Raw genomic sequence first — 57383 nt, 5'->3', positions numbered from 1 at the left:
CAACCAGTCCGAAAAGTCGCAACTCCAAGTTTCGGCAACACTGCTTTCGCTGAACGACAGCATTACGGGGCTTTGCGTCCATTGATTGATCGCGTGATAGGAATTGCCGGTCCAGTTGATATTGCGGAACCGGCTTGTGTCTAGCGGAGCGATACTGTCATCCGTCTTGTCGACACGATCGATATTCCCGTTTGTGACCTTGAACGTATTGCCAGACACATTCAGCCCGTTCACAAAATGCCCAACGCCATAGGGCTTGATTACGATGAACCGGAAGTAAGAGGCAGCACCGATTGCGGTAAATATGTTGCCGACTATCGACAGCGCCCCGAAACTCAACTCGCTTGAGAAGTTGGGGAGCGCGTCGTGCTCGTTATTCCACTCGATGTAGTTGTTGTCGCTGTAATTGCCATTGATGACGATCTTCGAAGACGGTTTGGTCAAGATCAGCCCAGCAACTCTTGGCGCGTTGTTTAGATCATCGCCGTGAAACCAATGGTTGCCCAAAAGCATATGCCCAGAGCCATGAATCACGGCGAACGCGCCCATCCGGATGCAACGATTTTCGCGGATTTTCGCATCATTTGCGTTGATGTTGAACCCGATGGAGGTTCTAGCCGTCGCGGCCAAAGATTGCTCGCTTGAGATGAACTGACACCTGTCAATCATCATCCCTTGGCACGCCAAGCCAATCGAAGTGAGCGCGCGATCCTTTGGTTCGTTAAAGAAGCAGTCACGCAAGTGCCAGATGAGTCCGGCTGGAGGTAGCAATACGCAACTCGCCACACCATCCGCTTTGATATCAACGTCAGCGATATTGAACTGCGATAGCTTCTGGAACCCGCTGAAATCCAGCATGTAACGGAAGCGCTTGAAGCTGTAGTTCTGCGTGCCCACCGCGTCGTAAAGCTGTTGGCTCAGGGTTAGTGTCTGCGCTCCGACATTCTTGCTTGTGACATAGACTTCCCGACCAACACCATTGCCACTAACAAGGCTTCCGATCTCGATATTTGCAACGTTGGCCACATTGCTTAGCCTGTATGGCTGCGATGTCGAATATGTGCCGGTCGACGAAGCTGTCCCAGTGGTCCAAGCTGGGTCGCTGATCGCATCGAGTTGACCATTCCGAATAACTCGACGCGATGTGAAGGACGACACGTCAGGAACGGCTGCATGCATATCTACAGGGCCACGTAACCCGATCGAACGTCCACACAAATCAAGACTGTCATGGCTCGACTGCTTCAAAAGGGCTTGGAACGCTTTCCGAAACGCCAACTCCTCATCGCCGAACGCGGCGGCGTAATGGTCGAAATCGAAGTTTTGCGACAATGCCAGATACTTGTCGTCTGGCATTGTCACTGTGCCTTGAAAGCGAACGCGGCTTTCGAAGGTTACGTTGTTTGCCAGATGGAACACTCCGTCCGACACCAAGACCTCGCGGCCGTCTGCCGCCGCATCCGCGGCTTCGAACGCGGCTGTATTGTCCGTGACGCCATCTCCGATCGCGCCAAAGTCCTTGACGTCGACCCAGTCCATCATAGTGCGCAGAAAGGCACCCGTCACGTCCTCGATCTGGATGTCATCGATGCGTACGACGCCGCCGTTTGAGCCAGTCAGATCGATACCAAAATGCCCATAAAGCGCCGAATTCCCCCAGCTCAGGTCTACGCCGGTGCGCGATCCCCCACCAACGATTGCGGTGACTTCTACAACGTCGCCATAGCTGCTGAGTGAAACCGTTGGCCCTTGGGTCTGAACTCCGCCAACTGTCGCACCGCCTGCACCACCTGCAAAAGCTGCGATTCTGACGGCTGGTAGATTGCCCGAAATCGCCTTGACGCGCGCTTTAATTTGCAAATAGCAGCCCGGTAGCAAAGGTGTTTCGCCCATGTATCGCAAGCGTTGGGTGTTTTCGGTTTTCAGAATCTCAAGACAACCGCCAAAATCTTGATCCGCCGGAACGTAAGCTGCAGTCGCAAAGCCGTCATACGTAGCCGTGCCGGGTGTGCCGTCGCCACGCGACCATACATCCAAACCGTTCGCAAATGGGGGCGGCGTCAACAGCAGCCCATCGGTAATCGCTTTGTTCATCGGTAGCCCTTTTCAACTTGGTTGGAGCGGGCGCGTCGAACAAGAGCGTTACGCAAGACACAAGCCAAGCGCCCCCTCTGGAAGGGTTGTTTAAGATCGCTCGGAATAGGAATCGCCGGACACGCCGTCCTGACGAGGGCGGTTTAGAGGCGATTGGTTAAGGCGTGATTAAATAGCTGCGTTCGCAGCTCAGCAGTCAAACTCCGACCGGCGGCGCGGCCAGATATTCGACACCGTCGATCAACCAGCCATTCTCTGTTTGCATCATGTTGTATTCGAGCACATGCGGCGCGCCATTTTGATCGACGAACAGGACCTTCTGAAACAATAGTTGCCCTTGCCGGCGCAACTCAAGGAACCGAACTTTGGAAGGTGCCCAAACCATCGGGTAGCCGTTCCTCACCATCAAGCCAAACCGCTCCGGCGTGCCGAACAAGCGCTTGATATTTGGCGATGCAAAGGAAAACGCGGCAGAGGCATCTTCCGCCAAAAAGGCATCAACTTGGCCTTGAATGGTCGTCTCAATACCCGCAACGCGGTCTTCGGCTAAGGCCGAATGTGCCACAAACATCGCTGCTAGAGCTGCAAACAAAAACCGCATCACGTCCTCCTTGTTCCGATCAAGATAGGCGTGATGCCCGTTTCGTCAAATGCCTCGCAAATTATCCCGCCAGCTTACCGGCCAAAGCATCATCAATCAGCGCGATAGTTTCCTCCACACCGTAAAGCGCGATGAACCCGCCAAACCGCGGGCCTTGAGAGGCACCAAGTAACACTTCATACAGCGCCTTGAACCAATCACGCAGCGGATCGAACCGTTCTCGTCCACAGGCAAAGACCACCGATTGCAGCGCTTCTGCGTCCAAACCGCCGTCCCACTCCACCAGTTGGCCACGCAGGTCCAACAACGCCTCGCGTTCCAGATCGGTGGGCAAACGGAACACCTTGGCGGGTTTCACGAAGTCGTTGAAGTATCGCACGGCAAAGCCAGCAGCTTGATCCAAGTCAGCATGTGTCTCGGGCGTCGCCTCAGGCGCATAGCGTTGGATAAAGCCCCAAAGCTGGTCTTTTTCCTCGGCGTTCGCCACCGAGGCAAGGTTCAGCAGCATCGAGAACGGAACCACCATTTTGCTCTCTGGCACGTCGGCACCGTGAATATGAAACACAGGATTGTTTGCCCGCGCTACGGCGTCTTGATCCACATAAGCCCGCAACTGCTGATGATATTCGTCCATCGCTTTCGGGATCACATCGAAATGCATCCGTTTGGCGGTTTTGGGCTTTTGGTACATGAAATAGGACAGCGACTCCGACGACGCATAAGTCAGCCACTCGTCAATCGACACGCCATTGCCGGAAGATTTAGAAATCTTGTGCCCGTCTGCATCGAGGAACAATTCATAGGTGAAATGTTCTGGCTTACGCCCACCCAAAATCTCGCAAATGCGGTCGTAAATCGGTGTGTTGGTCGAATGGTCTTTGCCATACATCTCGAAGTCGACGTCCAGTGCGGCCCACCGCGCACCAAAATCCGGTTTCCATTGCAGCTTCACGTTGCCGCCAGTTACCGGAAGCGTCCATTCCTTGCCGTCTTCGTCGTCAAAGGTGATTTCACCCTTCGCTGCGTCGACCTTCTTCATCGGAACATACATCACGCGGCCGGTTTCCGGATGGATCGGCAGGAAGATCGAGTAGGTCTCCCGACGCTCTTCGCGCAGGGATTTCAGCATCACCTTCATGATGTCGTCATACTTCTCGCAGGCGCGCAGCAGCACCTCATCAAACTGACCAGACGCGTAGAATTCCGTGGCCGAGATGAATTCGTACTCAAAGCCGAACGTATCCAAGAACCGTCGCAGCATCGCGTTGTTATGGTGACCGAAACTTTCATACTCACCGAACGGATCGGGCACTTTTGTCAGCGGTAATTGCAGGTACTGCTCCAGCTGCTCAGGGTTCGGCACGTTGCCAGGAACCTTGCGCATCCCGTCCACATCGTCAGAGAAGCAGATCATGCGGGTCGGAATGTCTGAAATCACCTCGAATGCGCGGCGGATCATCGTCGTGCGCGCAACTTCGCCAAAAGTCCCGATATGTGGCAGACCAGAAGGGCCATAGCCGGTCTCGAACAACACGTAGCCCTTTTCCGGTTCCGCCTTCTCATACCGCTTGAGCAGCGAGCGCGCCTCGACAAAAGGCCAAGCTTTAGAGGTCATTCCAGCGTCACGCATATCCGTCATCGGAGCACATCCAGTATAATCCCGCGGCACACCATGTGACGCAGCAGTGTCGCTACCTATTGTGTGCTATGGCTCAGGTCAATATTCTGCACCGCAACAATACCTTTGGCAGGAGCCGTCAATGACCCTTGATACCGCAACTTTGTCCCCGCAAGACGCGCTTGTTGCCATAATGATCGCCATTTCAATGTCGGATGAGAATGTCCGCACGGCAGAGTTGGTAGCCATCGAACAAGCGGTGAACTACCTCCCGATCTTTGCTGGCTACGATGTTGATCGCATCAAAAAGGTATCCCAAATCACGACCGACCTCTTCGAAGAAGAAGATGGGCTGGACGCTCTGTTTGGTATGATCCGGGCTGCCCTACCTGAGCACTTGTATGAAACCGCCTATGCGTTCGCGTGCGATGTGGCTGCAGCAGACGGGGCGTTGTACCAGCCGGAACTGCGTCTTTTGGAAGAGATCCGGTATGAACTTAAGATCGACCGCCTTCATGCCGCGGCGATTGAGCGCGGCGCGCGTGCTCGGCATCTGACAAACTGAGCTTCCGAAACAGTGAACTCTGGCGACTACGGAGGCGCGGCGTTATTCGCCCTAAGCGCCATGCATGACGGCCCATCGGTTGATCAGCTGCGATTGCAGTTTCTTCGCCCGACCGTTCCAAGAACGTCCACCGCGCGGAGATTCTCTCTCGGATTTTTTTAGGGCATTGCGGCGGGGGACATCAGACATGAAAATCGCAAAAGCCAAGTCGCGCCCGTCTGGTGTGCGGATATAGCCAGCCAATGCGCTTACGAAATTTAGCGTCCCCGTCTTTGCAACGACCTTGATGGGGCTGTTTTCGATGACCTTGTTGTCACCGCCACGAATTGGAATCGACTTCAAGATCGCGCGCAAAGGCCCATTTGCGCCTGCTCCGACCAATGCCGTGACCATTTCTCTCGCACTGATTTTCGACGCATCCCCAAGTCCGGAATGATCCACGAATTTCGCTTTCTTGACGCCGTATTCCGACCGCAACCAATCGCTCATCGTTCGCGCTGATGCTCGAAGACTGCTGGCACGGCTCGCCTGCAGTCCCAGAACCTCCGCTGTTAGGTTCGTCGAGAACCGCAGCATATCGCGGGCGATCAGGCGCAATTCGGGACTTATGTGTTCCACAAGCACCTGACCGCGCGGCGCGGTGCTGGCTTTCACGGGAAACGGCAACTTGATGCCATGGGATCGGGCTACGGTCTGTAACACATCACCAGCGTAGATTTCCGGCCGCCGCACAGGAAGCCAACGTCCGCCGCCTTTACCAAGCGCCTTGCTGGCCACGCTCCAATTATCGCGCCCGCCTTGGCCAGAATACTTGAATATAGGCAGTGCCCTTGATGCCACCGTCGTTTTAGCAAACCCGACACCAGGCCGAATTTTATTTGATCGCGCATCCATAGAGACAGCATAACCGCCACCCGTGCGTTTCCATTCAAGGTAGACTCGGTTGAAATTCAAATTCAGGCCGGCAATCGCGGGATTGTACCCCACATGCTCCGGCTGGTCTGCATCGATCTCGTCGATGACCGTCATCCCGCCGTATACACGGAGTTTCCCCTGCACGGATCGGACGCCTGCGGTCTTCAGGCGGCCTGCCATCTCAAACAGATCGTCCGTACTCAGCGTCGGATCGCCGCCCCCTTTCAGAACTAAATCCCCTGCCAAAGCCCCATTTTGAACGGGGCCCGTCGCAAGAAGCTGGGTTTTGAACCGCTTGCCCGCACCCAATCGGTCGAGTGCGAAAAGAGTCGTGATGGCTTTCGCAACGCTCGCGGGCGGTTGTGCGACCAGCGGATTGTGCGCCTCCAGAACTTGCCCCGTACGCGCATCTGCCACCACAAAGCTGACCTTGCCGCCGAGCTTTGCTTCCGACACCAAGGAATCGGCACCTCGGACCACGCGTTTCGGCGCGTCAGCGGGCTTGCGCAGTGGACGCAGCGATGCTGAGGGCGCGTTCGCCAAGGCGATGTCCGCAACACCGAACATCAAAAAACCCAGAACGGCGCGTCGACCAAATCTCGTGATTGCAGCTTTCTTCATAGCAAAAGTATTCGCTCAAGCCGATGGCAGTGGCAAGCGCTCTTGCGCCCTGCTACGAAAACCGGATGGAGCGTTCAATTCTCTTTGCTGTCGTTATGATGTCGTTTGGAATGCTGCTGATCCCGCTTGGGGATTCTGCGGGAAAACTGATGTCGCAACACGACGTCTCACCCATGTTTGTGACGTGGACGCGCTATCTAATCGGCCTTCTGATCCTGCTTCCTTTCTCCTTCAACAAGAACGCTTTGAGATTACTTCTGAATTGGCGCATCTGGCTAAGAGGGCTAATTCAGGTGGTCACAATTCTTTCAATCTTAACGGCTCTCAAGACCGAACCCATCGCAAATGCATATGGCGCGTTTTTCCTTGGACCTATGGTGAGTTACGTCCTGTCGGTATGGCTGCTGCGCGAACAGGGCAACTTAGGCCGGATTATTCTACTCGCTATCGGACTTGGGGGCGTCTTTCTGGTAGTCAAACCCGGCTTCGGCATGACCCCCGGACTAGCGTTCGCTGCGTTGGCGGGGCTCTGCTACGGAATGTTCCTCACCGCATCCCGTTGGGTAGCGCCCTTGGGCCGACCTGTTCACGTTTTGCTGTCTCAACTCGTGGTGGGCACAATACTCATGACCCCGTTCGGCCTTTCCAACATTCCCGTCCTTTCGCTCGACATCACTGGTTTGGTCTTGTGGTCTGCGATCGCCTCCATGTGCGGCAATCTTTTATTGGTGCTCGCCTACGCCCGTGCCGGAGCCTCGGTACTGGCGCCGTTTGTCTACATGCAGCTAATCGGGGCCACAGCTTATGGGTGGATGTTCTTCGGAGATTGGCCGGATACGATTGCGGGCTTGGGACTTGTAGTGATCTTCCTGTCGGGTTTTGCGACGCTGTTTCTTAGGAAGCGTCCCATGCCCCAGCTGCTCTGATCGCGCTGGAGGATGCGTGGCTCAACGGCAGGTTGATATAACACCACCTTGGCGCCACACCCTGCGGCAAAAGATGGGACGCCTCGCCTGGGACTCGAGAGCTTTCATAGCGACGGGCAGCGACTGATCGACGTGCAGAGATCCTGTCACCCGGGCGAGCAAGGACGCCTACAGGGACATTCTCCATGATCCATTCCCAGTCCTGCCACCTGTGAAACCCCGCAAGATTGTCCGCGCCCATGAGCCAGACAAACCGCACGCCGTGGTAACCTGCCATTATCTTTCGCAGCGTTTGTGCCGTGTATCGGGTACCAAGCTGGGCCTCTAGGTCCGTCACCTGAACTCTTGGATGCTTCATCACGCGCTGAGCGCGTCCAAGCCTTGTTTCCATCGGCGCTGGACCGCGGTCTTTCAGAGGGTTGCCCGGTGAAACGAGCCACCAAACGCGGTTCAGCCCAAATCGCTTCATTGCCTCGCGCGTGATGTGGGCATGCCCCTCATGGGCCGGATCAAAAGATCCGCCAAGTAACCCGATCACCTCACCCGGGTATGCCAATGGAAATCCGTGTCGCATTTACTGGCGTAGACCTTCAATTCGCATCTCTGTCAAACAGGCGGCCCCGCTTCGCGGCGCAGGTCAATCCGTCTCGGACGATTTTGCCCAAAGATTGATGTCTTCTTCTGCGCTGATGCGATCAATCTCGGACAACTCATCTGCAGAAAATTCAAGATTTGCAACTGCACCTACACAGTCTTCAATCTGGCTCGGCTTAGACGCCCCAATCAACGCGGTCGTCACACGCCCTTCGCGTAGAACCCAAGCCAACGCCATTTGCGCCAAAGTCTGTCCGCGCGCCTCCGCCAGATCATTCAACGCACGCACGCTTGCCAGTGACCTCTCGTTGATCATGCCCTCCAGCAGAGACTTGCCCTGCGTGGCACGGCTTCCTTCAGGAATACCGCCAAGGTACTTCTTGGTTAAAATGCCCTGCGCCAGCGGCGTGAATGCGATCGACCCTACCCCCAATTCGGCCAGAGTATCCAGCAAGCCGTCATGCTCAACCCAGCGATTGAGCAGGTTGTAAGACGGTTGATGAATCAGCATCGGCGTACCAAGGCCCTTGAGAATCGCCACAGCTTCCCGCGTCCGCTGGGAATTGTAGGACGATATGCCAGCATACAGCGCCCGCCCTGACCTCACGATGTAATCCAAAGCGCCGATCGTCTCTTCCAGCGGCGTATCTGGGTCGAAGCGGTGCGAATAAAAGATATCGACGTAATCCAGTCCCAGCCGTTTCAGTGACTGGTCGCAGGACGCCACCATATATTTGCGCGACCCCATCTCTCCATAAGGGCCCGGCCACATCAAATAGCCAGCTTTACTGGAGATGATCATCTCGTCGCGATACCCCATGAAATCTGTCCGTAAGATTTCGCCAAAGGCGCTTTCTGCCGAGCCGGGGGGCGGGCCATAGTTGTTCGCTAGATCGAAATGCGTGATGCCGTGATCAAACGCAGTCTGGCACATCGCCCTTTTATTCTCGTGTGGGCTGTCGCCGCCGAAATTGTGCCACAAGCCAAGGCTGATCGCGGGCAAGCGAACGCCGGACGTCCCGCAGCGCCGGTACACCATTTGGTCATAACGGTCCTGAGCGGGGCGATAGGGAACGGAAGGCGGGTTCGGGGGGCGCACTGGTTTTGTCATGTAGGGCAATCTGCGCCGAGACGCTAGGCAGGTCAAATGAAAGTGCGCCGATTGCTCTTGCCCGCCAGCCCGACTAAACAAGGCAAAATCAGTCCCATTCCTATCCGGAGCAGAACCCATGGCAGCCAATCAATTCGTCTACTTCATGGACGGCGTCTCCAAGCAGTATCCTGGCGGTAAGAAGGTGTTTGAGAACATTCGTCTCAACTTCCTGCCTGGTGTGAAAATCGGCGTTGTCGGCGTCAACGGCACCGGTAAATCGTCGTTGATGCGCATCATGGCCGGTCAGGATAAGGACTTCACCGGGGAAGCATGGGCCGCAGAAGGAGCCAAGGTCGGCTACCTGCCGCAGGAACCCACGCTTGAGGAAAACATGACCGTTCGTGACAACGTCATGCTTGGGGTGAAAGAAAAGAAAGACATTCTCGACCGCTACAACGAATTGGCGATGAACTATTCGGACGAGACAGCCGAGGAGATGGCGAAGCTGCAAGACGAAATCGACGCCCAGAACCTGTGGGACCTTGACGCGCAAATCGACATCGCCATGGAAGCCCTGCGCTGCCCGCCCGATGACGCCATGCCCGAGAACCTGTCGGGCGGCGAACGTCGCCGCGTGGCACTCTGCAAGCTGCTGCTCGAAGCGCCCGACATGCTCCTTCTCGACGAACCGACCAACCACCTCGATGCGGAAACCATCGCATGGCTGCAAAAGCACCTAATCGAGTACAAAGGCACCATCCTGATCGTCACCCACGACCGCTATTTCCTCGACGACATCACTGGCTGGATTCTGGAGCTCGACCGTGGTGCCGGCATCCCCTACGAGGGCAATTACTCCGCGTGGCTGGAGCAGAAAGCCAAGCGGCTGGAGCGTGAAGCCAAAGAGGACAAATCCAAGCAAAAGACGCTGCAACGCGAACTTGAATGGATGCGCTCCGGCGCGAAAGCCCGCCAGGCCAAAGGCAAGGCGCGTTTGAATGCCTATAACGAGATGGCCAACCAATCCGAGAAGGAAAAAGTCGGCCGCGCTCAGATCATCATTCCCAACGGGCCGCGGTTGGGCTCCAAAGTGATCGAGGTCGAGAACCTCACCAAAGCCTACGGCGACAAGCTGTTGGTCGAAAACCTCAGCTTCTCCCTGCCGCCCGGTGGCATCGTCGGCGTGATCGGCCCCAACGGTGCGGGTAAATCGACGCTGTTCCGTATGCTCACCGGTCAAGAGGAACCTGACTCGGGCACCGTCAGCTATGGCGATACGGTGGACCTCAGCTATGTCGACCAGTCCCGCGACGCGCTCAATGGCGACGCCAATGTCTGGGAAGAAATCTCAGGTGGGGCCGAGATCATCCAGCTGGGCGACGCCCAGATGAACTCCCGCGCCTATTGCTCGTCCTTCAACTTCAAGGGCGGCGATCAGCAAAAGAAGGTCGGCACCTTGTCGGGCGGGGAACGCAACCGTGTGCACATGGCGAAACTCCTCAAATCCGGCGGTAACGTGTTGCTGCTCGATGAACCTACGAACGACCTAGACGTGGAAACGTTAAGGGCGCTTGAAGATGCCATCGAAGATTTCGCCGGTTGCGCCGTCGTCATCTCCCACGACCGCTTCTTCCTCGACCGCCTCTGCACCCACATCCTCGCCTTCGAGGGCGAGGCCCATGTGGAATGGTTCGAGGGCAACTTCGAGGCCTACGAAGAAGACAAAATCCGCCGCCTTGGACCGGATGCCGTGGAGCCAAAGCGGGTGAAGTATAAGAAGTTTACGAGGTAACTAGGCTTGAGAGAGCCAACCCTACCAAAGGTAACAGGTGAGCTTTTGACAGGCTGGCAACCATGGCGCTTTGCCGGTGCCGCATTGAACCGGCTGTCGTCGAAGGAATTCGAAGCTGACGACCATTTTTGGCCAGTCTATTATTATGCTGCTCTAAATTTTCTCGTCTCAATAGAAGAGACCTTGAAGCATGCTGACATGCAAACCCATCGCGAAAATATGGCAATATTCAAGGACCTCATTGCGCACTTCAAAGAGCTTAGAGCCTCATCCAAGTCTCGCATCGGACTGAACGTTTACATTGATTTTGTTGTCAAAGAACGGAACACTTTTCATCACCAATCGAAGAGCCAAACAAAAGAAGTTGAGACTTCTACGCTTCTATTCCTTTGGGATGGGGATAGAGATCAAATTTGGCGTGGGAAGTCTCTGAATTATCATCCTGAAGGGGATTGCCCGCTTCGACTATGCGGCCTCGCGTTTGATTGGTTTGAAGAAATTCTCAGGGTCACAGATCAAGCAGTATTTGAACAAGTTCAAGAAAATCCGTTTGTCGACAGCAAGCTGTGGGGAAGCCTCCAAGAGAGAAGCTTTAATAGGATCATAACAACGCGCTTAGATTACAACTTTTGATCGTACACTTGACTAAGAAAACTGACACAAGACTAGCCAACAATCCCTCACTCCCCCTCCCCCGCCTCAATATCATCCGGCACTGAGTTATCCCGACCCATCATCTCTCGCACATAATCCAGCGCCTAGGTCGCCAAAATCCGGTTGATCTGCGCCTGATGAGGCTTCCCCCGACACATGTCGTGTTCTCAATGCTCAGTGCCACAAGCGCCTGCGGCCTTACCCAGCCTGTCGGATAATTGTCACAAAGCCTTAAAGATTGTGCAAAATTGCTTAAATATTGACACCCTTTGGGTAACACTATTTTCAAGAAAGCGCGGCAAAACGCGTTCAGGACAGTAAACAGGAATTGCGCATGGCATTTGCAGCGATACTTCTTGGCTCCGGCGTGGGTCTTTTGAGCTTCGGCGCTGCGTGGTTGTTTTACGACTATTCCCTACCAACATCCTTCGGGGTTTACCTCCTTACGAGCGTCGTGTTTGCAGTGCTGATCGCGATCTTGAAGTCCGTTCTCTGCGTTACACATTCGACCGCGTCAGACCTCGAAGACATGCCACATGCGCAAGATCTTCAGAACTCGGATGCCTAGTTGCGCTAACGGCCCCTGCCAGGTTTCTTAAACCTCCAGTTCTTTGCACTTCCAGACACGAAAAGATCGCCCAAGCGAACTTGAGCGATCTTTGTCTAACAGCCTGTTCTTCAGACCGTTTTCGGAGCGCGGAACGGTGTAGCGAGGAGCGCCCCTACCGCTTTTTAAGCGGCAAACATGATGTGCATCGGGTTCTGACCACGGCGAGACGAAAACATGATCCGGTCGGCCTCACTTTCGACGCTCGGGAAGAGGGCGATACGGTCCGACCCAGACTTTCGGATCTGGAGGGCACGCAGTGCGATTTTGCGGCCGTTGCGAGCTTTTTCGGTGAGGGATACGGTCATGGCAGTCTCCTAAAATTATCTTGCGTGAATGGAAGAACTGATTACCCAACAATGAAACGAATAAGGCGACTTTCGGACAAGTAAGTTTCCCCTTACCGCACAGAAAAGACACAATAATATCCGAAATTTTGCACATCCTCGACACGGTAGTGACGCCATTAATTTGCATTCCGCCCGAATGCGGCACTCGTAAGGCAAATAGCCAGATGCTCTCGCAAAAAATAATCTACAAAAAGTTAATCGATCTCGCCCTCGGAGCACCGTTTCGTCATTTTTCGAACCAGAATCAGATCAGTGCGCCCCTAATTTGGCGATTTGAACACATTCCAAGCGGGCGCTCGCCCGGCTCCAATTCTGCACAGCCATCCCTCCCCGTTTGACCCACATCAATGCCATCAGAAGCGTTCTGCGCGAACGTGGTGCGAAACTACAGTAAGGGAGTCACACATGTCTCACACGCCACACGAACTCGCCGAGGAATTTCCGGACAAGATCGAGCAAATGCACACGCTCAAGGAAGACAATGCGCATTTCCGGAAGCTGTTCGACGAATATCACGAGGTAAACCGCGCGGTGCATCGGGCTGAAACCAATGTTGAGCCCACGGATCAGGCCCATGAAGCCACCCTGCGCAAGCAGCGGATGATGCTTAAGGACCAGATCGCCGCAATGCTCTAACACGGAAAAGTCTTTACTTGTGGGTCGAACCCTGTCAAACGCGCCATGCAACGTTTGCCTCTTTCGACCCACTGTCTTCCCTAATACGGCCGCCAGTCTATCGTTACAGACCAATCGCGCCGAGCTGCCGCAATCGTGCGGGCAGCACTCTTATAAGGAATGACACGATGGCTAATGGCACCGTGAAATGGTTCAACTCTACTAAAGGCTTCGGCTTTATCGCTCCAGAAGGCGGCTCCAAGGACGTGTTCGTACACATCTCCGCTCTGGAACGCTCCGGTCTGTCCACACTGGACGACAACCAAGCTGTCACTTTTGACGTTGAAGCTGGCCGTGACGGCCGCGAAAGCGCAGTGAACATCGCTCTGGCCTAAGCCTGAGCATCAAAGATTTCGAAGGGCGCGCGAGAGATATCTTGCGCGCCCTTTCTCTTTGGCGGCTATTTCTTCTTCACAAACTCGGTCAGGATTACGATGCGCTGCCCCTCGATCCGACCTTCGATCTGACCTGCATTGTCTGACACCAGCGAAATCCCACGTACCGCTGTGCCGCGCTTGGCAGTGAAGCCACCTCCTTTGACCGGCAAATCCTTGATGAGCACAACCGTGTCCCCTGCGGCCAGCAGGGTGCCATTCGCGTCACGATGCTCAAGCGGCACATCATCAGCCCATGCGGCGAGATCATCTTCGAGATAAACCATGTCGAGCGTTTCAGTCGCCCAAGCCGCATCAAGTTTCCGAAGCTGCCGCACCGCCCGCACCTGCACCGCAGGGACCTCGGACCAAACCGCGCCCTGCAAGCAGCGCCAGTGTCCGTCATTGGCTTCCCCAGACGCGCAGACAGTGCACAGGGCTACCACATCCTCACGCGGGGTGATCGCGATTGCATCCGACGCCTCGGCCCCACAAAGCTCACAGGCCCCGTCGCATCGCGCCATAATGTTTTCAGGTATCATTGGTGTTCCCTTTCCAGTTGCCGCTCGACTTATCGTGGTTGTTGCTTGAACACCATTGCCCCACAGAGCCGCAGGTTGCGCATTGGCAGTGCTCCATCAATCCCCTAAAAGCGCCCCATGTCAGATTTCGATCTAATCATCGTGGGTTCAGGCCCTGCAGGCTCCGCCGCTGCGGTGACCGCAGCGAAGGCTGGACTGTCGGTTGCCCTGATCGACAAAGCGGCCTTCCCCCGCGACAAGTTGTGTGGCGGGCTTTTCACCGGCCGCAGCGAGAAAGCGATGCGCGCCATCTTTGGGCGTGAGGTCAATGACGAGCTATTCGTGACGTCCAACCATATGCGCTTTCTTGCTAAGGGCCGCGTGCTGGCGGACATACCGAATGCGCCACCTGTTCATCTCACGATGCGCCGCGACTTCGATGCGATGCTGCACGCGGAAGCGCTGAAAGCGGGCGCGGTGCCTTATCTTGGCACTCCGATCACTGAACTAGGCAACAACACTTTGTTGCTCCGTGACGGTTCTAAGCTCGGCTTCAAGGCGATGATTGGCGCAGATGGCGTAAACTCTTTCGTAGCGCGATCGCTGTTTGGTCGACCTTTCGATCCGGAAACAATTGGCTTCGGTCTCGAAATTGAAACGCCGCTGACAGCAAGCCGCGACTCCGCTGTTGAAGTCGACTTCGATGCCGCCAGCTGGGGCTATGGTTGGGCATTCCCGAAACGCAAAACGGTGACTGTGGGCGTTGGGGGTATCAACTCCCGCAATGTCGACATGAAAGCCAACATGGCCGCTTACGTCTCTCAGACAGGCAGCGATCCGAGCCTGCGTTACAAAGGGCAGTATCTCCCCTTCGGAGACTATAAAAAACATCCCGGCCGAGAGCATATTTTGCTTGCTGGCGACGCCGCTGGATTAGTGGATCCAATTACAGGTGAAGGCATCGCACTTGCAATGGAAAGTGGGCACCACGCAGCTTGCGCCGTCATCGAAGCCCTTGCTGCCGATCAACCGCAAACGGCTTTGCCGCGCTACCTCAAGCTGGTGAAGCCTATTCACAGATCGCTGGACCAAGCAAAGATGTGGCGAATGATCATGTTTCCCAAGGCCACCGAGGGCTACTTCAAGAAGGCGTTTGAGCGGGGAAGCTCCCTACAAATGAAGTATCTCGAACTTCTGGCGGGAGAGGCGGAATACGCCGACCTGCGCGGCGCGCTACTGCGGCGTATTCCAAAACTTGGCTGGCGGCTGATAAAACACCGCCTAGGCTTTAGAGGCCCGACTTAGTCTTCCAATACGAAGGTGACTTTCAGGATCACGCGATATTCGCTGATCTTGCCATTCCGGACTGTGCATTTCTGGTCTTGAACCCAAGCGCCCTCAACGTTCTTCAACGTTTTGGCGGCGCGCTCGACACCGCTTTCAATGGCGTCTTCGAAGCTCTTTGTAGACGAGGCGATGATTTCCGTAACGCGTGCAACTGACATTTTGATCTCTCCAATTTTGGTAAAGAGGTCCACGCTACGCGTTTCGCCCGATAACACAACTTGTGCCTGCGGGGAAAATCCGCTCACATCTTGCAATGCAAAACCCGTTCTTCTTCGGCTACGGGTCGTTGGTGAATGCCGCGACCCACTCCTATCCGTCTACTTTCCCTGCGACGCTGCATGGTTGGCGACGTGTTTGGAAGCATACCTCACTGCGCGAACTGGCCTTTCTAAGTGTGATGCCGGTCCAAGGTCACCAGATCGACGGCCTTATCGCAGAGGTGCCCAATTCCGACTGGTCCGCTCTGGATGTGAGAGAAGCGGGGTATTTCAGAATCCCCGTCGAAGACGCTGAGGTCACGCACCAAGCGGGACGCGTGGACCTTCAAATGTATCAAACCGATCCCGAGCACGAGGTCGGCGCATCGGCTCAACACCCGATTTTATTAAGCTACGTTGATGTCGTCGTTCAGGGCTTTTTCAACACCTTTGGCGAGGACGGAGTAACCCGCTTTTTCGAAACGACCGATGGATGGGAGGCACCTATTCTAAACGACCGTTCAAATCCGCTCTATCCACGCAGCCAAACACTGACCTTGGCCGAAACGTCATTGGTCGATAGCCACCTTGACGAACGCAATGCGAGGATCGTTTCGAGTTAGAGCGATCTAAACGGACATAGTTGCCGCGACTGCTTTTTTCCAGCCTGTGTATTTCCGGTCGCGCGTTTCGCCATCCATGACAGGCTCGAAACGACGCTCCAACGCCCAGTTCTTGGAAAATCCGTCCATGTCGGGATAAAGGCCTGCCCGCGCACCTGCGAGCCAAGCCGCGCCAAGTGCTGTCGTCTCCAGCACTTCGGGGCGATCTACCTGAGCGCCGATAATGTCACTCAGAAATTGCATCGCCCAGTCGCTGGCTGTCATCCCGCCATCAACACGCAATACATCTTCGCCATCGGCATCCCAGTCGGCCTTCATCGCCTCAAGAAGGTCCCGCGTTTGGTAGCCCACGCTTTCCAACGCGGCCCGTGCGAGTTCCTCGCGGCCTGATCCCCGCGTCAGCCCGAAAATCGCTCCCCGGCAATCCGCATCCCAATACGGCGCGCCAAGACCGGTGAACGCGGGCACAAGGATAACGTCCTGCTCGTCATCCGCGCCTTCCGCCAGGGGCTGCGTTTCCTTTGCGTCACGGATGATCTGGATGCCGTCGCGAAGCCACTGCACCACGGCACCTGCAATGAAGATCGACCCTTCGAGCGCATAGGTCGGCTTTCCATCGAACTGGTAGGCGATCGTCGTGAGCATCCGGTTTTTGGAGGCGACCGGCGTATCGCCGGTGTTTAGCAACGCAAAGCAACCCGTGCCATAGGTCGACTTCATCATCCCCGGCTTAAAGCAGGCCTGGCCCACAGTGGCCGCCTGCTGGTCACCCGCCACACCAAGAATAGGAAGCTCTTTGCCGAACAGGTCCGCCCTGCACATGCCGAAATCGGCGGCGCAGTCTTTGACCTCCGGTAGCATCTGCATCGGAATTCCGAGCAACTCACAGATTGCGGTGCTCCACCGCCCTTGCCTGATGTCGTACAACAAGGTGCGCGCCGCATTTGTGGCATCGGTCACGTGTTCCGCGCCGCCTGTCATCTTCCAGATCAAAAAGCTGTCGACTGTCCCGAACAGCAGGTCACCTGCTTCTGCGCGGTCGCGAGCACCTTCGACGTTCTCCAAAATCCAGCGCAACTTCGTGCCAGAGAAATAGGGATCCAACAAAAGCCCTGTGCGAATGGAGAACATCTCTTCATGTCCTGCGTCGCGGAGTTCGCGGCAATAGGCGGAGGTCCGGCGGTCCTGCCAGACGATCGCGTTGTGGACTGGTTCGCCTGTAGACTTGTCCCAGACCAATGTGGTTTCGCGCTGGTTCGTAATTCCGATGCCCGCAATGTCCTCTGCTGTGATTCCCGCCCGTTCAATCGCCGATCGACATGTCCCAGCAGTCGTTGACCACAGGTCGGCAGGGTCATGTTCCACCCAACCAGAATGCGGGAAATGCTGCTCAAACTCTTCCTGCGCGGAAGCGACGATCTTCATGTCTTTGTCGAAGATGATCGCTCTGCTCGAGGTGGTCCCCTGATCTATTGCCAGAATGTGTTTCATTCGTCCTCCCCCCGCGTGCCACGTTCCTGCTGCATCCATTCGTCAAGCAGACTGATCTGGGCCTCGCTCATGCGCAACCCTAGTTTCGATCGGCGCCAAACCACGTCTTCTGCGCGGCGCGCATACTCGGACGTCATCAACCATCGCACTTCCCGCTCTGTCAGGTTCGCACCAAAATGCCGGCCCAAATCTGAAGGGGCCGCAGCATCGCCTAACACAACGTGCGCATCAGTGCCGTAGGCGCGAACAAGCCGCTTGGCCCAAGCATCATCTAGGAAAGGGTAGTCGACAATCAGTCCATCGATGACGCCCTGCACATCATCCACGCTGAAATCGCCACCGGGCATCGGCACGCCCGACGTCCATTTGCCCTGCTCGTTACCCAACAGTGGTCCAATTTTCTCCAACGCATTTTCAGCGAGTTTCCGATAGGTCGTGATTTTTCCGCCGAAGACGTTCAGCAAAGGTGCGCCGTTGTCATCAAGGCTCAGCACGTAGTCGCGAGTTGCAGCAGTCGCTGATTTTGCGCCGTCATCATAAAGCGGGCGCACGCCCGAGTAGGTCCATACGACGTCCTCTACACTGATGTCATATTTGAAGTAGCCATTGGCAAACGCAATTAGGTAGTCACGCTCTGCATCGGTGCAAACGGGTCGCACCGATGGGTCAGAATGCTCCGCATCTGTGGTCCCGATCAACGTGAAGTCTGTCTCATAGGGAATTGCGAAGATGATCCGGCCGTCTTCTCCTTGAAAAAAATATGCTTTGTCATGAGTGAACAGCCGTTTCGTCACGATGTGGCTACCCCGCACAAGCCTGACCCCCTCGGTCGAGTTGATCCGCGCGACGTTGCGGATCACATCTTCGACCCATGGCCCCCCCGCATTGACCAGCATTTTTGCGCGTCGCACCGAAGTGCTTCCCGTCTCCACATCCAGCAAATGGATCGTCCAATGATTGCCAGTGCGCTCCGCGGTTGTCACTTTGGTGCGAACGTGGATTTCTGCTCCGCGCGCCTGCGCGTCGCGGGCGTTCAGGATCACAAGCCGCGCATCCTCAATCCAGCAGTCCGAATACTCGTAAGCGAAGGTAAAACGGTCCTCGATCCCCTCGCCGACTTCGTCTTTTGTCAGATCTACACTTCGTGTTCCGGGCAAAATCTCGCGCCCGCCCAAATTGTCATACAAAAACAATCCCAGCCGGATCAGCCACGCCGGACGTCGCCCTTTCATCCACGGCATCACCACGCTCAGCAGTTTGGATGTCGGCGTTTCACTCTCGAAGCGCATGTCTTTGTGGTAGGGCAGCACGAACCGCATCGGCCAACTGATATGAGGCATTGCCTTCAAAAGGGTCTCCCGTTCGATCAATGCCTTGCGCACAAGCCCGATCTCAAAGAATTCGAGATACCGCAACCCGCCGTGGAAGAGCTTGGTTGATGCACTAGATGTCGCCCATCCCAGGTCATTCATCTCTGCCAGAGAAACCGAAATACCGCGCCCCGCAGCATCCCGCGCGATGCCAACCCCGTTAATCCCGCCACCAATGATGAATAGGTCAACTATATCGTCCTGCGCCATGACGACGACTCCCTTTGGCTTCGCCCCTCTAATCACAAGTTTACTTTCGTTTCGTCAAGGTTTACTTTCGTTTTGTCGATACTGGAGCAGTTCATGGCCGAAAACTTCCGGCAATCTGAAATACTGGACATCGCCCGCCGAAAAGGGCGCGTGAGCGTTGAAAAACTGGCTCAGCGTTTTCAGACCACCCCTCAGACGATCCGCAAAGATCTGACTGATTTGTCCGACAGCGGACACCTCAAGCGAGTCCACGGCGGCGCCATTTTGCCGGAACGTGCCTCCGTCATCGGCTATCAGGAACGCCAGAAGCTCAACCATCCTGCAAAAGCCCGCATTGCGCAGATCTGTGCTTCCGACATTCCAGAAGGCGCGTGCGTGTTTCTCAACATCGGCACGACAACTGAAGCCGTGGCCCGTGCATTACTGCACCACGAAAACCTTATGGTCGTGACCAACAATCTGAACATCGCCAATATTCTGTCGGCCAACCCACATATCGATGTGATGTTGGCTGGAGGCACGCTACGGCGCTCTGATGGAGGGCTGGTTGGAGCCATGACAACCAAACTGATCGAACAGTTCAAGTTCGACTATGCGGTGATCGGTTGCTCTGCGTTGGACGGTGACGGAGACATTCTCGACTTCGACATTCAGGAGGTAGATGTAAGCCAGACGATCATCGCCCGATCCCGCCAAACCTTTCTTGTATCAGATGCATCCAAGTTCGAACGCACCGCCCCTGTCAAAATTGCGTCACTGAAAGAAGTCCACTCGTTCTACACTGATGCGCCACTGCCCAACGAGCTCGATGCGCTTTGCACTCAATGGGGAACAGAGCTGTGTTTGGCCTAGCTCTCCCAACTTAGTCGTCGTCAGGGATACCCATAAGCGCCATCGGGCTGACACCCAGCTTGGCGGATGCGAATGGCCCGCCGTGGCAAGTTAGACCCAAGTCGTTCAAGTCCGCGGGGCCAGTCTCTGCCAAGATGGCTTCGGCATATTCCTCGCCGTTGTCATTCGGGCTATAGCCAAGATGCGACGCGGAAGAGTTGTCGACCGGGCTACGGTCGTTGTTCGACACGCCATAGATAACCGTGAAGCCAACAACCGGCGTATCAATTGCGCGGGTCACCACCTGCGTAAGGTCATCAAAGCTCAACCACGTCCCCAAAGCGCGCGCATTACCGGGCCGCGGGATGGCCGATAGGATTCTGATATGGACGGACTCGATCCCTTCCTTCTCCCAATACATGCGGCCCAGGTCCTCGCTGAAACACTTTGCAAGGCCGTAATAGGTGTCGGGGCGATGCGGCATGTCGGGGGTGATGGCGACGGTTTTCGGATACATGCCCATCGCATGGATGGAGGACGCATACACGACACGGCGGACGCCGTGCTCTTTCGCCGCCTGCCAAATATTGTAGGAGCCGACGAAGTTGGGGCCCCACAAGTCCTCGAACGGAAGCTCGTCCACGATCGCACCAAAATGTACCACCATGTCCGCGCCCTCAAGCAAGGGACGGATTTGCGCCATGTCGGCAAGATCGGCCTGCACAAACGTCTCGTTGACGGCTAATTCGCCAACGCTCGGCGCGATATCCGTAGACAGCAGCTCGTCACACATCGCGGCCAAAGGGCCACGAAGGACTTTTCCAAGATTGCCAGCAGCGCCCGTCAATACGATCTTTTTCAAAGCATGATCTCCCAAAGTTGTCAGGCAGACATCAACACTCTGGAATGTTGACCGCAAGCCCCCCTTGCGAGGTTTCTTTGTATTTCGAACTCATGTCGATGCCGGTTTGGCGCATGGCTTCGATGCAGTTGTCCAGAGGCATGAAATGCGTCCCGTCCCCGCGCAGCGCCAAAGACGCAGCCGAAACAGCCTTGATAGCACCCAACCCGTTGCGCTCGATGCACGGCACTTGGACCAGTCCAGCGACCGGATCGCAGGTCATGCCCAGATGATGCTCCAGCGCAATCTCGGCGGCATTCTCGACCTGCTCATTGCTGCCGCCCAAAGCCGCACACAGCCCCGCCGCCGCCATGGACGACGCCGAGCCGACTTCCCCCTGACACCCGACCTCAGCCCCCGAAATCGAGGCATTATGCTTGATCAACCCGCCAATCGCCGCTGCCGTCAGCAGGAACTTGCGCTGCCCCTCTTCGGTGGCCCCTATGCAATGCTCGCGGTAGTAGCGCAGCACCGATGGCAGCACCCCCGCCGCCCCGTTGGTGGGCGAGGTCACGACCTTGCCCCCTGCCGCGTTCTCCTCGTTCACGGCCATCGCGTAGACGCTCATCCAGTCGTTGATCGTGTGCGGCTGGCTGCGGTTCATCCCCTGCTCCGCCAGCAACTGGTCATGGATACGCTTGGCACGCCGTTTCACGTTCAGCCCGCCCGGCAAAATCCCGTCCATCCGCAACCCGCGATCAACACAATCAAACATCGCGTCGCGGATCACCGTCAGGTTCCGGTCCAACTCCGCGCGCGAAAGATTGGCCAACTCGTTGGCCTCCTTCATCTGCGCGATGGTTTTGCCATGGGCCTTGCCCATCGCCAGCATCTCAGCGGCCGAGCCAAACGGATACGGAAACCCCGCTTGTTCCTTCTGCACATGCAGGTCTGGCTCCTCTCCGGCAAGTTCCGCCTCGGTCATCACAAAGCCGCCGCCGACGGAATAATACGTCTCCTGCATATACAGGTTTCCGGTCGTATCCCACGCTTTCAGGATCATGCCATTGGCATGGCCCGGCAAGATCACATCATAGTCGAAAACCACGTCCTTCGCCGGATTGAGCGACAGCGCAGGCAACCCCACTGGCCGCACAACCTTCTCCACCGCCAGCGTGTCGATCAGTTCGTCCACGGCATCTGGATCCATCGTCGCGGGCAAATACCCCATCAGCCCAAGCATCACCGCGCGGTCTGTCGCGTGGCCCTTGCCGGTAAACGCCAGAGAGCCATGCAGCGACGCCGATACGCCCGCTAACTCCCCCGCGCCGGGTTCTTTTTCACGCCCGCCACGCAGGTCGTCCAGAAACCGCCCCGCAGCCGTCATCGGCCCCATCGTATGAGAGGAAGACGGGCCGATGCCCACTTTAAATATGTCGAAGATACTTAGAAACATGTGCGCATTTACGGCCCAAACGTAAACCGCCGCCTATCGGAACAAGACAGGCGGCGGCAAATTCGCGACATTTGTCAGAGTTTAGCTCCGCCCCTTCCAAGGCACCAAAATCCGCTCCGCCCAGCGCATCAGCACGTCGATGCTGAAGCCAATGACGCCGATCAGGATGATGCCCATCAACACGATGTCGGTGTTCTGGAACTTTGACGCTACCATGATCATCATACCCGCTCCCTTCTCGGCAGCCACAAGTTCGGCGGCCACAACCGTGCCCCAACAAACCCCCATCGCTACGCGCGCTCCGGTGAAGATTTCCGGCAAGCTGTTCGGGATGATGACGTAGCGCATGATCTGCCATTTGGACGCGCCTAGTGAGTAGGCTGCATGAACCTTGGTGATGTTCACACCAGACACACCAGAGCGCGCGGCAATTGCCATGATCCAAAGCGCCGCAAGGAACAGCAGCACGATCTTACCAACCTCCCCGATTCCGGCCCAGATGATGACCAGCGGGATTAGCGCCAAGGGCGGCACGGGGCGCATGAATTCGACTACCGGATCAAACCATCCGCGGAACCAGTTTGACAGGCCCATGGCATAACCCAGCGGGATGCCCACGGCGGCGCCGATCAGGAAGCCCACGATCACGCGGAACAGCGAATAGCCAAGGTGTTCCCAGAGCGTCGAGTTCCGGAAGCCAGTGTTCGAAATCTCGACCAATCGGCTCGCCACTTTTTCAGGGGGCGGCAAGTACAGCGGCTGCATTTGCCAGCCGGTTTTTGGCTCGATATTCAGCGTGCCCTTTGGCGTCATGGCTACGCGGGCAAAGTCGGTCATAACTTCCCCTCCCGGCGCGATCGGCTTGCCATTCACGGCCACGATTTGCGCACCGTCATCACGGCCAAGCTCGTCGTTGCTATCCACGCGCAGCAAATTGGAGCGGTACTTCACAATCGAGATCGCGTCGTTCTTGGCAAACCCGTCCCCCGGCGCAACCTCAGGAACGGTGGAGTCACCATCTGCCTCATGTACATTTACCGTGACCGTCGCATCATCTTTCTGCCCGTTGGCGTCCACTGTGTAGGTAAACTCGCCCAAACCTGTATAAGCCGCCGGCGCATGCAGGAAGGAAGGGATCAGACTTGAGCCCGTGAACGCCCCCCACAGCAGAAAGATCGTGGCAATGGAAATGATAGAAGCCGCCCGATTAGGTCGAACCGCGCTTTCATCTCCGAATGTAACCGTTTTCAGCGAGGTGTAGTCTTTGGGCTGCGCGGATGCGGTGATGTACTTTACCGCAAAGAAACCGCCGATGAAGATGGCAACGTAGATTGCAAGGATAGTCATGCGCTTTCCTCCGTGCGGCCCATAATCTCCTCTTCCATGTCCCAGATCATGGCGAGGATTTCCTCACGGGTCTTGGCATAGTCAGGGTGCTTCTTCACCTCCCGCAGGTCTTGGTCGACGCCAAGATCGGCAAACGGCAAACGGTATTCCTTGTGGATGCGGCCAGGACGTGGCGCCATAACCAACAGACGTTCGCCCAGAAGCAACGCTTCCTCGACCGAGTGAGTGATCAGGATGATCGTCTTGCCTGTCTCTTTCCAAAGCTTCAGCACAAGGCTTTGCATTTTCTCGCGGGTCAGCGCATCAAGCGCGCCAAGTGGTTCATCCATCAAGATCACGTCCGGGTCGTTGGCAAGGCAGCGGGCAAGCGCCACACGCTGCTGCATCCCGCCGGACAACTCGTAGATGGCTTTCTCTTTGAAATCCTGAAGGCCGACAACATCTAACAAATGGTCAACATTCGCGCCGTACTGGGATTCCTTCTCGCCCTTCATCCGTGGTCCGAAGGCGACGTTCTCGCGAACGCTCATCCATTCAAACAAGGCACCTTGCTGGAACACCATGCCGCGTTCGGCATCTGGCCCGTGCACCGTGTGCCCGTTCATCGCGATGCGCCCCTCAGTTGGGGCGAGGAAACCCGCAACAATGTTCAGCAATGTAGTCTTCCCGCAGCCTGAAGGCCCTAGAACGCTCATCAACTCACCCGGTTTCAGGTCAAGCGTGACGTCCTTCAACGCCTGCACCGATCCGCCATTCGGCAGATCGAAGCGCATGGAAATATTCTCGATTGTTAGGCCCGACATGGCTGCCCCACTCCTTGTTTATTCGGATTCGGAAGTGAAAAGGGTGGCGCGGAAATCCCGCGCCACCCCTAGCCGGTGCTACATTTCAGACGCAGCTTTCAGCGGGCCTGTGTTTACAGTCGCCTCATAGCTTTCGAGCGCCGCGTCGATGGATTTCGCGTTTACGAAAACATCAGCCACACCCTTCATGAAGGTCTGTGCACCACCGCCAAGCCATGTGCTGCCAAGCTGATCTTCCATGTTCGGAAATGCGAACCCTGCAAGCGTTGAGGCCGTTGCTGCTTCATCCATACCCGCGTCTTTTGCGATCACTGGCAACATCTTCGCGTGGTTGGCTTCATCGGCCCACATTGCGTTGGCGTCTGCGGTGACCTTCAGGAATTTCGCAGCCATGTCGCCATTCTCGGCCACGAAACCAGCCGGTGCAGAAGTCACATCGAACACCAGAATGCCAAGCGCTTCTTTTTCAGCGCCAGTCAACAGGATGTTGCCAGCCTCTTTCATCGTACGCAGCGCGCCACCCCAACCACAGGCCATATCAACAGACCCTTGTGAAAGCGCCGCAGCACCTTCTGCAGGCGCCATGTCCACAACGCTCATGCTCGAAATATCCACGCCGAAGTGGTTCATCTGGCTCAGGAAGCCGTAATGCGCGGCGGTGCCCAGTGGAACCGCAACCTTTTTGCCAGCCAGTTCGCCAGCGGAGTTTTTGTCAATTTCCAAGCCCGAAGCGACAACGCAGTTGTCGTTCTCGGAGTAGGACACGGCCACGTCAAGGATCTGGATGTCCTGACCCGCAGAGGTCGCAACCACGAACGGTGGCACACCTTGGGACACGGAAATGTCCACGTCGCCGGATGCCATGGCGGCCGACATTGCGGTCCCGGTATCGAAAGAAACCCAAGTCACAGGCGCGCCAAGCGCCTCGTCATAGGTGCCGTTTACTTTGGCATACTGGAATGGCATCGGCCACTCGAGGAAGTAGCCGACGGTCAGCCCGTGGCCGTCCGCCATCGCGGCTTGAGCGCCGGTCAACAGAGCAACGGAGGCCGCTGCATTCATCAGTTTTGTTGTAAGTTTCATAAGTTCTTCTCCCATGTCGAACTACGCGCGCCTAGGGCGCTTTGTTGAGTGTCGGACCGCCCTCTTGGAGGGTCTTGTTCCGTGCGGAAATGCGTTCCGAGCAAACCACAAGGCTCTGAATAATCCAACGCAGATCTCATCAAAGCCCAGTGTTTCAAGTTTTTAAACGACTCCATCCGGTTTTCCCGCAAGCAAGCTAGGCGAGGTCATGCAGCCTACGTCAATCCATTTAGTTTATCCACTCAACAGCCAATTCAGCGACGCTTCCACACCGTCAAAATCGGTAAGCAACTGTTATTGCTGTAATTAGCATCAGAAAAACGCTATCTCACCCACCAACACCGCGACAAACTGGATCTATTTGTGACTTCACTCTGGCCCTACGGCGCGCCAAATTTCCATGCAGCTTGTGTTATAGCGCTATAATTCAGGTGCAAGACCGAGAATCGCCGGGGATCTACCCGGTTCCCTTTATTTTACTGGAGTAAGCCGATGGACGGTAATCTGCAAAGCAATGATCTCTCGGGTGTTGTCGAAGCCGACCGCGCCCATGTCTGGCATCACCTGAGCCAACACGCAGGGTATATGGCTGAACAGGGCCGCACGGACCCCAAGATCATCGTTGAAGGCAAGGGCCTCCGGGTGTGGGATCAGCACGGTCGTGAGCATATCGATGCGGTCTCCGGCGGCGTCTGGACCGTAAACGTTGGCTACGGTCGCGAAAGCATTGCCAATGCGGTGCGCGATCAACTGGTGAAGATGAACTTCTTCGGTGGCACGATGGGTTCAATTCCGGCCGCCCTGTTCTCAGAACGCCTGATTTCCAAGATGCCAGGCATGAGCCGCGTCTACTACGCCAACTCCGGCTCGGAAGCGAATGAGAAAGGCTTCAAGATGGTCCGCCAGATTGCGCATAAGCGCTATGGCGGCAAGAAGCACAAAATCCTCTACCGCGACCGCGACTACCATGGCACTACGATTGCCTGCCTGTCAGGTGGTGGTCAGGAAGAACGGAACGCGCAATACGGCCCTTACACGCCCGGCTTCGTAAAGGTCCCTCATTGCCTTGAGTATCGCGCCATGGACCAAGGGCTCGGTGATTTGTCAGGTGAAGCCTACGGCATCGCTGCCGCCAACGCGATTGAAGAGGTCATCTTGCGCGAAGGCCCCGACACTGTCGGCGCGCTTTGCCTTGAGCCCGTCACCGCAGGCGGCGGCGTCATCACGCCTCCCGAAGGCTACTGGCCGCGCGTACAAGAAATCTGCAAAAAATACGACATCTTGCTGCATATCGACGAAGTCGTCTGCGGCATGGGACGCACCGGCACATGGTTTGGCTATCAGCACTACGGCGTGCAGCCTGACATCGTCACCATGGCCAAAGGCGTGGCGTCCGGTTACGCGGCGATTTCGTGCTGCGTGACGACCGAGGCCGTATTCGACATGTTTAAGGACGACACGTCCGATCACCTCAACTACTTCCGCGATATCTCCACATTCGGCGGCTGCACCGCTGGCCCTGCGGCTGCGATGGAAAACATGCGCATCCTTGAGGACGAGAACCTGCTCGAAAACACAACTGCCATGGGCACCTACATGCTGGAGCAGCTTGAAGAGCTGAAAGGCAAACACGCCTGCATCGGTGATGTCCGCGGAAAGGGCCTGTTCCTCGGCGCAGAACTGGTCGCCGACCGAGAAACCCGCGCACCATTGCCCGAGAAGCTGGTCGCCCAAGTCACCGGCCATTGCATGAGCCGCGACGCGGTCATCATCGGCATGACCAACCGCTCCGTGCCCGGCTATAACAACACCCTGTGCTTCTCGCCGGCCTTGATTGCGACGAAGGACGATATCGATGCAATCATAACGTCGGTAGACGGAGCGCTAAGCGCAGTAGTGGGCTAACGCGCCATTTTCGACTTCAAGTATTGCCCCGCCGCACGAGAATTGCGGTGGGGCTTTTCTTTGGATCACCGCGCCATTGCGTCCACACATCATCACTGCGAGTATATCCAAACTATCACCCCACTTAAGGCCAGCTGATATGTCCATTGCTGTTGAGACATTCTTCCTAGACCCCGCCTTCGAAGGCACACTTCAACAGCAAATCCAGCAGATGGTCGCAGGCGGCATCCTGTCCGGTCGCTTCCGCCCCGGCGAAAAACTCCCATCCTCGCGCAAGCTCGCCCAGCACTTAGGCGTCAGCCGAATAACGGTAACCCTCGCCTACAATGAGCTGATGGCAGACGACTATTTGTCGTCCGCCGGCCGTTCCGGCTATTTCGTCTCGGAGAACGCGCCAGAGCCGCCTCAACTCAGTCCGCGCTCGTCCTTGGATACCGTTGATTGGGCCCGCGCCATCGGCAACAGGTTTTCGGGCGGACTGCAAATCGAGAAACCCCTGGACTGGCGCAAATACAAGTACCCGTTCCTCTACGGTCAGGTCGATCCGGCACTGTTTGATCGCCAGAACTGGCGCCTATGTGCCGTGCGCGCGCTTGGGCAGCGGGACTTCGACAGCCTGACCGCCGATCAGGTCGATCGCGACGACCCGCAGCTGCTGGAATTCATCGCACGCAACACGCTTCCGCGCCGCGGCATTCTGGCCAATCCGGACGAAATCCTTATCACAGTCGGGGCGCAAAACGCCCTTTGGCTGGCCGCTCAGGTCTTGCTGACCCAACGCCGGACAGCTGCTCACGAAGACCCCTGCTATCCCGGCCTACGAACGATCCTGCATCAGTCGCGCTGCCATCGGGTCGAAATCCCCGTTGACGGTGACGGGTTGCCGCCAGATCTCATCCCTAAGGGTGTCGATGTTGTCTTTACGACTCCCAGCCACCAATGCCCCACCGCCTCGACGATGCCAATCACGCGACGCAAAGAGCTTTTGCGTCGTGCTTCGGAGGACGACTTCCTGATCGTCGAAGATGACTATGAATTCGAGATGTCGTTTCTGAAGCCGCCATCTCCGGCCCTGAAGTCGCTGGATGAAGACGGGCGCGTGATCTATGTCGGCTCGTTCTCCAAGTCGCTCTTCCCAGGATTGCGTTTGGGCTATCTCGTCGGCTCCGCTCCGTTCATCCGCGAGGCGCGGGCGCTTCGCACGGCAGTGCTTCGGCATCCGCCCGGTCACATGCAACGCACGGCAGCTTACTTCTTGTCACTAGGCCACTACGACGCGTTGGTAAGGCGCTTGCGCAACGCCTTGCATGATCGCCGTCGTGTTATGGACCATGCCTTGGCGGAACATGGTCTGACCGTTGCTGGGGCTGGCGCGTTCGGCGGATCTAGCTATTGGATGCGCGCGCCGGATGGCATTGACACTCACGAACTGGCCAGCCGCCTGCGCGAAAAGTCCGTCTTGATCGAGCCCGGCGCGGCTTTTTGCGAAAGCAACCAGCGCGAGTACAAGCATTACCGGTTGGCTTATTCCTCCATATCAGCCGCTCAAATCTCCCCTGGAGTTGCGCTAATCGCGGCGGAAATCAAAGATATGCTGCGCTGAATTAGCGTTTTGCGTCTTGAGATGCACTTCTCTCGAACTCTATTTTGCAACACAAAGTCCAAGCGTTCGCGGCTTTTTTGGATATATCGACCAAACAATCTGGTCATAACACGACTCTGATCACCGGCATAGTTTCGGCGCAGACTCGTGTTCAGAGGCAACCGCGCCCTGACTTTTTACTTCACTGGGAGATCGCACCATGAAAATGACGACCGAAGAAGCCTTCGTCAAAACCCTGCAAATGCACGGCATCAAACATGCATTCGGCATTATCGGTTCGGCCATGATGCCAATCTCCGACCTGTTCCCTACGGCTGGCATCAAGTTCTGGGACTGCGCCCACGAAATGACCGCAGGTATGATGGCCGACGGCTACACCCGCGCCACCGGCGAGATGTCGATGATGGTTGCCCAAAACGGCCCGGGAATCACAAATTTCGTGACCTCCGTAAAAACCGCTTACTGGAACCACACCCCGCTGCTGCTGGTCACGCCACAGGCCGCCAACAAGACTATCGGCCAAGGCGGCTTTCAGGAAATGGAACAGATGAACCTGTTCAAAGACTGCGTTGCCTATCAAGAAGAAGTGCGGGATCCGACGCGCATCGCGGAGGTTCTGAACCGTGTGATCATGAAGGCCTACCGTGCGTCCGCCCCTGCGCAGATCAACATTCCACGCGATTATTGGACCCAAGTGGTCGATATCGAACTGCCCGTCGTGGTAGATTTCGAGCGCCCATCCGGCGGCGAGGAAGCGGTTAAATCGGCGGCAGAGTTGCTGTCTTCGGCCAAATTCCCTGTCATCCTGAACGGCGCAGGTGTCGTCCTTGCGGGCGGCATCGACGCGTCGATGAAGCTTGCCGAAACGCTCGATGCGCCTGTCTGTGTTGGCTACCAACACAACGACGCATTCCCTGGCAGCCATCCGCTGTTCGCTGGACCCTTGGGCTACAACGGCTCCAAGGCCGGCATGGAATTGATTTCCAAGGCTGACGTTGTGCTGGCTCTGGGGACCCGCCTGAACCCGTTCTCGACTCTACCCGGCTACGGGATCGATTACTGGCCAACAAATGCGAAAATCATTCAGGTTGATCTCAACCCTGATCGCATTGGCCTGACCAAAAAAGTCGCGATCGGTATCGTGGGCGACGCCAAGAAAGTCGCTGAAGGTATCCTTGCGAACCTGAAAGACGGGGCTGGTGACGCTGGCCGCGCCGACCGCAAGGCGACGATTGCGCAGACCAAGTCCGCATGGGCTCAGGAATTGACCTCGCTGGACCACGAAGAGGACGATCCGGGCACAACTTGGAACGAACGTGCGCGAACTCGCGAGCCTAACAAGATGTCACCCCGCCAAGCATGGCGCGCGATTCAATCGGCTTTGCCAAAGAACGCGATCATCTCCTCCGACATCGGCAACAACTGTGCAATCGGCAACGCCTACCCGTCATTCGAGAATGGACGCAAGTACCTCGCACCAGGTCTTTTCGGCCCATGTGGCTACGGCTTCCCAGCTATTGCAGGCGCGAAAATCGGTTGCCCCGACGTGCCAGTTGTCGGCTTCGCAGGTGATGGCGCCTTCGGGATTTCGATGAACGAGATGGTATCGGTTGGCCGCGGCGACTGGCCTGCAATGACAATGATCATCTTCCGCAACTACCAATGGGGCGCCGAAAAGCGGAACACCACCTTGTGGTTTGACGACAACTTTGTGGGCACTGAATTGAACACGAGCGTGTCTTACGCCAAGATTGCAGATGCTTGTGGCCTGAAAGGGGTGCAGGTTGATAGCATGGAGTCTCTGACCGAAGCCCTGAACACTGCGGTCAAGGAGCAGATGGAAAACAATGTGACGACGTTCATCGAAATTCTTCTGAACCAAGAATTGGGTGAGCCATTCCGCCGCGACGCTATGAAGAAGCCTGTTGCTGTGGCTGGGGTCGCCGCATCGGACATGGCTGCCGAATAAACGGCGCTTGCTGAAACGCGTGAACCCGCCTCAAGCAATTGAGGCGGGTTTTGCGGTGAAAAGGCCGCGTTTAGGGAGAGACCGCCATGACACCCACCAATCCATTCCTATCCCAACGCGAAGCGGTGTGCCCGTCTTGGCTACTCGCCATGGCTCAAAAAGCGCCCACCCCGCGGGTTGCTATCGCCCGCGCAGGTGCGCCGCTTCCCATGGAGGCCGCCCGCGATGCAACCGAGGCAAATATCATGGAGCCGGTCTTTACGGGAGAGCGGAACCTGATTGAAGCCGAGGCTGAAAAGCTGGGTTGGGACATCTCCCAGTTCGAGATCATAGAGGCCACGGGCGAGCAAGACAGTGGGAAGGCCGCCGCAATGGCCTGTGGTGAAGGTCGGGCCGATGTTATGATGAAAGGCCAGCTGCATTCCGACGCCTTCATGCGTGCCGCCCTTGCCCGAGACGCGGGCCTTCGCACCGGAAACCGCCTCGTTCACATCTTCCATATTTCCCACCCTGACGGTGGTCCTTCGATCACAATCTCGGACGCCGCCGTAAACGTTGACCCGAATATCGACACGCGGAAAGACGCGACCCGTGAGGTGGTTAAGCTGCTTCAAATGCTGGGCAATGATCGACCCAAAGTAGCGTTCTTGTCCGCGACTGAATCAGTGCTGCCAGCCGTTCCATCCTCGGTAGAGGCGAAGGAACTGGCAGACTGGGCGAAATCTGAAATCCTGACCGCCGATTTTTCCGGTCCACTAGCGCTTGACCTGATCCTTAGCCCGAAAGCAGTTGCCACTAAAAAGCTGACATCCGATCCCGTCGCAGGTCAGGCCGATGCGATAATCGTGCCGGACATCGTGTCGGGGAATTCGCTGTTCAAGTCCTTGGTCTATCTGGCGGGCGGGTGCGCCGCCGGCATCGTGATGGGGGCTAAGGTTCCGGTTTTGCTGACCTCTCGCGCCGATCCACCCGCTGCGCGCATGGCGTCCTGCTGTCTCGCGGCAATTGTAAACGCAGCCAAATGAATACACTCGCGACGCTCACGAACCTGCACCCTGCGGAGCTGGCGTTTCTCGCTGGTGTTGTTTTCTTTGCGGCGATGGTGCGTGGGTTTTCTGGCTTTGGCTTAAGCGCAGGGGGCATGTTCATTGCCCTTTACCTTCTGGCTAGGCAGTTGCCACCCCGCACCATGCGCGGCACACTTTCGGTCTATCTTTTTGGTGCGGGCGCATTGGGTCTTTTGACCCACATGCTCGTGGGGACAATGGATCAAGTCGCTGTCGCTCGCGGGCTGTTCTTCATCCTCCCAACTCTTGTTGGCTTTTATGTGGGGCGGGCTTTGCTCCTGCCAAAACTCGAAAAATACTACAGACCTTTCTGCCTGACCTTGTTGCTCAGTCTTGCCTCACTCGGCTTGGCGCGCACCGTCACCAACTGATCGGAGACCTCGATGAACCAACCAGTGATAAACCTCTCCCCAAAGGTGAGTGACGAGATCCGCAAAACCACCTGCTACATGTGCGCCTGCCGCTGCGGGATCAATGTGCACATGAAGGAAGGAAAGGTCGCCTATATCGAGGGCAACCGCGATCATCCCGTCAACCAAGGCGTGCTTTGTGCCAAGGGCTCGGCTGGGATCATGCAGCACAACGCGCCATCCCGATTGAAGGCCCCGCTGAAGCGGACTGGGCCGCGCGGATCAGGCGAGTTTGAGCAAATCACCTGGGAAGAGGCATATGACATCGCCGTCGGCATCCTGAAGCCGATCCGCGAGACCGCTCCGGAAAAACTGGCGTTCTTCACGGGCCGCGACCAATCGCAAAGCTTCACCTCGCTTTGGGCACAGGGCTTCGGCACACCGAACTATGCCGCACATGGCGGGTTCTGCTCGGTCAATATGGCCGCCGCAGGCATCTACACCATGGGCGGTGCGTTCTGGGAATTTGGCCAGCCCGATTGGGATCGCACGAAGATGGTAATGATCTTCGGCGTTGCCGAGGATCACGACTCCAACCCGATCAAAATGGGGCTCGGCAAAGTCAAAGCGCGCGGCGCCAAGGTGTTCGGGGTGAACCCCGTGCGCTCCGGCTACAATGCGGTGGCGGATGAATGGGTCGGGATCACGCCGGGCACGGACGGGTTGTTCATCCTCGCGCTGGTGCACGAGCTGTTCAAGGCCGGCAAGCTGGATCTGGACTATCTGGCCCAGTTCACCAACGCCCCGGCGCTGGTCAACGGCGACGAGAAGTCAGAAGATTTCGGCCTGCTGCTGCGCGACAAAGACAACAAGCTGATGGTGATGGACCGCGCCACAGGCAAACCCGCTGCGTTTGACGCCAAAGGCGTGAAGCCTGATCTTGCGGGCTCACTTCGAGAAGCGGGCGTTAGCCACCGGTCCGTGTTTCAACACATGGCTGAAAAATACCTCGACCCGCAATATGCACCCGAAGCGGTGGCCGAACGCACAGGGATTTCGGTCGACAGGATCAAACGCATTGCGGCCGAACTGGCGGATGTGGCCTTCAACCAGTCGATTGAACTGGACCGAGAGTGGACCGACTTCCGCGGCAACGCGCACACGAAAATGGTGGGCCGGCCCGTTTCGTTCCATGCAATGCGTGGAATTTCGGCCCACGCCAACGGCTTTCAAACCTGCCGCGCGTTGCACATGCTTCAGATCATTCTGGGCAGCGTGGAAACACCCGGCGGCATGCGGTTCAAGCCGCCCTATCCCAAACCGCCGGAAGCGCACCCCAAGCCGCACTATGGCGTTAAACCCGGCCAAGCCCTAGACGGTCCGCATCTGGGCTTCACCCACGGCCCCGACGACCTATGTCTGCGCGAAGACGGCACTCCGGCCCGTATCGACAAGGCATTCACGTGGGAAAACCCGATGTCGAGCCACGGCATGATGCACATGGTGATCTCCAACGCCCATGCCGGTGATCCATACAAGATCGACACTCTGTTCATGTACATGGCGAATATGTCGTGGAACTCCTCAATGAATACGCGTGGCGTGATCGAGATGTTGACGGACCAAGACAGTGACGGGAACTACGTGATCCCGAACATCATCTATTCCGACGCCTATAGCTCGGAAATGGTGGCCTATGCCGACCTGATCCTGCCCGACACCACCTATCTGGAACGCCATGATTGCATCTCGCTGCTGGACCGTCCGATCTGCGAGGCGGACGCGGTGGCCGACGCCATCCGTTGGCCAGTGGTCGAGCCCGACCGCGACGTGAAAGGCTTCCAGTCTGCGCTGTGTGACCTTGGCGGCCGTCTGGGCCTGCCGGGCTTCGTCAATGAAGACGGCTCCCAGAAGTACAAGGATTACGCCGATTACATCACCAACCACGTCCGTCGCCCGGGCGTCGGCCCGCTGGCTGGTTTCCGTGGTGACGGCGACGATCACGGGCGCGGCGAGCCGAACCCGAACCAACTGGACCGCTACATCGAAAATGGCGGATTCTGGATGGAGCACGTCCCAGAGGATGCCGCATTCTACAAACCTTGGAATATGAACTATCAAGACTGGGCGGTGAAAAAATCCTTCTTCGACAAGCCCCAGCCCTACCTGTTCAACCTTTATGTAGAACCGCTGCGCCGGTTCCAACTTGCAGCAGAAGGTGTCGGCACCCGCCAGCCTCCTGAACACCTGCGCGAACGGATCAAGGAAACGATGGACCCGCTTCCGGTCTGGTACTCCAACGAGGAGGAGAACCGCGCCTCCGAATACCCGATCACCGCACTAACCCAGCGTCCGATGGCAATGTATCACTCATGGGGCAGCCAGAACGCGTGGCTGCGGCAGATCCATGGGCATAATCCGCTCTATGTCTCAAAGAAGATCTGGGAGGAGAACAAGTTCTCCGAGGGGGATTGGGCCAAAGTCACTTCGCCTCATGGCGAGATCGTCGTGCCTGTCGCCTTACAAGCCGCGCTGAACGCCAACACGGTCTGGACGTGGAACGCCATCGGCAAACGCAAAGGCGCATGGGCGCTGGAAGAGGACGCGCCGGAGGCCACCAAGGGCTTCCTGTTGAACCACTTGATCCACGAGTTGCTGCCGCCCAAAGGCGACGGGCTCCGCTGGGCGAATTCCGACCCGATCACCGGACAGGCTGCATGGTTCGACCTAAAGGTGCGCATCGTGAAAACCCCTGCACCAGCAGAGAGCCAGCCCAACATGCCCGCGCAGAAATCACCGGTTGGCAAAGGGCCATCCCACCTAGAATGGAAGGTTGGAAAATGACCACTCTCCCGACCCATACCGAAAAAAAGCTCGGTCTCGTGATCGATCTAGACACCTGCGTCGGCTGCCATGCCTGCGTGGTCTCGTGCAAAGGTTGGAACACCGAAAACTACGGCGCGCCCTTGTCGGACCAGAACCCCTACGGGGCTGACCCGTCCGGCACCTTCCTGAACCGCGTGCATTCCTATGAGATTACGCCGGACGAAGGTGCCGCGATGACGGTGCACTTTCCCAAATCCTGCCTGCATTGCGAAGACGCGCCGTGTGTCACCGTGTGCCCCACCGGAGCCAGCTACAAGCGCGTCGAGGACGGCATCGTGCTGGTCAATGAGAGTGACTGCATTGGGTGTGGCCTATGCGCATGGGCCTGCCCCTATGGCGCACGCGAGATGGACCAGGCAGAAGGCGTTATGAAGAAATGCACGCTTTGCGTAGATCGCATCTACAACGAAAACCTTCCCGAGGAAGACCGCCAGCCCGCCTGCGTGCGCACCTGCCCCGCAGGCGCGCGCCACTTTGGCGATCTGGGCGACGAGACGTCCGATGTCTCCAAGCTGGTCGCCGAACGCGGCGGCATGGACCTGATGCCTGAGCAAGGCACTAAGCCAGTCAACAAATACCTGCCGCCACGGCCGAAGGATGACCAAATCGACATCCTTGCCCCCTTCTTGGAGCCGGTGGCGCAGGAGCCGACAGGCTTCCTTGGCTGGCTCGACAAAACGCTCGAAAGGATCGGCTGATGCATCCAGCTCCGTCAATTATCGCCTTCACTGTCTTTTCGGGGATCGGATTTGGCCTGCTGACCGTCCTTGGTTTTGGCAAACCCGACGTCTCTGGGTTCACGGCCTTCGTCTTTTTCTTCATCGCCTATTTGTTCGCAGTTGGCGGATTGATCTCCTCCACGTTCCACCTTGGGAACCCACGACGTGCGCTCAAGGCGTTCTCGCAGTGGAAAAGCAGTTGGCTCTCGCGCGAAGGATGTTTGTCTGTCGCCGCCTTGATGGTGATGGGCGTTTACGCCATCGGCGTGGTATTCCTAAACACGCGTTGGACACTGCTTGGGTTGCTGGGGTCGGGCTTGTGCCTTGCTACGGTGTTCGCCACATCGATGATCTACGCCCAGATCAAAACTGTGCCACGATGGAGCAATTGGACAACGCCTGTGTTGTTCCTACTTTACGCTATCACGGGCGGTGCATTCATGGCCGGGCAGACCTCTATCGCTGCCCCGATGCTACTGGTGCTCGGCGCGTTTCAGTGCGCGACGTGGATCATCGGCGACAAGCAATTCGCAGCCTCAGGCTCAACAATAGAAAGCGCCACTGGCTTGGGACATATGGGCAAGGTGCGCATGTTCGAGGCACCCCACAGCTCTAAAAACTACTTGATGAAAGAAATGGTTCATGTGGTCGGCCGCAAGCACGCACTGACCTTACGCATCATTGGCGTTTTGTTCCTGTCCCTGTTTCCCTATTTGCTGCTCGTCATGCCGCCATTCTACCACCTGATATCGCTGGTGGCGCTGTTGCTGCATATCATTGGCGCGCTCACCCTGCGCTGGCTTTTCTTTGCTGAGGCGGAGCATACGGTCGGCCTTTATTACGGCAAACGCTAGAGACTACCTCATACGAAAAAAGGGCCTCACTTCGCGGTGAGGCCCTTTGTGATTTCTGGAGTTGCGCGGTCCTTAGATGGAAACGCTGCGCACTGGCGCTTGGCTTGAGTTCAAATCCGCAAGAAGCGTTTCACCCGCAACAGCAGTGGTTCCAACCGAAACGGCCGGTTGAATGCCTTGGGGCAAGTAGATGTCCAATCGGCTGCCAAAGCGGATAAGGCCGAAGCGTTCGCCCGTCTTGATTGTGTCACCGACATTGACGAAACACACGATACGACGCGCAACAAGGCCTGCGATTTGAACGACGCCGATCCTGTGGCCATCAGCCGACTCAATAGTGAGGCCGTTCCGCTCGTTGTGCTCGCTTGCCTTGTCGAGCGAAGCGTTAACGAACTTCCCCTTGTGGTAAGCAATCTGCGTGAATGTGCCGCCCATCGGGGCGCGGTTCACGTGGCAGTTGAAGACGTTCATGAAAACCGAAACGCGAAACACGGGCACATCGCCAAGCTCAAGCTCTGGCGGCGGCGCAACTTCTGAGATCAGCGACACCACTCCATCGGCGGGCGATACGACCAAACCGTCTTGTTGTGGCACCGAACGCACTGGATCACGGAAGAAATAGTAGCACCAGACTGTGGCCCCGAGACCCAACCAAAACAGCGGCTCCCAAATAAGACCAAGCACAACGGCTATCGCTGCGAACGCAGCAACGAATTTTCGGCCTTCGGGGTGCATCGGCACCGCCACGATCTTCAGCATATCCATATCAATGTCCTGTCCATTTCGGGGCTGGCACGGTCAGTGACACCAAAGACGCGTTAGGGCAAGTGCACCTAGCCCTCGGCCAACCGCGATTGCCGCTCGCGGGTGTAAGAGACCGGCAACGATCCGAGATACAGCAGGTTCGCAACAAGGAACGTGTGCCAAGGGTAAACCATCAGGCAAATCACAACGATGGCAGAGCCGATTGCAATCATCGGCAGATGGTTTCGGCTGACCGACGCGTGCTTGATCGAAAAGGTCGGGATCGTGCTGACCGCCAAAAGGGCGATGCAGATCTCATAGACCGCGATGATGTGGGAATGGGTGCCCAAATTGGTCCAGCCGACAAGGCTTAGGAACACCGGCATCAGCGCCAAAGACGCAAGTGCGGGGGCCGGTACTCCCACGAAATAGTCCCGCTTTCCTGCTTGTGGCGGAATGGACAATCCGACGTTGAACCGCGCCAGTCGAAGTGCACAACAGATCGCAAGAACAAGGCAACTGAGCCAGCCGAGGTTCTGGTAATCCGACGCATGGTAGAAAGCGTTATATATGAGCAGCCCGGGCGCTATGCCGAAATTGAAGAAGTCGGCCAATGTATCAAGCTCTGCGCCAAAGGGGCTGGCGGTATCCAGATAGCGCGCAAGCTTGCCGTCCGCCGCGTCCAAAAAGACTGCCAGCATAATCAGGTATAGTGCGGCAGGGATATTGCCCTCGATGCTCATGCGAAGCGACGTCAAACCGGCGCAAATGGCAAAGACCGTCACCATGCTCGGCACAATGTGCCGTAGTTTGATCCGTCTCTCTGTTGCAACCGGTGGCGTCGGGACGCCATGGCCTTCGTTCTGCTTTGACTTCATGTCTGCCAAGTTCTCAACCCTTACGGCCTAAAGCCCAAACCCGTGTCTCGCTACGACAATCGCAACGAGTGTTCCACCTGCCAGCAAAACACACATAACGGCAAGGGACCCCAAGTCTTTAGCATCCCGAGCGAACGTCGCCCAGTCCGTAGTAAGATGATCAACGATACATTCAATCGCTGTGTTTAGCGCCTCGACAGCAGCCAACAGAAGGAACACCCCGATCAGAAGCGCAAATTCAATGAGGCTAGCCCCGAGTGCGATGAAGAGCCCAAGCAGAGCAAGCATCGCAAACACTTCGTGGCGAAATGCAGTTTCCTCCCAAAGTCGGCGCAAACCCTGATTAGAGTAATTGGCCGCAGCAAGCAGATGAGCTTGGCCCGTCACCCGTTTGGGTTTGGGTTTGGAAGTTGAACGTGGTGCGCTCATTTCCTCACCACCTGCAGCGCGGGTTGGCAGCCATCAAACACATCTAGCGCGGGTTGTCGTTCCACTGTTTTGACGTCGAGCAGACCCAGTATCGAATGGAACAGGTTCTCATGGCTCAGTGCGTCCTTTGCTTTGCCAGCGACGCATCCTGTATCCACCTCGAAGGCCGCTTTAAATTGATCTGACAGCCACATGATCATCGGGACTTTGGTTTGAAACTCAGGCGCCATGAAGTAGGGCGATCCATGTAGATATATCCCGTTCTCACCCAGTGACTCTCCGTGGTCCGATACGTAGAGCAGCGAAGTGATCAGCCCGTCCTGCGCCGCCAGAAATTCGATTATCTCGCTCAGGATATGGTCGGTGTAGGCGATCGTATTATTATAGGCGTTGGTGATCTCCTCCTGCGTGCAATTCTTGAACTCCGCCGTGCGGCAAGCGGGGCTGAATTTCTCGAACCCGGGTGGGTATCTCAGATGATAGGTCGGTCCGTGGCTGCCGATTTGATGAAGGACCAGAACAGTGTCTTCGGTGATCGACGGCACGAACTCTTCTAGATACTGCTTGAAGATTCCGTCAGTGCATTCGCCGGCCGGGCAGAATTCTTCATTCTTGGTGTTGGTAAAACTTCGCGTTAGCACGCGTGCAGCGATCGCCTTGCTACCTGTGTTATTGTCCCACCATTCCACATGAAACCCAGCGTGGTTCAGTACGTCGAGCACGTTTTCTGTGGTTGTGCCACGCACAAAGGAATACTCGCTTCTGCCGTATTTCGAGAACATGCAGGGCAAAGACACCGCCGTCGCGGTTCCGCATGAATCCACGTCCGAGAAACTGATCACCGGCTGTTTCGCCAGCTCAGGGTTAGTCGGGACCCCGTAGCCGTTCAAACTGAAATTCTGCGCGCGCGCTGTTTCTCCGGCGACGATTATTGTCAAAACGGGTTTGTTGAGGCGTGCATAGCTTGGGCCTTTTTTGGCATCTGTTCCGATCGGCGCGATAGGTGCGTTCTTGGCCCGCGTAATCATCTTTGCATAGCGCACAGCGCCGACAATCGGAGCACCGGGTTGAAAGCTGCTCATGAAATCCTTCCGCTCGCGCAGAATGGACGAATAGGCTTTGTAGTTGCTCATCAACAACCCCGCACCAAGGGCAATTCCCAGAACCATCAGTCCAGCTGTCGCACCCAGTGTTCCAACCCAAGACACGCGCTTGATCTTTACCCATAGCACCACCGCAGCGGGCATTATCCCGAACAGCGCGACATGCAGGACGAAGCCCGGAGTAAACAAGTGTTTCGATTCAGTCATGGTGGTTGTGGCCACGTTCTGGATCATCTCACGGTCGATGATCACGCCAAGGGCGTCCATGTAGTAGGACGTAACCGCCGACAGAACCAACAGCCCTGCCATCGCGGGCTTAACCAAATGCCGAAAACTAAAGATCGACAAGAACGCTACGAAAAGGAAGTAGAGCGCGAAGTTGAATACGATCAAGAGCCCCCAGCTATCGGCGAAAATATCGGTGCCTTTGTCCCAATAGGTAGCGTTATATCCAAATATGACGACCGCAGCGACGATCATTGTCAGTGCGGCTGGCGCCATTTTGGGTCGGTATTTCCGCAGAAGTTTGGGGCCTGCTGCGTCTCGTTGTCTGGGTGTCATGTGAACTGCCGTCAAGTTATCTCGACGGTCTTGAACACGGCATCCTTACAACAAACTTACGGGCCCCTTGCGCTCGCCTCGTTTCGCGAGCATTCGCCTACGTCAGACATGCTCAGTCAAAGCGCTCCTGATGCGCGACTTCGAAGCCCCAGTCATCTTTTTTGCCAAACTTCTGCAAACGCCAATCGCAGGCACGTGCGTGGGCGTCCATCCCTTCGGTTCGAGACAGCCTTGACGCAACAGAAGACATCATCGGGTCCGCATCGGTCCGGATTTCCTGCCATGTCAGGATCTTCAGGAACTTCATGACATTCAGTCCGCCAGTATAGCGCGCAGCTTGGCGGGTGGGCAAAATGTGGTTCGTGCCAGAGCACTTGTCGCCATGGGTCACAGTTGACCCTTCGCCCAAGAACAAGGAGCCGTAGTTCCGCAACCTGTTCTTCCACCATTCAAGGTCTGCCGCCTGCACCTGCAAATGCTCGCAGGCGTATTCGTCAGACACTTTGGCCATCTGCTCGCGATCATCGCAGATGACAATTTCGCCGTGGTTGTCCCAAGCTTCGACCGCGACGCCTCCGGTTGGCCAGTCTTTGGCAATTTGCGGCAAAATACGGTTCACGGTGTCAGCAAGCTCTGGCGAAGTTGTGAAGAGCCAAACAGGTGACGTGGTGCCGTGTTCCGCCTGTGATAGCAAATCGATCGCAACGGTCATTGGATCAGCGGTTTCATCCGCGATCACAGCGCTTTCTGTGGGGCCTGCGAACAGATCGATCCCTACGCCGCCAAACAGTTGCAACTTCGCCTCCGCAACGAACGAGTTGCCGGGCCCGACCAGAATATCGGCAGGGCGCGCACCGAACAGGCCCATGGCCATGGAGGCCACGGCCTGCACTCCGCCCATCTCAAGGATCAGATCAGCGCCTGCCAAATCCATCGCATAAGCCACGGCAGGGTCTATCGCATCCCCGCGCGGCGGCGAGGCCGCAACCACGAAGGGCACGCCAGCGGCTTTGGCTGTGGCAACGCTCATCAGCGCCGACGCCACATGCGCATAGCGCCCACCTGGCACATAGCAGCCCGCGCAATCGACAGGCACGCAGCGCTGGCCCAAGGTCACACCGGGCTCGGTTTCGAGTTGGAAATCCCGAAGGCTTTCACGCTGCGCAATCGCAAAACGCTTGATCTGCGTGTACGCGAACTGAATGTCGTCTTTGGTTTGCTGTGAAACTTGCGCAATTAACGCGGCTTTCTTCTGTTCCGAAAGCGCAAAGTCCTGTGTCCACCCGTCCAAATCCTTGGCGTAGGTGCGAACGGCCTCTTCGCGGTTCTCGCGAATATTGGCGAGCATGTCTTCGACGATGGCGCGCGTCTTGCGGTCTGCTTCCAACTTGTCGACCTGCGGTTTCTTAAGATGCTTCATTCGCCTACCCTCTGAGTCATAGTCTCCTATCAAGGGATGTTTCACCACGGTGGGCAGTGCAAATTGTATTCAGGGATACGGCGATACTTTCAAGAAACCCGAAGGTCTGCTTTGTTCTAGTCGTTGTCTTGCAAGCCCGCGCCTGCTCCCGACATTCGAGAGGCCTCGGAAGATGGGACGAATGTCCGCGCGGCCAGTACCGCCAAATGCTCCAACGGCACCAACGGCACAGGCTGGGCCGGCCCAAGCTGCGGCAAACCCTTCGTGGATTTCGCGATCATAACTGTGCGTGCATCAGGCCGATGAATCTCTGCGCGGACGCCATAGACCCGCTCCGCGCGCAACAGAACCGGCCAAAGCAACTGCGGCCAATCCAGATCATGCAAGACTACCCTTTCCGCGCCGCAAACGAAGGCATCGGTCAGGGCCGGTGCCGCCATCGCGATCCGCGCTTCGTCAATCACAAGATGCTCTGGCGTGCCCTCAGAGCGCACCGGCACGTGAGGGCCTTCCAATGCTGCGGCGGCAATCGCAAATAGCTTCGGGTCACACATCAAAAGCTCTGCCATACCTGCAAAATCCTGCGCGTGGCCTAACGGCAGTTTCGCACCCAGTCCTGCCTTCAGCAGCAGCGCTTGCACCTCTGCCACAGACCGCCGCTCTGCAGGGTAGTCAGGCCCAGCGGCAAGAAAGGATGCAATCCAACTCATGCGTCAAACACCGGCAGCCACCAGTCATCCGCGTTGCCCAACTCGTCATGGAGCGGCGCGCCCTGCGCCAATGTGATACGGGTCCACCTGTCCGATTTGGGATCAAATTTTGCAGCCCCGAAAAACGATAGTTTACAGCGCAACATGTCTATCGGTCTGCATCGGTCGCAGATCAGGTTGTCACGTATCTCCGAGTAGGGATGCGTCATTAGAAGCTGCACCCGCCGCGCAGCGTCACGGTGCTGCGGCTTTGACCGCAAGAAATCCGCAAGGCTACCATCCTCGCCATCCAGTGCAGCCGCCAAAGCTTGTAACTGACGCGCGATGTCCAGCGGGCTTTCCAGATCGCCTCCCGGTTCTTCATGCCTAAGCCCCAAACGAGGCTCTTGTTTCTCCTCGCTGACATACCAGAACTGGGCAACCTCACGCGGGTCGTCAAAGTTGTAGTTCAGCGCCCAACCACAATTCGCCTGAAGTGTCGCGCGCAATGCGGCTACATCCATGCGTGCATCCAATGGCAAGGCGGGCCCAGCGCCCATGCAGTCAGTCAAACCGTCGACCAAATCCCCGAAGGGTTCCAGAACAAGCGAAACTACCAATTCCTGACATTCGACGGACAGAACCTGAGACGCCCGCACCAACTGGTCGAGCGGTTTCCGCTGATCCAGTAACGCGTTGAGCTGCGGCATCAAATCGGCCCAGTCGCGGCGAAGACATTCGATCCGGGCCTGTTGATCCGCATCAGGAACGTTCCACTGCTGCAAGTGCCGCGAGGCGCGTTCTGCCAGCTCTGTCATACGCACCCGCTGCGTTTCGGTCAGGGTCGCCACCGCTCGCACGCGTGCAAGTGCCGTTTCGCGGGCGATCATCCAGTTATTCAATAATTCGGGGTGGGACACCAAAAAGGGTGCCATCCCCAGCCCAGTAGAGTTTCCAATCCCAAGATGGCGCTTCAAGTTGCGGTCCAGTGTGGCTCCGCCAACATGCTCCACCAAGTCATGCGTGAACCCTCGGATCAGCCAGACTGTCAGCATTTCGGCGGCAAAGGGCCCTTCCAATCCCGGGCGTTCCGCTATGACTTGCCGATCTGCGATACCAAACTTTCCGTTGCCGTAAACGGCGGTTGTGCGCATCAGATAGCCGATCTGGCCAATCAACGTGGCGTCCGGCTGACGCCCCGCACGTAGAGCGTTGGTTACTTCGGCGAACAGACGCACGGATTTGTTGGCGCGACTCAACACGAGATCGCGCTCAGAAAACCGCCCCGCTTCCTGCTTTGGCGCGTTCTCCCTCAGCCTTTGGATCTCAGCGTCATCGGGCGTGCCGTCATAGAGCACGAAGGCCGCGTCCCACGCTTGGGCAATAACGCGGTCCGTGCGCTCATCGGGATCTAGTCGGTTTGAGAACGCGACAAGCGAATAGACGTGCCCGCCAAGCGTTAACGCATAGACAGCATGACCAAAGCCCTCTTCGCTTATCTGCCAAACTGGGCGAATGACTTTCGCGTCTTCTGCACCAAGTCGCCGCATCAAAACCCGCAAAAAGCTCATTCGCGAAGGGAACATCGACCCCATACGCTCCAGCCGCATGACCTCGTCGGGGCTGCGAAGCGGTTCTTGTGGCGGCAAGGCGATTGTCATGCTTCGGGCCCGAATGACGCCTCATAAAATCGAAGCCAATTTGCGCCCATAATGCCCTCGACCTCCAGTTCCGAGAAGCCGACCTTGCGCAGACCTTCTGTCAGGTTCGGCATATCTCGATTGTCGGCAAACCAGTCAGGCTGGGGTGGAAAGCCTGCATGATCTGCAGACCCTTCGCCGTAATCCATCTGCTTTGACCAGCGGCCGTTGCGCATCCAAGTCACCACGCTGTCGGGTTGGTCCTGACACAGGTCAGAGCCAATCCCCAAGTTCTGGACGCCATAGCGCGTCGCCGCCTCCGCAATCATCTCGCAAAAGCTGACCAAGGTGCAGTTCGGCCCGTCCTTCAAATGGTGCGGATACATCGAAAATCCCAGCATCCCACCCGAGCCAGTTAGCGCCTTCAGCACGTCGTCGGATTTGTTGCGCAACGCATTGTGCCACCATTTCGGGTTCGCATGGGTAATCGCAATAGGACGGCGGGAATGTTCAATCGCTTCAAGCGTGGAGCGGTCGCCAGAGTGGCTCATATCGACCACCATTCCAACGCGGTTCATCTCTTCAACGGCTTGCTTGCCGAAACGTGTCAGCCCCGAGTCATCGTCCTCGTAGCAACCCGTCGCCAGCAAAGACTGGTTGTTATAGGTTAGCTGCATGAAGCGGACGCCAAGCTGATGCCAAACCTCGATCAGCCCAATGTCATCTTCGATCGGTGACGGATTTTGGAACCCGAAGAACACGGCAGTTCGTCCTGTTTCCATGGCGTGCCGCACGCAAGCCGCCGAGGTGCCGCGCACTATCAGGTCCGGGTATTGCTCAAACCAGCGGTTCCACTGCGAGACGTTCAGCACCGCTTCTCGAAAGCTTTCGTGGTAGGCAATGGTGACATGGATCGCGTCAACACCGCCCAGCCGAAGCTGGCGAAACGCGGTCTCTGACCAGTTCACATATTGAAGGTTGTCAATAACAGGCGATCTCATAGGCGCACCCTGCCACAAACATGATCAAACGCAAGAAAAAGGGGCGCACCCGCGCCCCTTCTCAGCCCCTCACCGATGAGCGAGCTAACCAGATCAGAAATCCACGGCAGTGTATTTGACGTCCTGATAGTCTTCGAGTCCTTGGCTACCGCCCTCTTTGCCAAGACCACTTTCCTTGACCCCGCCAAACGGCGCTTCAACGGTGGTGATCAGGCCAGAGTTGATGCCGATCATCCCGTACTGAAGCTTCTCGTTCAACTTGAAGATACGGCCAATGTCGCGGGTGTAAGCATAGGACGCCAAACCGAAATCTGTGTCGTTCGCCCATGCAATCGCGTCATCCTCATCCGTGAACCGGAATACAGGCGCCAGCGGTCCAAAGATCTCCTCTTTGGCGAATTTCATATCCTGCGTGGCCTCAGTCACAATCGTTGGCTCAAAGAAGCTATGACCGTTGCCATGACGGCTGCCGCCCGTGACGACTGTGCCGCCCTTGGTTTTGGCGTCAGCAATGAACTCTTCAACCTTCTCCACCGCATCCATGTCAATCAGTGGGCCTTGCTCAACCCCTGCTTCGCGACCGTCTCCTACCTTGAGGTTCTCAACCGCAATTTTCAGCTTCTCGACGAACGCGTCATATACGCCGTCTTGCACATAGATGCGGTTTGCGCAGACGCAGGTTTGGCCAGAGTTGCGGAATTTCGACACCATCGCGCCCGACACTGCGGCGTCCACATCGGCGTCATCGAACACCAAGAAGGGGGCGTTGCCGCCAAGCTCCATGGAGAGCTTTTTCACCGTGTCAGCCGATTGGCGGATCAGCTCTTTGCCAACCTCGGTTGAGCCGGTGAACGTCACTTTGCGAACGCGCGGGTCGTCCATAATTGCCCCACCGATTTTGCGGGCGGAACCGGTGAGCACGTTGACCGCCCCCTTCGGATAGCCGACCTCTTCCGCCAACGCGCCCCATGCCAGTCCGCTATAGGGCGTCGCAGTTGCAGGCTTGGCGACCACGGTGCAGCCGACAGCCAAGGCCGGAGCAATCTTGCGGGCCAGCATTGACGACGGGAAATTCCAAGGGGTTATCATGCCAACCACCCCAACCGGATGTTTGGTGACCAAGAAACGGCGGCCATTGCTCGGCGCGGGCACAATCTCACCCTTGGCCCGACGGACTTCTTCGGCGAACCAGCGCACATATTGCGCGCCGATCCCGATTTCGCCCATCGCCTCAGCCATCGGCTTGCCCATTTCCACGGTCAGCAGTTCAGCCAGCGACTTCTGGTTATCCATTAACGCGTCATGAAGCTTCCACAGGAGCCCAACGCGCTCCATCAAAGGCATACCAGCCAAGCCGTCAAACGCCTCTGCCGCGGCATCGATCGCGCGGCGCGTTTCAACGTCTCCGCAGGCTGGAACCGTGCCAATCACCTCGCCTGTTGCGGGGTTCGTCACATCAATCGTGTCGCCACTGTCAGCGCCGACCCAACTGCCTCCGATGAAATTGGCCTCTTTCAGATATTTCGAATAGCTCATAGTGCGTTACCTTTGGAAAACGAAAATTGCGTCTGTTGTGAATAGGTCTCTCCGGGGCGCAGGATCGCGTTTGGAAAACCCTCTTGATTGATGGCATCTGGCCAAAGTTGCGGCTCCAGCGCAATGCCTGCATTGGCCTCGTAAACCCGACCACCAAGGCCGCGTGAGGCAGGCGCCAGCTTGAAGCCATCATAGACCTGAAGACCGGGCTCCGTCGAGCGTATCTCCATTGACACGCCGGACTTCAGCGAGCGTAAGGACCCGATCCGGCGCAGGGCCTGCCGCTCATCAGAGAGGCACAGGTTGTTGTCGATGAAGACCTCGTCATGAATGGGCCGCTCGACCCTAAAATCATAACGCGTTCCGGTCACGTCACGGCTTTGACCTGTCGGGATAAAATCATAATCAACGTCGGTCATACTGTCCGCATTGATCTGCATAACATGGTCTCGCGTTGTCGGACCGCCATCCAAATTCCAATAGGAATGATGCGCGAAATTGCACACTGTCGGGGCTTCCGTTTTCGCCTCAAGCCTTACATCGAGAACCCCACCGTCCAAGCAAGCGTAGGTGCAACGGGCGGTCATATTGCCTGGATAGCCCATTTCACCATCCGCCAGATCAAGACGTAACGTGATGCGATCCTGCGCGACGGACTCAACGATCCAGTTACGCCGACCAGCACCCTCGGATCCGCCATGCAGATGGTGCCTGCCCTCGAAATTGCGGTCGACCTGATAAGCCGTGCCGTCAATCTTGAACTGCCCTTGACCAATCCGGTTGGCGCAGCGACCGACGATCGCGCCAAAATAGGAGTCGTCCACCAGATAGGACGCGAGGTCTTCGAATCCCAGCGTCAGCGGCGCTTCGTGCCCTGACAGGGTTAGCTCCTGCACCGCGGCCCCGAAGGACAGGACATGCGCCACAAGGCCGCCGCCCTCGATGCGATGCCGCGAGACTTCGCTTCCGTCGGGCATCTCTCCAAATTTCACGGGTTCGTTCCTCCCAAATCGATCGCAGCGCGCGGTGCGCGAGCTACGTCAAAATCTGCGCCTAACAAAACCGACCCGCGTTCTGCCTGCAAGGACAGTTCTATAGGTTGCGCCACTTACGTGCCTCGGTTTTGCGCAATTTGGGTTCGGGCAATCAACGCCTCGCGAATGGTATGTTACCCAAGGGCAGCTTCACGACCGCAATGACAACTCTGCGCTTGGTCATACTTATTGATGTGGTAGTAACTGTTTGATGTCTGAAGAGATTACATATCCCGACTGGATTGCCGTCGATTGGGGGACCTCAAATCTGCGGGTTTGGGCGATGACCGCCGAAGGGGAAGTTCTGGCCGAAAACGGGTCGGATCAAGGGATGTCCGATGTGGCGCCGGACGAATTCGAGGTAACTTTACTGTCGCATATCGCGCTCTGGCTCGGCAGCGGGCAAACACCTGTGATTGCCTGCGGTATGGTCGGCTCTCGCCAAGGCTGGGGTGAAGCGCCCTATCGCGCTGTTCCCACCACGCCTTTGGGCACGCTCCACACCATACCCTGCCGCGATCGCCGTATCGCGATGCATATTCTACCCGGTCTTAAGCAAGAGCGATCTGCCGATGTCATGCGCGGCGAGGAAACCCAGATCGCGGGTTATCTTGCCGACAATCCTGAATATGACGGCATCTTGTGCCTTCCCGGAACGCATACGAAATGGGCACATATCAGTGCCGGTGAAGTCGTGTCTTTTCAGACCTTCATGACCGGTGAGATGTTTGACCTGCTCAGCCACCAATCAGTGCTGCGCCATTCCATCGGCGATGGCGGCGGTCTGGATCACGAGGCATTCGTAGGCGCCATCGCGGACACCATAAGCCGCCCCGAAGCCGTCGCCACACAACTGTTCAAAGTCCGCGCTGTTGACCTGCTGTATGGGGCAGACCCATCCGTCTCGCGGGCGCGATTGTCAGGCGTGTTGCTCGGTTTGGAACTGGCAGCGGCACGGCCCTATTGGTTGGGTCAGCCTGTTGTTCTGATCGGCACCCCTGCGCTAAACACGCTTTACGCCAAAGCGCTCTCTGCCCAAGGGTTCGAACCCGCAGCTTGCGACGCCAATGAAGCAACCCTGAAGGGGTTGTTCGCCGCTTATAGGGAGCTTGTGGCATGAACGCCTGTTCACGACCGATCTCCGCACATGAAATCCCGCCTGTCTGCAACGCGCTGGCTGCGACAGGCCTGCACCACGCAACACACAGCGCAGTTTTTGAGTGAGTAGCATGATACATGACGATCGCGCCTGCATTCTGGGCGAAGGTGCCTTTTGGCACCCCGAACTAAACAAGCTTTTTTGGTGCGATATCATCGGGCGTCGGTTGCTGTGCGACGACGGGAACGAATGGGCGTTTGACGAACACATCTCGGCAATCGGCTGGATCACAGAGACCTTGTTGATCATCGCCGGCGAGACATCACTTTTCACCTTCGATCTGGGCACGCTTGCGAAAACCAAGCTAGTTGATCTGGAAGCGGATAACAGCGTCACGCGCTCCAATGATGGGCGGGTCGACCCGTATGGCGGCTTTTGGATCGGCACTATGGGCAAGAACGCCGAGCTGGATGCGGGCGCGATCTACCGATATTACAAGGGCGAGCTGCGCCGACTGTTTGCGCCGATCACCATTTCGAATGCAATTTGCTTCTCTCCTGACGGCGGCTCGGCCTACTTCACCGACACATATTTTTCTCGTGTGATGCAGGTCGCTTTGGACCATGACGGATGGCCGCGAGGCGCGCCGACACGGTTTGTCGATCTTAGCGAGGAAAGCCTGAACCCGGATGGCGCGATTACCACCGATGACGGCGATGTGCTGATCGCCCTCTGGGGCGCTGCAAAAGTCGCACAATACGGCCCTAACGGCGTGTTGAAGGGCAGCTTTTCGATGCCATCCGACCATATCACCTGCCCCGCCTTGGGTGGGCCGGATATGACCACCCTGTTTGCGACCTCCGCCTTGCAAGGATTGTCTGCCGCCAAACGGCATGCGCAGCCAGACGCGGGCAAGACCTATGCCATTGAAACCCTTTTGCGGGGCCTCCCCGCACCGCAGTTCATCCTGTAATCACCGGTGACAGGTGAGTGCGGCAACAAAAAAACCCGCGGAGGCTTCGCAGCTTCCGCGGGCTTATTTGGTGGCGTTACCTGGACTTGAACCAGGGACCTAACGATTATGAGTCGTTCGCTCTAACCAACTGAGCTATAACGCCAGTGGGCGGGAGATATGAAAACGCGGCGTCGGGGTCAAGCGGGAATCTCAGGTTTCGGACTTGCCATAGCACCCGTTGCAAGAGAACTTCCCTGTGAAACCGGAGGCACCCCATGACACTGCTTGATAATCTGCGCGAAATCGTGGGCGACGCCCATGTCCTGCTTGATGGCGATACTTCGAAGTATGACCATGACTGGACTGGCAATTATCGCGCGACACCCATTGCAGTTGTGCGTCCTGCCTCCACCGAAGAAGTCAGCGCCGTGGTCAAAGCCTGTGCTGCGACGAAAACCGCAATCGTTCCCGTTTCCGGAAACACGTCCCTTGCGGGCGGAACCTATGCCAAAGATGCAGTGATGATATCGATGGAGCGGTTGAACCAGATCCGCGAAATCCGTCCCGATGCGCGCATAGCGATTGTGGGTGCGGGGGCAGTGCTGTCGTCGATCCATGACGCAGTGGACGCTCATAATCTGGTGTTCCCGCTGACGTTCGGCGCGAAAGGGTCTGCGATGATTGGCGGCGCGCTCAGCACTAATGCCGGTGGCTCGAACGTCGTGCGCTATGGCTCGACGCGCGGTCTGTGTCTTGGGTTGGAAGTCGTGATGCCGGACGGACAGATCATGAACTTGATGAGCGAATTGCACAAAGACAACTCCGGCTACGACTTGAAAGACTTGATGATTGGCGCCGAAGGCACATTGGGCTTGATCACCTCTGCAGTTTTGAAACTTTTCCCAAAGCCGCGCGCCTATGCCACGGCGATGGTCGCGGTTCCGGACTTTCCCGATGCGCTGACCTTGCTGAATGACCTGCAAGCCGCAACAGGCGGTTTGGTCGAGGCATTTGAGTACATGGATGCGCTTTACGTGACTGACCACCTGACGATGTTCCCCAAAGCCCGCGCGCCCTTCGAGAACCGCCACGACATCAACATTATGGTAGAGGTAGGCGCGACAGCGCCAAGCCTTGCTGACCAACTTCCCGACGGCACCGTTCCGGTGGTTACCCTGTTAGAGAACACTCTGGCACAGATGATGGAAGACGGTCGGGTCGTCGACGCGGTTGTCGCCCAAAACGAAGCGCAACGGCGCGAGATGTGGGAACGTCGCGAGGCGGCGGGCGAGGTGATGCTGATCCGCAAGCCAATGATCAACAATGACATCTGCGTTCCCGTGGATAAGGTCGCGGACTTTTTCCAGCGGATCGATGCGAGGTTGGCGACCCTAGATCCCGATTCACTGCACACATCAGTCAGCCATCTCGGCGACGGGAATATTCACTTTTTGATGTTCCCCACCAAAGGCGACCCGCAGCATATCGACCTGCTGACCGAAACCGTAGAGAATGTGGTTCTGTCACTTGGTGGCAGCTTTTCGGCCGAACACGGAATTGGGCTAACCAAGAAGCCATCAATGGCCCGCCGCAAAGACAAGGTGGCGCTGGCGGTCATGCGCGCGGTGAAGGCTGCCATTGACCCCGATAACATCATGAATCCCGGAAAGGTCCTGCCGCAAACGAACTGAAGGTTCGTTCACGCAAGTTCTGAAATTAACGGCTGCAGTTCGCTCAGGTTGCGCAGGACCCGAAATCGTGGATGCTCCACAGGGGCCTCCGCCTTTTCGATCTCCCATTCGAACTTGGCTGGAACATGCACGCCCCACCCCCCCGCCTCAATTGCGGGCACCACGTCGGATTTCATGGAATTGCCCACCATCACCGCACGGTCAGGTCCGTTTCCGTGGCGCATGAAGGCGCGGATATAGGTCTGGGGCGTTTTGTCAGCTACGATTTCTACCGCGTCGAACATCTCTCCCAGACCTGATTGCGCCAGCTTGCGCTCTTGGTCCAAAAGGTCACCTTTGGTAATCAACACCAAGCGAAAGTCGCGCCCAAGTGCTTCAACCGCGTCTTGTGCATGCGGAAGCAAATGGATCGGATGGCGCAGCATCTCCTGACCCGCCTCGACAATCTGCTGAATGACCGAAGCCGGCACCTTTTGATCCGTCACCTCAATCGCTGTCTCGATCATCGACAGCATGAAGCCTTTGATACCGAATCCGTAATGGCCTAGATTTTTGCGTTCGGATTGCAGAAGACGGCCCGCCAGATGTTCCGGATCCGCGTAATCCTTGAGCAAGTCATAGAAAAGGTCTTGGGTCAGGCGGAAGAATTCCTCGTTCTGCCATAGGGTATCATCGGCATCGAAACCGATTGTCGTGATCTTGTGAACCATTTGACGCGATGCCCCCCTTTTCTGGACTCATATGTCGCTTATATAGTAGGGCTCTCCAACCGAAAGCCTGCCGCCGCAAGGGAAAGCCAAAAGTGACCCCGTTCGAGATCACCATGTCTGACAACGATGACGATTCCGAGGGCAGCACCTCGGTCGCCACAAAGACGAAGCCAAAGACCAAGCGTCCTCCTCTGTATAAGGTGATGCTACTCAACGACGACTATACCCCGATGGAGTTTGTCGTTCTGGTTCTGGAGCGATTCTTCGGCCTCAATCACGCCCAGTCGGTAGAGATTATGCTGACCGTGCACAAAAAAGGGCTCGCCGTTGTCGGCGTGTTCGCTTTTGAAATTGCTGAAACCAAAGTGGCGCAGGTAATGGATTTCGCCCGCCGCAACCAGCATCCGCTGCAATGCACGATGGAGAAAGAGTAGGCCCCGCGCCTGCCGCCCCCTATGACAGATACCCGCTTTTCCTTGGCTCTAGCACAAGAACTGCTGAGCCTTCCCGATGGTGCGCTTGCCGTGCTGAACGCGTCTGGCGACAGCGACATGTCTTTCGCGGCAGCCGATCGCCTGCACCTCAGCCAAAGCTTTTACCCAGATCACAAAGCTTTGGCCTCGCGCGGTTTCTCGGTCACCGTCACGGCAGAGACCCCTGTCGCTGCCAGTCTGGTGATGTGTCATCGCTCCAAGCCCGCGACGTTCGACCTGCTGGCTCAAGCCGTGAACCTGACCCAAGCGGGAGGCATCGTCGCTGTTGAGGGCGCGAAGACCGACGGTGTTGAATCCGTACTCAAGGCTGTTCGTGCGCGGTTCGGCGGCGTGGAGGTCTATTCCAAGGCTCACGGTAAGCTGTTCTGGTTCACGCGTCCCGACACGCAGCCCGACCTGACTGACTGGACGGCCAAACCCATCACCCTTGAAAGCGGTTTTGTCACCTATCCCGGGGTGTTTTCCGCAGATGGCGTGGACAAAGGCTCTGCGCTGCTGGCCCAACATCTGCCAGACTTCAAAGGCCCCGTGGCTGATCTCGGCGCGGGCTGGGGATATTTTTCGCGCAAAATCCTGTCCTCGGAGGGCGTCAAATCGCTCGACCTTGTCGAGGCTGACCATCACGCCTTGGAGGCCGCTAAGCTCAACATCACCGATCCCCGCGCTACATTCCACTGGGGCGACGTGACGTATCATGTCGGCAGCAACTACGCTGCAGTGGTTTCCAACCCGCCGTTTCATGTCGGTCGCAAACCTGCGCCGGAGCTGGGGCAGATGTTTATCCGACGCGCGGCCGACATGCTGATGCCAAAGGGCCAATTCTGGATGGTTGCCAACCGCAACTTGCCCTACGAGCAAACCCTCAACGAACGTTTCGGCCAAGTTGACACAATCGCCCAAACAGCGGGCTTCAAAGTGATCTGCGCCCGCCGCCCGATGACGACTTCGCAAAGCACTCGCACGAAGCGCTGAATCACCCTATTCTGACGTAATTCAATCGGAGCCATACCCATGTCGTTTTCCATCGCAGGCAAGACCGCAATTATCACCGGTGCCGCCAATGGCGTCGGTCTGGCCATCGCCCGCCACTTCATTGCAGAGGGTGCCAACGTGATGATGGCCGATCGCGACGAAGAGCAGCTCCGCGCTGAAATGGGCGATGTCGCTGGCGAGGATAGCACTGCTCGCATCTTCTCGTGCGACCTCCGCGAGAAGCTCAGTCAGGCAAATCTGCTCTCCGCGACCATCGATGCATTTGACCGCGTGGATATTCTTGTGAACGCCTCCCGTCAGGTGATGCCCACGGATCCGTTGGATGACGAAGACGACTCGGTCGAGCATCTGCTGCAACAGAACCTGATGTCGGGCCTGCGACTGAGCCAGTTGATTGCGAAACGCATGATCAAACAAGCCGAAGACGCCGAAGAAGGTGAAATGGCCGGCTCCATCGTAAACCTGTCTTCTATCGCTGCACGCCGGTCGCGCCCCGGTTTGATGGGGTATTCGATCTCTTGCGCTGCACTGGACCAGATGACGCGCACAATGGCCATCGCGCTTGCGCCGCACCACATCCGCGTCAATGCCGTGGCCTTCGGCTCTGTCATGAGCGCCAGCCTGAAAAACTCGCTGAAGGCAACGGTAGACCTGCGCGATGATATCGTTGCCCACACACCGATGGGCCGGATCGCCCCTGCCACCGAAGTGGCAGACGCTGTTCAGTTTCTATGCTCTCCCGGCTCCAGCTTTATCACCGGCGAGATCATGACAGTTGACGGCGGTCGCGCCCTTCTGGATCCGGTTGGCACCGCCGCTCACTAGGCTTTTTCAAAGCGTAATGCGGAAGCGGGCGAAACCATCTGGACCTTCGCCCGCAGCTTCAATTTTTACGCTGGTGACATCACCGATATATTTGCTGGCCGCAGGACCCGTGTCGAACAGCACAGACGTGTCGGCCAAGGGCGCGAAGGTCCAGTTGGCGTCCGCCCGCGGGCTCACGGTGCCCTTGTCCACGATATAGCGCACGATCACGTCGCGATTGGTGTCAGGCCCCTCGAACACGATCGTGTCGCCCGTGCCGGGGAAGCTGCCGCCGCCCGACGCGCGGTAGTTGTTTGTCGCGATAATGAACTCTTGCGCAGGATCGATTGGCTTGCCCTCGAAGGTCAAGTTCACAATGCGGCTCGCATCCGGATTCAGAGGCTCGCCTTTGGACGTGAACTTGGACGGCTGCGACAGGTCGATCTGGTACTCGACACCGTCAATCACGTCGAAGTTGTAGCTGGGAAATTCAGGATTCAGCAGAACCTGATCGCCTTCGCCCGCTGTGATCTGGTTGAACATGCCGGCGGAACGCTCCAGCCAGTCCTTCACTTGCGCCCCTGTCACGCGCACCGCACGCACCGTGTTGGGGTAGAGGTAGAGGTCAGCCACGTTCTTGATCGCCACGTCTCCCACAGGCACGTCGGTAAAATACTCCGGCCCGCCACGACCACCCGCCTTGAACGGCGCTGCGGCAGACAAGATCGGCAACCCCTCATGCTCGGTGCCTTTCAACTGGTCAGCGATATACCAGACCTGCGCGTTGGAGACGATCTGCACGGATGGGTCATCCGCCACCAAGGCAAAGTAGCTATGCAGCGGCGCGTCGGTCTTGCCCACAGCGCGGCGCACATAGGCGAGCGTTTCTTCATGCTCCTTGGCAACCGAGGCCAGAACAGCCTCGTCACTTTCAACCAGAGCTGTGATTGAACGGTCTTCGTTGCGCTTCGATATCGGCCGCGCCTCCGACATGTGGGAGACAATTTTCCACTCATTGCCGGACCGCTCCAGCATCAGGTCCACCACCCCAAGGTGCGAGCCCCAGAACCCGCCCATCGCGGCGGGCTTACCGTGGATTGTGCCCTTCTCGGCGTCGACGCCAGCAAACTCTGCGAATTTCGGGCCGGGGAAAACAAGGTGGCTGTGCCCGGTCAGGATCGCGTCAATGCCATCGACCATCGCCAGCGGCACGGACGCGTTCTCCATCCCGTCCGTGTGATCCGCCGCCCCGATGCCAGAGTGGCTGAGCGCGATGATAATATCGGCCCCCTGCTCTTTCATCATCGGCACATAGGCTTTGGCGGTAGCCACGATGTCACGCGCCTGCACGTTTCCTTCCAGATGCTTGCGGTCCCAGTTCATCACCTGCGGCGGAACAAAGCCGATCAATCCCACCTTGATCGGGTGGCTGTTGCCCTCCCCGTCGGTCACGGTGCGGTCCAAAATGACGTATGGTGGCAGCAGGGTTTTGTCCTTGGTCGGCTCCGCTCCCATTTCCTTGACGATATTGGCGGACACGACCGGGAAGTCAGCCCCTGACAGCGCCTTGGTCAGGAACTCCAACCCGTAGTTGAATTCGTGGTTGCCCAATGTCGATGCATCAAAGCCGACGGTGTTCATTGCTTGGATGACGGGGTGCATGTCGCCCTCTTTCATGCCGCGCTCATAGGCGATGTAGTCACCCATCGGGTTGCCCTGCAGGAAGTCGCCATTGTCGATGAGCATGGAGTTCGTGGCCTCCGCGCGAATGTCACCGATGATCGACGCGGTGCGGGCAAGACCCACAGTGTCCACAGGTTTGTCGCCATAATAGTCATAGGGGAAGACATGCACGTGCAGGTCGGTCGTCTCCATGATCCGCAAATGCGCCTGATTGGCGGCTGCGCGGGCAGAAAACGGGTGAACTGCGATCAGAGCGGCAGTGCCCATCAGGAAGTGGCGGCGGTCGAGTGTCAGCTGTGTCATATCAGATCCCCTTTGTTCATCCCTCAAGTTGGCATCTATTTGCCTGAGTCCCACAACAGTTTTCTGACAAAGGTCCGGTTTTCGCGTCCCTCCGCTTAATCGACCTTTAGAACGATCTTGCCGATGTGGTTCTTCTCTTGGAATGCCTCTTGAGCCTTGTCAATGTCGCGCAAGCCGTAGGTCTCGGCCACAAGCGGCTTGATGTCCCCAGCCTCGATGAGCCTCACGAGATTCCCGAAAACCTCAGGCTCAAGATTGGTGCAGCCAAAGAAACTCAGGTCCTTGAGGTAGAGCGTGCGCACGTCCAACTCGACAATCGGTCCACCAATGGCGCCGGATACGGCATAGCGCCCGCCAGATCGCAGAATGTCCAACAGCGAAGGCCACTTCGGGCCAGCCACAAGGTCAACCACCACATCCACGCTGCTCGCTCGCAATTCAGCCACATAGTCATCGTCACGCGTCAGGGTTTTTGATGCGCCGAGGTCCATCAGCGTTTGCGATTTAGACGGGCTAGTCACGGCGATGACACGCGCCCCGCGCGCCCGCGCAAGCTGCACTGCTGCCGACCCGACGCCACCCGACGCGCCCGTGACCAACACTGTCTCGCCCGATTTGACGCCAGCCCGCGTCAACATGTTTTCCGCTGTGGAGTAAGAGCATG

53 protein-coding genes and 1 tRNA gene (2 of these 54 running past the window's edge) are annotated in these 57383 nt (G+C 57.1%); 24 read left to right on the top strand and 30 right to left on the bottom strand.

The genetic code is table 11. From position 1 onward, the window contains the following. The 3 genes from BM352_RS04975 to BM352_RS04965 form a co-directional block, all read right to left on the bottom strand. A protein-coding gene (locus BM352_RS04975) for a glycosyl hydrolase family 28-related protein (protein WP_090213279.1) crosses the window boundary here: on the bottom strand, window positions 1-2094 show its 5' portion. It extends 198 nt beyond the left edge of the window; only the first 2094 of its 2292 coding nucleotides appear in the window; it begins with the start codon at window positions 2092-2094; its stop codon lies off the left edge, out of view. A gap of 196 nt (window positions 2095-2290) precedes the next feature. Then, window positions 2291-2695: a DUF4864 domain-containing protein gene (locus tag BM352_RS04970; protein WP_090213276.1), complete on the bottom strand. Its 405-nt coding sequence runs from the start codon at window positions 2693-2695 to the stop codon at window positions 2291-2293. A 61-nt stretch (window positions 2696-2756) separates the two neighbouring features. Next, complete coding sequence (locus BM352_RS04965; protein ID WP_090213273.1) at window positions 2757-4334, bottom strand: lysine--tRNA ligase; 1578 nt, start codon at window positions 4332-4334, stop codon at window positions 2757-2759. Between the two features lie 121 nt (window positions 4335-4455). On the opposite strand from BM352_RS04965, the gene BM352_RS04960 reads away from it, so the two are divergent. Then, on the top strand, window positions 4456-4878 hold the full coding sequence (locus BM352_RS04960) for a tellurite resistance TerB family protein (RefSeq protein ID WP_090213271.1): 423 nt from the start codon (window positions 4456-4458) through the stop codon (window positions 4876-4878). A gap of 51 nt (window positions 4879-4929) precedes the next feature. On the opposite strand, the gene dacB is transcribed toward BM352_RS04960, so the two are convergent. Continuing rightward, a complete protein-coding gene (dacB, locus tag BM352_RS04955; protein ID WP_090213269.1) occupies window positions 4930-6414 on the bottom strand; it encodes a D-alanyl-D-alanine carboxypeptidase/D-alanyl-D-alanine endopeptidase in 1485 nt (494 codons plus the stop codon). 65 nt (window positions 6415-6479) lie between these two features. Between dacB and BM352_RS04950 the strand changes: the two genes are divergently transcribed. Beyond that, window positions 6480-7340 (top strand): DMT family transporter, encoded by an 861-nt coding sequence (locus BM352_RS04950; RefSeq protein ID WP_090213267.1) that lies wholly within the window; start codon window positions 6480-6482, stop codon window positions 7338-7340. Here BM352_RS04950 and BM352_RS04945 read toward each other — a convergent pair. Beyond that, window positions 7309-7914, bottom strand: a complete 606-nt coding sequence (locus BM352_RS04945) for a nicotinate-nucleotide adenylyltransferase (protein WP_090213264.1) — start codon at window positions 7912-7914, stop codon at window positions 7309-7311. The two genes, BM352_RS04950 and BM352_RS04945, sit on opposite strands and share 32 nt — an antisense overlap. 63 nt (window positions 7915-7977) lie before the next feature. Then, the gene (mgrA, locus tag BM352_RS04940) at window positions 7978-9045 is read right to left on the bottom strand and encodes an L-glyceraldehyde 3-phosphate reductase (protein ID WP_090213261.1); all 1068 of its coding nucleotides are present in this window, start codon (window positions 9043-9045) and stop codon (window positions 7978-7980) included. A gap of 118 nt (window positions 9046-9163) precedes the next feature. Between mgrA and ettA the strand changes: the two genes are divergently transcribed. The 3 genes from ettA to BM352_RS04925 all read left to right on the top strand — a co-directional run bounded on the left by ettA (window position 9164) and on the right by BM352_RS04925 (window position 12041). Further along, window positions 9164-10819 (top strand): energy-dependent translational throttle protein EttA, encoded by a 1656-nt coding sequence (ettA, locus tag BM352_RS04935; RefSeq protein WP_090213259.1) that lies wholly within the window; start codon window positions 9164-9166, stop codon window positions 10817-10819. Window positions 10820-10825: 6 nt separating this feature from the next. Then, window positions 10826-11452 (top strand): hypothetical protein, encoded by a 627-nt coding sequence (locus tag BM352_RS04930; RefSeq protein ID WP_139229786.1) that lies wholly within the window; start codon window positions 10826-10828, stop codon window positions 11450-11452. 355 nt (window positions 11453-11807) lie between these two features. Continuing rightward, window positions 11808-12041: a hypothetical protein gene (locus tag BM352_RS04925; RefSeq protein ID WP_090213255.1), complete on the top strand. Its 234-nt coding sequence runs from the start codon at window positions 11808-11810 to the stop codon at window positions 12039-12041. A 164-nt stretch (window positions 12042-12205) separates the two neighbouring features. Here BM352_RS04925 and BM352_RS04920 read toward each other — a convergent pair whose 3' ends face one another. Next, window positions 12206-12388, bottom strand: coding sequence for a hypothetical protein (locus tag BM352_RS04920; protein WP_090213252.1), 183 nt, complete (start codon window positions 12386-12388; stop codon window positions 12206-12208). A 447-nt stretch (window positions 12389-12835) separates the two neighbouring features. Between BM352_RS04920 and BM352_RS04915 the strand changes: the two genes are divergently transcribed. Together BM352_RS04915 and BM352_RS04910 are read left to right on the top strand one after the other, a co-directional pair. Next, window positions 12836-13066, top strand: a complete 231-nt coding sequence (locus tag BM352_RS04915) for an HP1242/YdcH family protein (RefSeq protein ID WP_090213249.1) — start codon at window positions 12836-12838, stop codon at window positions 13064-13066. 167 nt (window positions 13067-13233) lie between these two features. Beyond that, window positions 13234-13440, top strand: coding sequence for a cold-shock protein (locus tag BM352_RS04910; RefSeq protein WP_021101227.1), 207 nt, complete (start codon window positions 13234-13236; stop codon window positions 13438-13440). A 65-nt stretch (window positions 13441-13505) separates the two neighbouring features. Here BM352_RS04910 and BM352_RS04905 read toward each other — a convergent pair whose 3' ends face one another. Continuing rightward, complete coding sequence (locus BM352_RS04905) at window positions 13506-14021, bottom strand: PhnA domain-containing protein (protein WP_090213246.1); 516 nt, start codon at window positions 14019-14021, stop codon at window positions 13506-13508. Window positions 14022-14138: 117 nt separating this feature from the next. On the opposite strand from BM352_RS04905, the gene BM352_RS04900 reads away from it, so the two are divergent. Next, complete coding sequence (locus BM352_RS04900; protein ID WP_090213243.1) at window positions 14139-15305, top strand: geranylgeranyl reductase family protein; 1167 nt, start codon at window positions 14139-14141, stop codon at window positions 15303-15305. Here BM352_RS04900 and BM352_RS04895 read toward each other — a convergent pair. After that, window positions 15302-15505, bottom strand: coding sequence for a dodecin family protein (locus BM352_RS04895; protein WP_090219862.1), 204 nt, complete (start codon window positions 15503-15505; stop codon window positions 15302-15304). The genes BM352_RS04900 and BM352_RS04895 overlap by 4 nt on opposite strands. Before the next feature lie 95 nt (window positions 15506-15600). On the opposite strand from BM352_RS04895, the gene BM352_RS04890 reads away from it, so the two are divergent. Next, entirely contained in the window at window positions 15601-16167 is a 567-nt protein-coding gene (locus BM352_RS04890; protein ID WP_090213240.1) for a gamma-glutamylcyclotransferase family protein, read from the top strand. 6 nt (window positions 16168-16173) lie between these two features. Here BM352_RS04890 and glpK read toward each other — a convergent pair whose 3' ends face one another. Both glpK and glpD read right to left on the bottom strand, forming a co-directional pair. Further along, a complete protein-coding gene (glpK, locus tag BM352_RS04885; protein ID WP_090213237.1) occupies window positions 16174-17658 on the bottom strand; it encodes a glycerol kinase GlpK in 1485 nt (494 codons plus the stop codon). Beyond that, window positions 17655-19238, bottom strand: a complete 1584-nt coding sequence (gene glpD / locus BM352_RS04880; protein WP_090213231.1) for a glycerol-3-phosphate dehydrogenase — start codon at window positions 19236-19238, stop codon at window positions 17655-17657. Before glpD ends, glpK begins: the two co-directional genes overlap by 4 nt. Window positions 19239-19331: 93 nt before the next feature. Here glpD and BM352_RS04875 point away from each other — a divergent pair, with 93 nt between their 5' ends. Then, complete coding sequence (locus BM352_RS04875) at window positions 19332-20090, top strand: DeoR/GlpR family DNA-binding transcription regulator (RefSeq protein WP_090213228.1); 759 nt, start codon at window positions 19332-19334, stop codon at window positions 20088-20090. A gap of 10 nt (window positions 20091-20100) precedes the next feature. Here the strand turns inward: BM352_RS04875 and BM352_RS04870 are convergent, their stop codons facing one another. The 5 genes from BM352_RS04870 to BM352_RS04850 form a co-directional block, all read right to left on the bottom strand. Then, window positions 20101-20931 carry an NAD-dependent epimerase/dehydratase family protein gene (locus tag BM352_RS04870; protein ID WP_090213225.1) on the bottom strand — a complete coding sequence of 277 codons (831 nt, stop codon included), beginning with the start codon at window positions 20929-20931 and terminating at the stop codon, window positions 20101-20103. A gap of 31 nt (window positions 20932-20962) precedes the next feature. Then, window positions 20963-22366 (bottom strand): L-serine ammonia-lyase, encoded by a 1404-nt coding sequence (locus tag BM352_RS04865; protein WP_090213222.1) that lies wholly within the window; start codon window positions 22364-22366, stop codon window positions 20963-20965. Window positions 22367-22447: 81 nt separating this feature from the next. After that, complete coding sequence (locus BM352_RS04860) at window positions 22448-23713, bottom strand: ABC transporter permease (RefSeq protein WP_090213219.1); 1266 nt, start codon at window positions 23711-23713, stop codon at window positions 22448-22450. After that, window positions 23710-24516 carry a taurine ABC transporter ATP-binding protein gene (locus BM352_RS04855; protein ID WP_090213217.1) on the bottom strand — a complete coding sequence of 269 codons (807 nt, stop codon included), beginning with the start codon at window positions 24514-24516 and terminating at the stop codon, window positions 23710-23712. The genes BM352_RS04860 and BM352_RS04855 overlap by 4 nt, the downstream gene beginning before the upstream one ends. A 78-nt stretch (window positions 24517-24594) precedes the next feature. Next, window positions 24595-25599: a taurine ABC transporter substrate-binding protein gene (locus BM352_RS04850; RefSeq protein ID WP_090219859.1), complete on the bottom strand. Its 1005-nt coding sequence runs from the start codon at window positions 25597-25599 to the stop codon at window positions 24595-24597. A 492-nt stretch (window positions 25600-26091) separates the two neighbouring features. On the opposite strand from BM352_RS04850, the gene BM352_RS04845 reads away from it, so the two are divergent. The 8 genes from BM352_RS04845 to BM352_RS04810 all read left to right on the top strand — a co-directional run bounded on the left by BM352_RS04845 (window position 26092) and on the right by BM352_RS04810 (window position 36952). Then, window positions 26092-27504: an aminotransferase family protein gene (locus BM352_RS04845; protein ID WP_090213214.1), complete on the top strand. Its 1413-nt coding sequence runs from the start codon at window positions 26092-26094 to the stop codon at window positions 27502-27504. Between the two features lie 139 nt (window positions 27505-27643). Then, a complete protein-coding gene (gene pdxR / locus BM352_RS04840) occupies window positions 27644-29107 on the top strand; it encodes a MocR-like pyridoxine biosynthesis transcription factor PdxR (RefSeq protein ID WP_090213212.1) in 1464 nt (487 codons plus the stop codon). A 199-nt stretch (window positions 29108-29306) separates the two neighbouring features. Continuing rightward, window positions 29307-31076 carry a sulfoacetaldehyde acetyltransferase gene (gene xsc / locus BM352_RS04835; RefSeq protein WP_090213210.1) on the top strand — a complete coding sequence of 590 codons (1770 nt, stop codon included), beginning with the start codon at window positions 29307-29309 and terminating at the stop codon, window positions 31074-31076. Between the two features lie 86 nt (window positions 31077-31162). After that, window positions 31163-32101, top strand: coding sequence for a phosphate acyltransferase (locus tag BM352_RS04830; protein ID WP_090213207.1), 939 nt, complete (start codon window positions 31163-31165; stop codon window positions 32099-32101). Further along, a complete protein-coding gene (locus BM352_RS04825) occupies window positions 32098-32514 on the top strand; it encodes a hypothetical protein (protein ID WP_090213204.1) in 417 nt (138 codons plus the stop codon). Before BM352_RS04830 ends, BM352_RS04825 begins: the two co-directional genes overlap by 4 nt. A gap of 12 nt (window positions 32515-32526) precedes the next feature. Then, window positions 32527-35337 (top strand): molybdopterin oxidoreductase family protein, encoded by a 2811-nt coding sequence (locus tag BM352_RS04820; protein ID WP_090213202.1) that lies wholly within the window; start codon window positions 32527-32529, stop codon window positions 35335-35337. After that, window positions 35334-36077 carry a 4Fe-4S dicluster domain-containing protein gene (locus tag BM352_RS04815; protein ID WP_090213199.1) on the top strand — a complete coding sequence of 248 codons (744 nt, stop codon included), beginning with the start codon at window positions 35334-35336 and terminating at the stop codon, window positions 36075-36077. Before BM352_RS04820 ends, BM352_RS04815 begins: the two co-directional genes overlap by 4 nt. Further along, window positions 36077-36952, top strand: coding sequence for a dimethyl sulfoxide reductase anchor subunit family protein (locus tag BM352_RS04810; protein WP_090213196.1), 876 nt, complete (start codon window positions 36077-36079; stop codon window positions 36950-36952). Before BM352_RS04815 ends, BM352_RS04810 begins: the two co-directional genes overlap by 1 nt. 72 nt (window positions 36953-37024) lie before the next feature. Here BM352_RS04810 and BM352_RS04805 read toward each other — a convergent pair whose 3' ends face one another. From BM352_RS04805 to BM352_RS04760, 10 genes are all read right to left on the bottom strand, one after another. Beyond that, a complete protein-coding gene (locus BM352_RS04805; RefSeq protein ID WP_425434551.1) occupies window positions 37025-37723 on the bottom strand; it encodes a phosphatidylserine decarboxylase in 699 nt (232 codons plus the stop codon). Between the two features lie 62 nt (window positions 37724-37785). Next, window positions 37786-38574: a CDP-alcohol phosphatidyltransferase family protein gene (locus BM352_RS04800; protein WP_090213190.1), complete on the bottom strand. Its 789-nt coding sequence runs from the start codon at window positions 38572-38574 to the stop codon at window positions 37786-37788. Between the two features lie 27 nt (window positions 38575-38601). Then, window positions 38602-39003: a diacylglycerol kinase gene (locus BM352_RS04795; RefSeq protein ID WP_090213188.1), complete on the bottom strand. Its 402-nt coding sequence runs from the start codon at window positions 39001-39003 to the stop codon at window positions 38602-38604. Further along, entirely contained in the window at window positions 39000-40667 is a 1668-nt protein-coding gene (locus tag BM352_RS04790) for a phosphoethanolamine transferase (RefSeq protein ID WP_245780915.1), read from the bottom strand. The genes BM352_RS04795 and BM352_RS04790 overlap by 4 nt, the downstream gene beginning before the upstream one ends. 112 nt (window positions 40668-40779) lie before the next feature. Beyond that, the gene (gene hisD / locus BM352_RS04785; RefSeq protein ID WP_090213183.1) at window positions 40780-42087 is read right to left on the bottom strand and encodes a histidinol dehydrogenase; all 1308 of its coding nucleotides are present in this window, start codon (window positions 42085-42087) and stop codon (window positions 40780-40782) included. A 116-nt stretch (window positions 42088-42203) separates the two neighbouring features. Beyond that, window positions 42204-42797, bottom strand: a complete 594-nt coding sequence (locus BM352_RS04780) for a hypothetical protein (protein ID WP_090213180.1) — start codon at window positions 42795-42797, stop codon at window positions 42204-42206. Next, entirely contained in the window at window positions 42794-44437 is a 1644-nt protein-coding gene (locus BM352_RS04775) for a hypothetical protein (protein WP_090213178.1), read from the bottom strand. Before BM352_RS04775 ends, BM352_RS04780 begins: the two co-directional genes overlap by 4 nt. After that, window positions 44434-45417 (bottom strand): membrane dipeptidase, encoded by a 984-nt coding sequence (locus tag BM352_RS04770; protein WP_090213175.1) that lies wholly within the window; start codon window positions 45415-45417, stop codon window positions 44434-44436. The genes BM352_RS04775 and BM352_RS04770 overlap by 4 nt, the downstream gene beginning before the upstream one ends. A 93-nt stretch (window positions 45418-45510) precedes the next feature. Next, the gene (locus BM352_RS04765; RefSeq protein ID WP_090213173.1) at window positions 45511-46953 is read right to left on the bottom strand and encodes an NAD-dependent succinate-semialdehyde dehydrogenase; all 1443 of its coding nucleotides are present in this window, start codon (window positions 46951-46953) and stop codon (window positions 45511-45513) included. Continuing rightward, on the bottom strand, window positions 46950-47945 hold the full coding sequence (locus BM352_RS04760; RefSeq protein ID WP_245780914.1) for an aldose epimerase family protein: 996 nt from the start codon (window positions 47943-47945) through the stop codon (window positions 46950-46952). Before BM352_RS04760 ends, BM352_RS04765 begins: the two co-directional genes overlap by 4 nt. Window positions 47946-48198: 253 nt before the next feature. Between BM352_RS04760 and BM352_RS04755 the strand changes: the two genes are divergently transcribed. Beyond that, entirely contained in the window at window positions 48199-49107 is a 909-nt protein-coding gene (locus tag BM352_RS04755) for a 2-dehydro-3-deoxygalactonokinase (protein ID WP_090213171.1), read from the top strand. A gap of 109 nt (window positions 49108-49216) precedes the next feature. After that, on the top strand, window positions 49217-50059 hold the full coding sequence (locus tag BM352_RS04750) for an SMP-30/gluconolactonase/LRE family protein (protein WP_090213168.1): 843 nt from the start codon (window positions 49217-49219) through the stop codon (window positions 50057-50059). Between the two features lie 68 nt (window positions 50060-50127). Here BM352_RS04750 and BM352_RS04745 read toward each other — a convergent pair. After that, window positions 50128-50204, bottom strand: a tRNA-Met gene (locus BM352_RS04745). 112 nt (window positions 50205-50316) lie between these two features. Between BM352_RS04745 and BM352_RS04740 the strand changes: the two genes are divergently transcribed. Further along, window positions 50317-51732: an FAD-binding oxidoreductase gene (locus BM352_RS04740; RefSeq protein WP_090213165.1), complete on the top strand. Its 1416-nt coding sequence runs from the start codon at window positions 50317-50319 to the stop codon at window positions 51730-51732. An 8-nt stretch (window positions 51733-51740) separates the two neighbouring features. On the opposite strand, the gene BM352_RS04735 is transcribed toward BM352_RS04740, so the two are convergent. After that, on the bottom strand, window positions 51741-52442 hold the full coding sequence (locus tag BM352_RS04735) for an HAD family hydrolase (protein ID WP_090213160.1): 702 nt from the start codon (window positions 52440-52442) through the stop codon (window positions 51741-51743). 113 nt (window positions 52443-52555) lie between these two features. On the opposite strand from BM352_RS04735, the gene clpS reads away from it, so the two are divergent. The 3 genes from clpS to BM352_RS04720 are packed head-to-tail and all read left to right on the top strand — an operon-like array spanning window position 52556 to window position 54754. Next, complete coding sequence (gene clpS, locus BM352_RS04730) at window positions 52556-52876, top strand: ATP-dependent Clp protease adapter ClpS (RefSeq protein ID WP_090219854.1); 321 nt, start codon at window positions 52556-52558, stop codon at window positions 52874-52876. A gap of 21 nt (window positions 52877-52897) precedes the next feature. Continuing rightward, window positions 52898-53908 carry a class I SAM-dependent methyltransferase gene (locus tag BM352_RS04725; protein WP_090213158.1) on the top strand — a complete coding sequence of 337 codons (1011 nt, stop codon included), beginning with the start codon at window positions 52898-52900 and terminating at the stop codon, window positions 53906-53908. Between the two features lie 39 nt (window positions 53909-53947). Then, entirely contained in the window at window positions 53948-54754 is an 807-nt protein-coding gene (locus BM352_RS04720; protein ID WP_090213155.1) for an SDR family NAD(P)-dependent oxidoreductase, read from the top strand. A 6-nt stretch (window positions 54755-54760) separates the two neighbouring features. Here BM352_RS04720 and BM352_RS04715 read toward each other — a convergent pair whose 3' ends face one another. Then, window positions 54761-56719, bottom strand: coding sequence for a bifunctional 2',3'-cyclic-nucleotide 2'-phosphodiesterase/3'-nucleotidase (locus BM352_RS04715; RefSeq protein ID WP_090213153.1), 1959 nt, complete (start codon window positions 56717-56719; stop codon window positions 54761-54763). Between the two features lie 95 nt (window positions 56720-56814). Next, window positions 56815-57383 carry the 3' portion of an alcohol dehydrogenase family protein gene (locus tag BM352_RS04710; protein WP_090213150.1) on the bottom strand. Its footprint extends 478 nt past the window's final position, so only the last 569 of its 1047 coding nucleotides appear in the window; its start codon lies off the right edge, out of view; it ends in the stop codon at window positions 56815-56817.

Origin of the sequence: Litoreibacter janthinus (genome assembly GCF_900111945.1) — a bacterium.
In the GTDB taxonomy this organism is placed as follows: domain Bacteria; phylum Pseudomonadota; class Alphaproteobacteria; order Rhodobacterales; family Rhodobacteraceae; genus Litoreibacter; species Litoreibacter janthinus.
This window is presented reverse-complemented; position numbering and strand designations above follow the sequence as displayed.

Excerpts from the sequence above, each read along its gene's own strand:
- BM352_RS04860 (WP_090213219.1), bottom strand. The coding sequence starts at position 23,713 with ATGACTATCCTTGCAATCTACGTTGCCATCTTCATCGGCGGTTTCTTT.
- BM352_RS04945 (WP_090213264.1), bottom strand. The coding sequence starts at position 7,914 with ATGCGACACGGATTTCCATTGGCATACCCGGGTGAGGTGATCGGGTTA.
- BM352_RS04740 (WP_090213165.1), top strand. The coding sequence starts at position 50,317 with ATGACACTGCTTGATAATCTGCGCGAAATCGTGGGCGACGCCCATGTC.
- pdxR (WP_090213212.1), top strand. The coding sequence starts at position 27,644 with ATGTCCATTGCTGTTGAGACATTCTTCCTAGACCCCGCCTTCGAAGGC.
- BM352_RS04845 (WP_090213214.1), top strand. The coding sequence starts at position 26,092 with ATGGACGGTAATCTGCAAAGCAATGATCTCTCGGGTGTTGTCGAAGCC.
- xsc (WP_090213210.1), top strand. The coding sequence starts at position 29,307 with ATGAAAATGACGACCGAAGAAGCCTTCGTCAAAACCCTGCAAATGCAC.
- BM352_RS04735 (WP_090213160.1), bottom strand. The coding sequence starts at position 52,442 with ATGGTTCACAAGATCACGACAATCGGTTTCGATGCCGATGATACCCTA.
- BM352_RS04925 (WP_090213255.1), top strand. The coding sequence starts at position 11,808 with ATGGCATTTGCAGCGATACTTCTTGGCTCCGGCGTGGGTCTTTTGAGC.
- BM352_RS04825 (WP_090213204.1), top strand. The coding sequence starts at position 32,098 with ATGAATACACTCGCGACGCTCACGAACCTGCACCCTGCGGAGCTGGCG.
- BM352_RS04755 (WP_090213171.1), top strand. The coding sequence starts at position 48,199 with ATGTCTGAAGAGATTACATATCCCGACTGGATTGCCGTCGATTGGGGG.
- BM352_RS04895 (WP_090219862.1), bottom strand. The coding sequence starts at position 15,505 with ATGTCAGTTGCACGCGTTACGGAAATCATCGCCTCGTCTACAAAGAGC.
- BM352_RS04725 (WP_090213158.1), top strand. The coding sequence starts at position 52,898 with ATGACAGATACCCGCTTTTCCTTGGCTCTAGCACAAGAACTGCTGAGC.
- BM352_RS04770 (WP_090213175.1), bottom strand. The coding sequence starts at position 45,417 with ATGAGATCGCCTGTTATTGACAACCTTCAATATGTGAACTGGTCAGAG.
- BM352_RS04775 (WP_090213178.1), bottom strand. The coding sequence starts at position 44,437 with ATGACAATCGCCTTGCCGCCACAAGAACCGCTTCGCAGCCCCGACGAG.
- BM352_RS04970 (WP_090213276.1), bottom strand. The coding sequence starts at position 2,695 with ATGCGGTTTTTGTTTGCAGCTCTAGCAGCGATGTTTGTGGCACATTCG.
- BM352_RS04815 (WP_090213199.1), top strand. The coding sequence starts at position 35,334 with ATGACCACTCTCCCGACCCATACCGAAAAAAAGCTCGGTCTCGTGATC.
- BM352_RS04960 (WP_090213271.1), top strand. The coding sequence starts at position 4,456 with ATGACCCTTGATACCGCAACTTTGTCCCCGCAAGACGCGCTTGTTGCC.
- BM352_RS04855 (WP_090213217.1), bottom strand. The coding sequence starts at position 24,516 with ATGTCGGGCCTAACAATCGAGAATATTTCCATGCGCTTCGATCTGCCG.
- BM352_RS04900 (WP_090213243.1), top strand. The coding sequence starts at position 14,139 with ATGTCAGATTTCGATCTAATCATCGTGGGTTCAGGCCCTGCAGGCTCC.
- BM352_RS04800 (WP_090213190.1), bottom strand. The coding sequence starts at position 38,574 with ATGAAGTCAAAGCAGAACGAAGGCCATGGCGTCCCGACGCCACCGGTT.
- clpS (WP_090219854.1), top strand. The coding sequence starts at position 52,556 with ATGTCTGACAACGATGACGATTCCGAGGGCAGCACCTCGGTCGCCACA.
- dacB (WP_090213269.1), bottom strand. The coding sequence starts at position 6,414 with ATGAAGAAAGCTGCAATCACGAGATTTGGTCGACGCGCCGTTCTGGGT.
- BM352_RS04910 (WP_021101227.1), top strand. The coding sequence starts at position 13,234 with ATGGCTAATGGCACCGTGAAATGGTTCAACTCTACTAAAGGCTTCGGC.
- BM352_RS04830 (WP_090213207.1), top strand. The coding sequence starts at position 31,163 with ATGACACCCACCAATCCATTCCTATCCCAACGCGAAGCGGTGTGCCCG.
- BM352_RS04795 (WP_090213188.1), bottom strand. The coding sequence starts at position 39,003 with ATGAGCGCACCACGTTCAACTTCCAAACCCAAACCCAAACGGGTGACG.
- BM352_RS04905 (WP_090213246.1), bottom strand. The coding sequence starts at position 14,021 with ATGATACCTGAAAACATTATGGCGCGATGCGACGGGGCCTGTGAGCTT.
- BM352_RS04920 (WP_090213252.1), bottom strand. The coding sequence starts at position 12,388 with ATGACCGTATCCCTCACCGAAAAAGCTCGCAACGGCCGCAAAATCGCA.
- BM352_RS04820 (WP_090213202.1), top strand. The coding sequence starts at position 32,527 with ATGAACCAACCAGTGATAAACCTCTCCCCAAAGGTGAGTGACGAGATC.
- glpD (WP_090213231.1), bottom strand. The coding sequence starts at position 19,238 with ATGGCGCAGGACGATATAGTTGACCTATTCATCATTGGTGGCGGGATT.
- BM352_RS04950 (WP_090213267.1), top strand. The coding sequence starts at position 6,480 with ATGGAGCGTTCAATTCTCTTTGCTGTCGTTATGATGTCGTTTGGAATG.
- BM352_RS04850 (WP_090219859.1), bottom strand. The coding sequence starts at position 25,599 with ATGAAACTTACAACAAAACTGATGAATGCAGCGGCCTCCGTTGCTCTG.
- BM352_RS04765 (WP_090213173.1), bottom strand. The coding sequence starts at position 46,953 with ATGAGCTATTCGAAATATCTGAAAGAGGCCAATTTCATCGGAGGCAGT.
- mgrA (WP_090213261.1), bottom strand. The coding sequence starts at position 9,045 with ATGACAAAACCAGTGCGCCCCCCGAACCCGCCTTCCGTTCCCTATCGC.
- BM352_RS04750 (WP_090213168.1), top strand. The coding sequence starts at position 49,217 with ATGATACATGACGATCGCGCCTGCATTCTGGGCGAAGGTGCCTTTTGG.
- BM352_RS04875 (WP_090213228.1), top strand. The coding sequence starts at position 19,332 with ATGGCCGAAAACTTCCGGCAATCTGAAATACTGGACATCGCCCGCCGA.
- glpK (WP_090213237.1), bottom strand. The coding sequence starts at position 17,658 with ATGAAACACATTCTGGCAATAGATCAGGGGACCACCTCGAGCAGAGCG.
- BM352_RS04865 (WP_090213222.1), bottom strand. The coding sequence starts at position 22,366 with ATGTTTCTAAGTATCTTCGACATATTTAAAGTGGGCATCGGCCCGTCT.
- BM352_RS04720 (WP_090213155.1), top strand. The coding sequence starts at position 53,948 with ATGTCGTTTTCCATCGCAGGCAAGACCGCAATTATCACCGGTGCCGCC.
- BM352_RS04890 (WP_090213240.1), top strand. The coding sequence starts at position 15,601 with ATGCAAAACCCGTTCTTCTTCGGCTACGGGTCGTTGGTGAATGCCGCG.
- BM352_RS04965 (WP_090213273.1), bottom strand. The coding sequence starts at position 4,334 with ATGACGGATATGCGTGACGCTGGAATGACCTCTAAAGCTTGGCCTTTT.
- BM352_RS04810 (WP_090213196.1), top strand. The coding sequence starts at position 36,077 with ATGCATCCAGCTCCGTCAATTATCGCCTTCACTGTCTTTTCGGGGATC.
- BM352_RS04790 (WP_245780915.1), bottom strand. The coding sequence starts at position 40,667 with ATGACACCCAGACAACGAGACGCAGCAGGCCCCAAACTTCTGCGGAAA.
- hisD (WP_090213183.1), bottom strand. The coding sequence starts at position 42,087 with ATGAAGCATCTTAAGAAACCGCAGGTCGACAAGTTGGAAGCAGACCGC.
- BM352_RS04915 (WP_090213249.1), top strand. The coding sequence starts at position 12,836 with ATGTCTCACACGCCACACGAACTCGCCGAGGAATTTCCGGACAAGATC.
- BM352_RS04780 (WP_090213180.1), bottom strand. The coding sequence starts at position 42,797 with ATGAGTTGGATTGCATCCTTTCTTGCCGCTGGGCCTGACTACCCTGCA.
- BM352_RS04715 (WP_090213153.1), bottom strand. The coding sequence starts at position 56,719 with ATGACACAGCTGACACTCGACCGCCGCCACTTCCTGATGGGCACTGCC.
- ettA (WP_090213259.1), top strand. The coding sequence starts at position 9,164 with ATGGCAGCCAATCAATTCGTCTACTTCATGGACGGCGTCTCCAAGCAG.